At 37.7% G+C, this 57,671-nt stretch carries 39 protein-coding genes and 1 CRISPR repeat array (2 of these 40 only partly in view); of the genes, 10 read left to right on the top strand and 29 right to left on the bottom strand.

Annotation, left to right across the window (positions count from 1 at the left end; translation table 11 throughout):
• The 4 genes from R3E32_08085 to R3E32_08070 form a co-directional block, all read left to right on the top strand.
• A protein-coding gene (locus R3E32_08085) for a glucoamylase family protein (protein MEZ4884668.1) crosses the window boundary here: on the top strand, positions 1-1,317 show its 3' portion. 690 nt of this gene lie to the left of the window's left edge; the window shows 1,317 of its 2,007 coding nt (coding positions 691-2,007); its start codon lies beyond the left edge, outside the window; its stop codon occupies positions 1,315-1,317.
• 219 nt (positions 1,318-1,536) lie between these two features.
• Positions 1,537-2,928: a glucoamylase family protein gene (locus tag R3E32_08080; GenBank protein ID MEZ4884667.1), complete on the top strand. Its 1,392-nt coding sequence runs from the start codon at positions 1,537-1,539 to the stop codon at positions 2,926-2,928.
• Between the two features lie 19 nt (positions 2,929-2,947).
• The gene (locus tag R3E32_08075; protein MEZ4884666.1) at positions 2,948-5,161 is read left to right on the top strand and encodes a glycoside hydrolase family 3 N-terminal domain-containing protein; all 2,214 of its coding nucleotides are present in this window, start codon (positions 2,948-2,950) and stop codon (positions 5,159-5,161) included.
• 38 nt (positions 5,162-5,199) lie between these two features.
• Entirely contained in the window at positions 5,200-6,717 is a 1,518-nt protein-coding gene (locus tag R3E32_08070) for a sulfatase (GenBank protein ID MEZ4884665.1), read from the top strand.
• Position 6,718: 1 nt separating this feature from the next.
• Here R3E32_08070 and R3E32_08065 read toward each other — a convergent pair whose 3' ends face one another.
• From R3E32_08065 to R3E32_08055, 3 genes are all read right to left on the bottom strand, one after another.
• On the bottom strand, positions 6,719-7,381 hold the full coding sequence (locus R3E32_08065) for a hypothetical protein (GenBank protein ID MEZ4884664.1): 663 nt from the start codon (positions 7,379-7,381) through the stop codon (positions 6,719-6,721).
• 40 nt (positions 7,382-7,421) lie between these two features.
• Positions 7,422-8,000 (bottom strand): archaeosortase/exosortase family protein, encoded by a 579-nt coding sequence (locus tag R3E32_08060; GenBank protein MEZ4884663.1) that lies wholly within the window; start codon positions 7,998-8,000, stop codon positions 7,422-7,424.
• 115 nt (positions 8,001-8,115) lie between these two features.
• Entirely contained in the window at positions 8,116-8,847 is a 732-nt protein-coding gene (locus R3E32_08055; protein ID MEZ4884662.1) for a 3'-5' exonuclease, read from the bottom strand.
• A gap of 222 nt (positions 8,848-9,069) precedes the next feature.
• Between R3E32_08055 and R3E32_08050 the strand changes: the two genes are divergently transcribed.
• Together R3E32_08050 and R3E32_08045 are read left to right on the top strand one after the other, a co-directional pair.
• Entirely contained in the window at positions 9,070-11,628 is a 2,559-nt protein-coding gene (locus tag R3E32_08050) for a DNA translocase FtsK 4TM domain-containing protein (GenBank protein MEZ4884661.1), read from the top strand.
• A 130-nt stretch (positions 11,629-11,758) separates the two neighbouring features.
• Positions 11,759-12,481 (top strand): outer membrane lipoprotein carrier protein LolA, encoded by a 723-nt coding sequence (locus R3E32_08045; protein ID MEZ4884660.1) that lies wholly within the window; start codon positions 11,759-11,761, stop codon positions 12,479-12,481.
• A gap of 94 nt (positions 12,482-12,575) precedes the next feature.
• Here the strand turns inward: R3E32_08045 and R3E32_08040 are convergent, their stop codons facing one another.
• From R3E32_08040 to R3E32_07950, 19 genes are all read right to left on the bottom strand, one after another.
• A complete protein-coding gene (locus R3E32_08040; GenBank protein MEZ4884659.1) occupies positions 12,576-13,484 on the bottom strand; it encodes a hypothetical protein in 909 nt (302 codons plus the stop codon).
• A 77-nt stretch (positions 13,485-13,561) separates the two neighbouring features.
• A complete protein-coding gene (gene kdsA / locus R3E32_08035) occupies positions 13,562-14,401 on the bottom strand; it encodes a 3-deoxy-8-phosphooctulonate synthase (GenBank protein MEZ4884658.1) in 840 nt (279 codons plus the stop codon).
• Positions 14,394-14,651, bottom strand: a complete 258-nt coding sequence (locus R3E32_08030; GenBank protein MEZ4884657.1) for a hypothetical protein — start codon at positions 14,649-14,651, stop codon at positions 14,394-14,396. The genes kdsA and R3E32_08030 overlap by 8 nt, the downstream gene beginning before the upstream one ends.
• 86 nt (positions 14,652-14,737) lie before the next feature.
• Positions 14,738-25,240: direct repeats of the CRISPR family, unit length 30 nt; unit sequence GTTTCAATTCCAATATGGTACGATTAAAAG.
• Positions 25,241-25,524: 284 nt separating this feature from the next.
• Positions 25,525-25,788 carry a CRISPR-associated endonuclease Cas2 gene (cas2, locus tag R3E32_08025; protein ID MEZ4884656.1) on the bottom strand — a complete coding sequence of 88 codons (264 nt, stop codon included), beginning with the start codon at positions 25,786-25,788 and terminating at the stop codon, positions 25,525-25,527.
• Between the two features lie 117 nt (positions 25,789-25,905).
• Positions 25,906-26,910 carry a type I-B CRISPR-associated endonuclease Cas1b gene (gene cas1b, locus R3E32_08020; protein MEZ4884655.1) on the bottom strand — a complete coding sequence of 335 codons (1,005 nt, stop codon included), beginning with the start codon at positions 26,908-26,910 and terminating at the stop codon, positions 25,906-25,908.
• 58 nt (positions 26,911-26,968) lie between these two features.
• Complete coding sequence (cas4, locus tag R3E32_08015) at positions 26,969-27,475, bottom strand: CRISPR-associated protein Cas4 (GenBank protein MEZ4884654.1); 507 nt, start codon at positions 27,473-27,475, stop codon at positions 26,969-26,971.
• A gap of 186 nt (positions 27,476-27,661) precedes the next feature.
• Positions 27,662-27,850 (bottom strand): hypothetical protein, encoded by a 189-nt coding sequence (locus R3E32_08010; protein ID MEZ4884653.1) that lies wholly within the window; start codon positions 27,848-27,850, stop codon positions 27,662-27,664.
• A 13-nt stretch (positions 27,851-27,863) separates the two neighbouring features.
• The gene (locus tag R3E32_08005; GenBank protein MEZ4884652.1) at positions 27,864-28,721 is read right to left on the bottom strand and encodes a nucleotidyl transferase AbiEii/AbiGii toxin family protein; all 858 of its coding nucleotides are present in this window, start codon (positions 28,719-28,721) and stop codon (positions 27,864-27,866) included.
• Position 28,722: 1 nt separating this feature from the next.
• Positions 28,723-29,526, bottom strand: coding sequence for a hypothetical protein (locus R3E32_08000; protein MEZ4884651.1), 804 nt, complete (start codon positions 29,524-29,526; stop codon positions 28,723-28,725).
• 69 nt (positions 29,527-29,595) lie between these two features.
• Positions 29,596-30,276, bottom strand: a complete 681-nt coding sequence (locus R3E32_07995; protein MEZ4884650.1) for a hypothetical protein — start codon at positions 30,274-30,276, stop codon at positions 29,596-29,598.
• 1 nt (position 30,277) lies between these two features.
• Positions 30,278-31,255 (bottom strand): DevR family CRISPR-associated autoregulator, encoded by a 978-nt coding sequence (locus R3E32_07990; GenBank protein MEZ4884649.1) that lies wholly within the window; start codon positions 31,253-31,255, stop codon positions 30,278-30,280.
• Between the two features lie 30 nt (positions 31,256-31,285).
• Positions 31,286-32,998, bottom strand: coding sequence for a hypothetical protein (locus tag R3E32_07985; GenBank protein ID MEZ4884648.1), 1,713 nt, complete (start codon positions 32,996-32,998; stop codon positions 31,286-31,288).
• Positions 32,999-33,003: 5 nt separating this feature from the next.
• On the bottom strand, positions 33,004-35,553 hold the full coding sequence (gene cas3 / locus R3E32_07980) for a CRISPR-associated helicase Cas3' (GenBank protein ID MEZ4884647.1): 2,550 nt from the start codon (positions 35,551-35,553) through the stop codon (positions 33,004-33,006).
• A 19-nt stretch (positions 35,554-35,572) separates the two neighbouring features.
• On the bottom strand, positions 35,573-36,229 hold the full coding sequence (gene cas6 / locus R3E32_07975) for a CRISPR-associated endoribonuclease Cas6 (GenBank protein ID MEZ4884646.1): 657 nt from the start codon (positions 36,227-36,229) through the stop codon (positions 35,573-35,575).
• Positions 36,230-36,279: 50 nt separating this feature from the next.
• Entirely contained in the window at positions 36,280-37,215 is a 936-nt protein-coding gene (locus tag R3E32_07970) for a WYL domain-containing protein (protein ID MEZ4884645.1), read from the bottom strand.
• Between the two features lie 456 nt (positions 37,216-37,671).
• Positions 37,672-38,481 (bottom strand): CRISPR-associated endoribonuclease Cas6, encoded by an 810-nt coding sequence (gene cas6 / locus R3E32_07965; protein MEZ4884644.1) that lies wholly within the window; start codon positions 38,479-38,481, stop codon positions 37,672-37,674.
• 652 nt (positions 38,482-39,133) lie between these two features.
• Positions 39,134-40,714 (bottom strand): T9SS type A sorting domain-containing protein, encoded by a 1,581-nt coding sequence (locus tag R3E32_07960; protein ID MEZ4884643.1) that lies wholly within the window; start codon positions 40,712-40,714, stop codon positions 39,134-39,136.
• 994 nt (positions 40,715-41,708) lie between these two features.
• On the bottom strand, positions 41,709-42,815 hold the full coding sequence (locus R3E32_07955; protein ID MEZ4884642.1) for a hypothetical protein: 1,107 nt from the start codon (positions 42,813-42,815) through the stop codon (positions 41,709-41,711).
• Between the two features lie 61 nt (positions 42,816-42,876).
• Positions 42,877-44,118 (bottom strand): transglutaminase domain-containing protein, encoded by a 1,242-nt coding sequence (locus R3E32_07950; protein MEZ4884641.1) that lies wholly within the window; start codon positions 44,116-44,118, stop codon positions 42,877-42,879.
• Positions 44,119-44,355: 237 nt separating this feature from the next.
• Between R3E32_07950 and R3E32_07945 the strand changes: the two genes are divergently transcribed.
• Positions 44,356-47,109 carry a gliding motility-associated C-terminal domain-containing protein gene (locus R3E32_07945; protein ID MEZ4884640.1) on the top strand — a complete coding sequence of 918 codons (2,754 nt, stop codon included), beginning with the start codon at positions 44,356-44,358 and terminating at the stop codon, positions 47,107-47,109.
• 629 nt (positions 47,110-47,738) lie between these two features.
• Here the strand turns inward: R3E32_07945 and R3E32_07940 are convergent.
• The gene (locus tag R3E32_07940; protein ID MEZ4884639.1) at positions 47,739-48,509 is read right to left on the bottom strand and encodes a queuosine precursor transporter; all 771 of its coding nucleotides are present in this window, start codon (positions 48,507-48,509) and stop codon (positions 47,739-47,741) included.
• A gap of 268 nt (positions 48,510-48,777) precedes the next feature.
• On the opposite strand from R3E32_07940, the gene R3E32_07935 reads away from it, so the two are divergent.
• Positions 48,778-49,644, top strand: coding sequence for an RNA polymerase sigma factor RpoD/SigA (locus tag R3E32_07935; protein ID MEZ4884638.1), 867 nt, complete (start codon positions 48,778-48,780; stop codon positions 49,642-49,644).
• Between the two features lie 93 nt (positions 49,645-49,737).
• Here the strand turns inward: R3E32_07935 and R3E32_07930 are convergent, their stop codons facing one another.
• From R3E32_07930 to R3E32_07910, 5 genes are all read right to left on the bottom strand, one after another.
• Positions 49,738-51,807, bottom strand: coding sequence for a carboxypeptidase-like regulatory domain-containing protein (locus tag R3E32_07930; protein ID MEZ4884637.1), 2,070 nt, complete (start codon positions 51,805-51,807; stop codon positions 49,738-49,740).
• 159 nt (positions 51,808-51,966) lie between these two features.
• On the bottom strand, positions 51,967-53,040 hold the full coding sequence (locus tag R3E32_07925) for a tetratricopeptide repeat protein (protein ID MEZ4884636.1): 1,074 nt from the start codon (positions 53,038-53,040) through the stop codon (positions 51,967-51,969).
• Between the two features lie 19 nt (positions 53,041-53,059).
• Positions 53,060-53,353 (bottom strand): DUF721 domain-containing protein, encoded by a 294-nt coding sequence (locus R3E32_07920; protein MEZ4884635.1) that lies wholly within the window; start codon positions 53,351-53,353, stop codon positions 53,060-53,062.
• Positions 53,354-53,448: 95 nt separating this feature from the next.
• Positions 53,449-54,567, bottom strand: a complete 1,119-nt coding sequence (recF, locus tag R3E32_07915) for a DNA replication and repair protein RecF (GenBank protein ID MEZ4884634.1) — start codon at positions 54,565-54,567, stop codon at positions 53,449-53,451.
• Between the two features lie 373 nt (positions 54,568-54,940).
• Complete coding sequence (locus R3E32_07910) at positions 54,941-55,432, bottom strand: asparaginase domain-containing protein (GenBank protein ID MEZ4884633.1); 492 nt, start codon at positions 55,430-55,432, stop codon at positions 54,941-54,943.
• Positions 55,433-55,653: 221 nt separating this feature from the next.
• Between R3E32_07910 and R3E32_07905 the strand changes: the two genes are divergently transcribed.
• Positions 55,654-56,142, top strand: coding sequence for a hypothetical protein (locus tag R3E32_07905; protein ID MEZ4884632.1), 489 nt, complete (start codon positions 55,654-55,656; stop codon positions 56,140-56,142).
• A 38-nt stretch (positions 56,143-56,180) separates the two neighbouring features.
• Entirely contained in the window at positions 56,181-56,936 is a 756-nt protein-coding gene (murI, locus tag R3E32_07900; GenBank protein MEZ4884631.1) for a glutamate racemase, read from the top strand.
• Here the strand turns inward: murI and R3E32_07895 are convergent.
• Positions 56,933-57,671: the final stretch of a CRTAC1 family protein gene (locus R3E32_07895; GenBank protein MEZ4884630.1), read on the bottom strand. 1,520 nt of this gene lie beyond the right edge of the window; 739 of the gene's 2,259 nt are visible here — the last part of the coding sequence; its start codon lies off the right edge, out of view — the gene reads right to left on this strand; it ends in the stop codon at positions 56,933-56,935. The two genes, murI and R3E32_07895, sit on opposite strands and share 4 nt — an antisense overlap.

Below are 57,671 nucleotides of genomic sequence, written 5' to 3'. Positions count from 1 at the left end.
TACAAATTTTTCATCTTTCAAAGCCTCGCATCCATTGAAGGAAATGACTTTGGTGGATTTGACAAAGAATTTTATACTGCAATAGACACCACTCCAAAATTCCCCCTCATTTCAGATGAAGAACTTTTGACCTTAGTACAGCAGCAAACCTTTAAGTATTTTTGGGATTTTGGACATCCTGTAAGTGGATTAACAAGAGAGCGCAACACTTCTGGAAATACCGTCACAACAGGCGGTTCGGGATTTGGATTGATGGCAATTGTCGTCGGCATCGAAAGGGGATTCATCACCCGACAAGAAGGCATTGACCGCCTCGAAAAAATCGTCAATTTCTTAGCTCAAGCCGACCGATTTCACGGTGTATGGTCACATTGGCTACATGGCTCAACTGGAAAGGTCATTCCATTCAGCACCAATGATGATGGAGGAGATTTGGTCGAAACCTCATTTTTGGCAATGGGTCTGCTGACCGTTCGTCAATACCTCAGCGATCAAAACACCCAAGAAAATACTTTGAAAAACGACATCAATCAACTTTGGGAAAACATTGAATGGAATTGGCATACCAAAGGAGGAGAAAATGCTCTATATTGGCATTGGTCGCCCAACTTTGCATGGGAAAAAAACCACAAAATCAGTGGCTACAACGAAGCCTTGATTACCTACATTTTAGCTGCGTCTTCTCCCACACATTCCATTGATATTGAAGCCTACAAACAAGGATGGGCGAGAAACGGCAATATGCAGAACGGTAATTTATCTTATGGAATTACATTGCCATTGGGAAACAACAATTTGGGAGGGCCACTTTTCTTTGAACAATACACCTACTTAGGCATTAATCCTCAAAATCTCAGCGATACTTACGCCAACTATTGGGAACAAACCGCCAATCACACCCTCATCAATCGTGCGTACTGCATTGACAACCCCAAAAATTATGTGGGATATGGAGAATCTTGTTGGGGATTGACTGCAAGCGACGGAAATACAGGTTATTCGGCCCATTCGCCAACCAACGACAGAGGGGTAATCACGCCAACTGCGGCTTTATCCTCTTTTCCCTATACACCCGAAAAATCTATGCAAGCACTTCACCATTTTTACTATGTGTTGGGTGATAAACTGTGGGGACAATATGGTTTCTACGATGCATTCAATCTCACCGAAGGTTGGTATGCAAGTTCTTATCTGGCTATCGACCAAGGCCCCATTGTCGGAATGATTGAAAATTACCGCACAGGATTGTTGTGGGATTTGTTCATGTCCTGCCCCGAAGTACAAAATGGACTGAACAAATTGGGTTTTAACTATTGAACACAGAGAGGCACAATTTTTTTTACTTACTTGACTTGAAAATTAAACGCTGAGATGGAGAGACAGAGAGATGTTTTCTTTTTTGGCATTTTGAAGAAAATTTCTGCTGTTTTGCAAAGTCCGTAGTATTTCAATATTTGTAGAAAAATGAGAAAAGTAATGTCAAACTTTATAGGAGTTTAACCTAATACAACCATTGACAATCAATAGCTTTTAACCATGAAAAAAAATATTTTCTCCCTAAAATTCTTCCTAATCACTTGCTGCCTCTACTTGGTAAGCTGCAATGTTTCTCCAAATCCTCAAACCAACACAAAAGAACCTGCAAACGCAACCCGTACAAAAGAGAACAAACTCTCCGATGAAGCCCTAATGGACTTGGTTGAAGAACGCACTTTCCAATACTTTTGGAATGGAGCAGAACCCAATTCGGGAATGGCTTGCGAGCGTATTCACACAGACGGAGTATATCCCCAAAACGACCAAACAGTTGTAACCTCAGGCGGTGCAGGTTTTGGAGTCATGGCAATTTTGGTGGGTATAAAAAGAGGCTATATCACCAGAGAAGAAGCCGTTAATCGCTTGGAAAAAATCACCAATTTCCTCGAAAAAGCCGACCGATTTCATGGCGTTTGGCCACATTGGATGTATGGCGAAACGGGCAAGGTAAAACCCTTTAGCAAAAAAGACGATGGTGGCGATTTGGTCGAAACTTCGTTTATGGCACAAGGTTTATTGTGTGTCCGCCAATACCTCAAGGATGGCAATGAACGTGAAAAAGCCTTGGCAGCCAAAGCCGATGAATTGTGGAAAGGCATCGAATGGGATTGGCACAGAGGCGCAGACAAAGAAAATGTATTGTTTTGGCATTGGTCGCCCAACTTTGCATGGGACATGAATTTTCGGATTAGAGGTTACAATGAATGTTTGATTACCTACGTCTTAGCAGCTTGTTCGCCTACACATGGTGTACCAGCAGAAGTCTATCACGAAGGTTGGGCAGAAGGCGGCAAAATAAAAGACGATCTACCTGAAAAATACGGCTACCAATTGCCGCTTCGCCACCAAGCCGCACCCGAATTTGGTGGACCTGCTTTTTGGGCGCATTATTCCTTTTTGGGATTGAATCCCAATGGGTTGAAAGACCAATATGCCGATTATTTTGACCACAACCGCAAACACATTCTCATTAACCGTCAATTTTGCATAGAGAATCCAAACCACTTCAAAGGATACAGCAAAGACAATTGGGGCATCACCTCAAGTTATTCTATGAAAGGATATGCAAGCCACAAACCCGAACAAGATTTGGGAGTCATTGCTCCTACTGCTGCCTTAGCTTCAATTCCTTATACACCCGAATACAGCATGGATGCCATGCGTTTTTTCTATGAAGAATTGGGTGATACCTTAATGGGACCTTATGGTTTCTACGATGCCTTTAGTATTCAAGACAACTGGTTTCCTCGTAAATATTTGGCAATTGATCAAGGGCCGATTGTAGTGATGATAGAAAATCATCGAAGTGGAATGTTGTGGGACTTGTTCATGTCTTGTGAAGAAATACAAAATGGATTGAAGAAACTGGGGTTTGAATACAAAAAATCATAAAATTTTTAATACAATAAAAATGAAGAAGATCATACTGATATTATTGGCATTAGTGAGTATCCAATCGCTTATTGCACAAGACAAAACCGAACAAAAAATAGAAAAACTCCTCTCCAAAATGACTTTGGAGGAGAAAATCGGACAATTGACCCTTTATACCAGTGGTTGGGACCAAACAGGGCCTGTATTGAGAGATAACTACAAAGACGATGTGAAATCAGGGCGATGCGGCAATTTGTTCAACGCCCATACTGCTAAATACAACTATGATTTACAAAAGATTGCAGTAGAAGAAACCCGTTTGGGAATACCGCTATTATTTGGTTATGATGTAATCCATGGCTACAAAACCATTTTCCCTATACCATTGGCGGAAGCGTGTAGTTGGGATATGGAAGTGATAGAACAATCCGCACATTTATCAGCCAAAGAAGCAAGTGCAGGTGGTTTGCATTGGGCCTTCAACCCTATGGTCGATATTTGTCGAGATCCTCGTTGGGGCAGAATTTCAGAAGGTGCAGGCGAAGACCCTTATTTGGGTAGTCTCATTGCTGCAGCCAAAGTGAAAGGTTATCAAGGAGATGATCTTTCAGACAAACACACCATCTTGGCTTGCGTCAAACATTTTGCAGCTTATGGCGCAGCACAAGCAGGTCGAGATTACCACACAGTCGATATGTCCGAGAGAGTCTTACGGGAAGTCTATTTACCCCCTTATAAAGCTGCAATTGACGCAGGTTGTGCTACCATTATGACTTCCTTCAATGAATTGGACGGTGTTCCTGCTTCTGCAAATAAATATTTGTTACAGGATATTCTGCGAAAAGAATGGGGCTTCAAAGGTTTTGTTGTCACGGACTATACTTCCATCAACGAAATGGTGCAGCATGGTTTTGCAGCCGATGAAAAACACGCTGGTGAATTGGCACTCAATGCAGGGGTGGATATGGACATGCAAGGAGCTGTTTTTCAGAACAATTTGCAGGTATTGGTCAAAGAAGGGAAAGTAACTGAAAAAGACATTGACGAAGCTGTCCGCCGAATTTTGCGCTACAAATACAAGCTGGGATTGTTTGAAGACCCTTATCGCTACTCGGATGAAAAACGAGAAAAAGAGGTAATGTTTTCGGCAGAAATGATGGAACACGCACGAGAGGCAGGACGGAAGTCCATTGTGTTGTTGAAAAACGAAGCCGTCAATGAGCAGCCTTTGTTGCCGATGTCCAAAAGCACTGCAAAAATCGCCTTGATTGGGCCTTTGGGGGACAATCAAGAAGACGTTTTGGGATCGTGGCACGCTTCGGGCGATGTTTCCAAAGTCGTAACCCTTCGCAAAGCCTTAACCGATGCACTCCCAAAAGCCGAAATTGTGTATGTAGAAGGCGCAAAAATGGACAATGAGACTGAAGAAGGTTTTGACGCAGCCATTGAAGCGGCAAAAAATGCGGATGTGGTGATTATGGCGATTGGTGAAAATTACCGACAAAATGGAGAAGCTGCCAGCCGTAGCAATTTGGATTTGCCAGGTGGTCAGCAAGCCCTTTTAGAAGCGATTCACGCAACAGGTAAGCCTATCATTGCGGTAGTCATGGCAGGTCGCCCCCTGACTATTTCATGGATGGACGAAAATATCCCTGCAATTGTAAACGCTTGGCATTTAGGTACAATGACTGGACCTGCAATCGTTGATGTTTTGTTGGGTGACTACAACCCTTCTGGCAAATTGGTGATTACTTTCCCTCGAAATGTAGGGCAAATTCCGATTTATTACGCCATGAAAAACACGGGACGACCTTTTAATGCAACAGACAAATATACTTCAAAATACATAGATGTTCCCAATGAACCTTTGTATCCTTTTGGATATGGATTGAGTTACACGACCTTCGAATACAGCGATTTGAAGGTCAACAAAACCGAAATGGGTATGGATGAAACCTTGGAAGTTTCGGTTAAAATTACCAATACTGGTAAAATGGATGGCTTGGAAACGGTGCAATTGTATATTCGTGATTTGGTGGGTAGCACGACTCGTCCTGTCAAAGATTTGAGGGCATTCCGCAAGGTGTCTTTGAAGGCGGGAGGAGACGAGACAATCACCTTCAAATTGACTTCGGAGGATTTGAAGTATTACAATCAGCAAATGGAGTTTGTGGCAGAATCAGGTGATTTTAAGGTGTTTGTGGGAGGTAGTTCGGTAGATGTGTTGGAGGCGGATTTTACTTTGAAGTAAGCAAATGAATGAATATTTAGAATAAAAACCATCTCGCAATGAAATACTTCTACTTCTCGATATTATTAGCATTCCTTTTTGTCTGCACTTCTATGCAAAAAACGGATTTTAAATCTTCAACTACTGCAAAAACAACCTTTGAAAATACAGGCAAAAAAAATGTCATTTTCATATTAAGTGATGACCACCGATACGATTTTATGGGTTTTACAGGCAAAGTACCGTTTTTGGAAACGCCCAATATGGATAGAATGGCGAGAGAAGGAGCGCATATCCAAAATGCTTTTGTGAGTACTTCACTTTGTTCACCAAGTCGGGCTTCAATTTTGACGGGGCAATATACGCACCATCATGCAGTGGTCGACAATCAATCTTTGGTACCAGATAGTGCAGTTTTCTTTCCAAAATACCTGCAAAAGGGTGGTTATGAAACCGCTTATATCGGCAAATGGCACATGGGCGAACACCATGATGATCCTCGCCCTGGCTTTGATTATTGGGCGAGTTTCAAAGGACAAGGTAACTATTTCAATCCTTCAATGAATGTAAATGGCGAGCGAGTGGAATATACAGATAGCAGTTATGTGACGGATGTATTGACCAAATATGCTGTAGAGTTTTTGGACAATCGTCCGAAAGAAAAACCTTTTTTCATGTATTTGTCACATAAAGCCGTTCACTCCGACTTCGAACCTGCTCCTCGACACAAAGATAAATATGCCAACGAAAAAATTGACTACCCGCCTACCATGTTTCCTCCTGAACATGAAAGAGCAACGGTCGATACTTCTGAATACAACTACAAGGATGTCCCGAATTGGGTGAAAGCGCAGCGATACAGTTGGCATGGAGTGGATTATATGTACCACGGTCAAATAAAATTTGACGATTTCTACAAACACTACTGCGAAACACTGTTGGCTTTGGATGAAAGTATTGGAGAGGTATTGGATTATTTGGAGAAGAATGATTTGATGGAAAATACGGTGGTTTTTTACATGGGGGATAATGGTTTTTCATTTGGTGAACATGGACTGATTGACAAACGACAGGCTTATGAAGAATCTATGCGTGTGCCTTTGTTGGTGATGGGGGAGGGGTTGATACCCGCTACTTCAAAGGTGGAGGAGGTGATTCAAAACATTGACATTGCGCCTACTATTTTGGATTTGGCAGGGCTTGAAACTCCTGCAAATATGGATGGGGCTTCGTTTGTGCCTCTATTGAAGGGCGAGGATATGGACTGGAAAGATACAATTTACTACGAATATTTTTGGGAGCGACCTTTTCCACAAACACCTACCGTTCACGCAATTAGAACAAATCAATACAAATACATTCGCTACCACGGTATTTGGGATATCAACGAACTCTATGATCTAAAAAATGACCCACAGGAAATGAATAATTTGATTCGGAATCCAGAATATACGAAGTTATCGGAGGAATTGCGGGATAAATTGTTTGATTGGATTGAAGGTACAGGTGGAGGTCAGATGCTTTTGAAGCGAGATAAAGGAAGGCGGTTTGACTATCAGTATCATGGAACATATTGATCTACACATCTATTTGGTCAAAAATCCTGCTGAATCGCTTCCAATCTTTTGGGCGGAAAGTGACTCCTACCCAAATTAATACAGAGATAATGAGGCTGAAACCTACAAATTTGAAGATGTCTTTGAGGGCAGCAGTTGCAGAAGGGTTTCCGAAAAAAGTGTGCCACCATGAGTCATTGACCTGCAACCACGCTTGTCGGTAGGTTTCATCCGTAATGGTGATACCCATTTTTAAGAATACAATTAGTTGAGAAATAAGCAGCCCCAATGCAAGGGCTTTGAGCATTTGAAGTGGTGGAACAGGGGATGCCAGAATGAAACTCATGACCACAATTATGGGCAAAACGGCGTACAGCCAAACATCAAATTGATAGAAAACCGTTTTGACAGTAGCACTTGTATCTCCGTGTTTTGCTTTGCGTTGTACTTCTGCAATCATCTTTTTGCTGATGATGTCCATTTTTATATTGAAGGGTGTTTTTTTAGGATTGCTTACCTTAAATTGTACCAATCCATTCGAGCCAAAATCTTCAAAAACATAGGTATTGATTTTATTGAAGGTTCTGGTGAAAGATACTCCCCACCAAGAAAATAAGCCTACTAATAGTAGATAAAATACCAAGACTTTTGCAGCAAAAAATAGGATAGGTTTGAGTGAAAACATGGTTGAATACTGACTATTTGGTGATGCTAAATGACTTTGGCTATTTTGCTTTCACTGTCCGGAGAGCAGCTTGTTTTCGCATCACCCATTGAACCCAAACCAACCAAGTGACAATGGCTAAGATGATGAAAATTACCTGCCATACTTCAACGTGCATAAAGTCGAAAAAACTGGGTATGTAAACACCCACCAAAAACAAGGAAATAACACGCAATAGGTTCATAATTGCTAAAAATGCGCTGCCTACCAGTACGCCAGGCCATTTATAGTTGAACGCTACGGGGAAAACCAAAACAGCAGTGGCAAAGAGTGCAATGGGTTCAATACCATCGCAACCTGTCTCGACTTTAATCGAAAAAATGGAGGAAGATACAGAGCTACCAGAAGCAGTAGTGCCTTGTCCAAATAGATTCAAAATCCAACTTGATATGCTAGCGTTGACATTGGCAACGTGGGCAAGTATATTTTCTCTAAAGAAATCGGTATTGAAGAAAGCATAAAATATAGCCATGATGACAATAAAGCCGACAATAAATAACAAGATTGAAGAGCGTCCTTTACTATTGGATTTTCTTTTTTGAGATTTTTTTGAGGTATGGTTTGTAGATTTTTCTTCCATGATTTTTTAGTCTTTCAATTGAAGTAAATTTATCGCTGCAAATATAATTTTATTCTATCGAAAAACAATAGTGCTAAAGGTGTATTGCGGTTATTCATTGTTATAACAGAGGTTTTTAGTTTATAAAAGTAATCTGTTCATTGTCAATAAGTGGTAGTCTTTTGAAGCGAAGTAGAAGCTGGGCTGTCGCTACAACATCTTGTTGACAGTACTTGTGGATGCGTTCCAGACCGTCTTTTTCCCAATAAACCGTTGCCACTTCTTTGCCTTCCATATCGCTTTTGGGTGTAGGAATGTCTAAAAGGGTGGCTAAAAGATGGAGAGAGGTGAAATTTTTGTAATCACCAAATTTCCAAGCCCTCATGGTATCAATGTAGGGAACTTCCCATGGCTTCAATGCGTTGATGTCAAGCATATTGGGAAGCGGCAATTGGTGAATCACGGCACGGCGGCACATATAAGGTATGTCAAACTCCCGAATGTTGTGTCCGCACAAAAAATAACGAGAGGGATTGTTGAAGTGGTTTTGAAGTAAATTCAGAAATTCACCAAGGACTTCTTTTTCATCATGACCATAAAAAGATTTTACCCGAAAACGGTACGGCTCATCCTCATTTTTGTGGGTGAAAAAACCCGCAGAAATACAGACAATTTTTCCAAACTCTGCATATACGCCCGATTTGTCAAAGTAATATTCACTCTCGTCTGCCTCTTCTGGTTTGAATCGGTTGATTCTATAAGACCACAATTTTTGCATTTCTTCCGAAAGTTCTTCAAATTTTGGCGCAATGGGAACCGTTTCGATGTCTATAAAAAGTATATTTTGTAGTTTTGCCTGTTGAATCATAGCGATATGTCAAAATTTTGAATGAATAAAGGTCTTTATTTAGAAGATATTTTCAAACTATGCGTTAATGATTTTTAGAAAAAAACAAGAAAAACAGTCATTTTTGCAGAAATATAAGTAAAATGGCATTTATCAAAATTTTTTAGCAAGATAACCCTAAAATTGAAGTATTGGTTTCCATTTATGAACCAATTACTGCCAAAAATTTGTTAATTTTGTTCAATGGCAACAAGAAAGAAAAGTTCGAGTCGTGGAAGAAGCAAAAAGAAAAATTCTGTCCTATTAGACAATACAAAGTTAATCATTCGCAAAGTCATAAGCGTATTGACAAACCCTCGCACACATCGAATTTGTGGGCTGGCTCTTTGTTTATTTGCAGTTTTTTTGCTTTTAGCCTTTATTTCCTACCTAAACACATGGAGCATTGACCACAGTGAGGTCAAGGATGCACCGTGGTATTTTTTGTTTTTCTCCCATGCTGAAAGCAGCAACATCATAGGACGTTTGGGAAGTGTATTCTCCCATCTGTTCATTTACCGATGGTTTGGTTTAGCCGCTTTCATCTGGGTAGGCGTATTATTCCTCACAGGATTGAAGTGGATTTACAAAAATTCTCCCATTCTCCTTGCCAGAATTTATCAATACGCCTTTTTAGGCACTATCTTATTGGCCACTATACTCGGTTTTTTATCCTCAGGAAGTACCTCTGGATTTCCTTTTGGCGGAGGTTTCGGCTCGTATGTTAGTAATTGGCTCATATCCTTTATCGGAATTTTGGGTACAGGTCTGTTCTTGTTGTTTTGTTTGGCAGTTGTCTTGATTGCAATGTTTGACATAGAAATTGCTTATTTGGAGCAAAAGTACCAGCGATTTGCGAACCACAAATGGGTAAAACCTATTTTTCGATTTTTCACCTTTGAAAAAAATCCTACTGCAAACTCCACTGCAACAAGTACTAAAACACAAACCAACTCAAAAACTCGTAGTATCAATCCTACATTGGCTCCAATGAATGAGGATGAGGTCTTGCTAACTGCCAATGGCAAGCAGATAGAAATGAGTTTTGATGCCAATAGCCAAACACTACTAAAAGACAAACGAAAAAAAGATAGCCTCGATCAAAGTGATTTATCGCTCGATATCGTAGCAGTTGATGGTGTAGAAGAAAAACCTACCAAAACTTCAAAATCAAAACTTGATACAGGCGTAGTCGTTCCGCTACCTGAGTTGGAGGAAAATGATACAGTAGAGAATGAAGAGTATGACCCTACTTTGGACTTAGGAGAGTACAAACTACCTTCGGTTGAATTGCTTGAATATTATGGACAAGACCTCTATGAAGCAGATAGAATTGAAGTCAGCATGGAGGAGTTGGAGGCAAACAAAGAACAGATTGTTCAGACACTCAACAACTACAATATTGAAATTTCTAAAATAAAAGCAACCCCAGGGCCTACGGTTACACTTTACGAAATCGTCCCTGCGCCTGGTGTGCGTATTTCTCGAATTAGGAACTTAGAAGATGACATTGCCTTAAGTTTGGCAGCATTGGGTATCCGTATCATTGCACCGATGCCTGGCAAAGGAACAGTGGGGATTGAAGTACCGAACCGTAAAAAAGAAATTGTATCTCTTCGAAGCATATTAGAATCGGAACAGTTTCAGAAAACAAAAATGGAATTGCCGATTGCTTTGGGAAGGACAATTTCTAACGAAAATTACATTGCAGACTTATCCAAAATGCCACACTTGCTCATGGCAGGTGCAACAGGGCAGGGTAAATCTGTGTGTCTCAACTCTATATTGGTTTCACTACTCTACCGCAAACACCCTGCTGAATTGAAATTTGTGATGATTGATCCCAAAAAAGTGGAGTTGTCGCTCTTCAATACCATTGAAATGCACTATTTGGCGAAATTGCCAGGGGCAGAAGAAGCGATTGTCACCGATACCAAACAAGTGGTGCAAACCCTTAATGCACTGTGTATTGAGATGGACCAACGCTATGATTTGTTGAAAAATGCTCACGTCCGCAACATCAAAGAATACAACCGCAAATTCAAACAGCGCAAACTGAACCCATTGAAGGGACACCGCTTCCTCCCTTATTTTGTGTTGGTCATTGACGAGTTTGCCGACTTGATTATGACCGCAGGAAAAGAAATCGAAATGCCAATCGCACGTTTGGCGCAGTTGGCGAGGGCAATCGGAATTCACTTAGTAATTGCTACTCAGCGACCTACTGTAAATATCATCACAGGTACAATTAAGGCCAACTTTCCTGTTCGAATTGCGTTTAGAGTTACTTCAAAGGTGGATTCTCGTACTATTTTGGACATGGGAGGAGCCAATCAATTGATTGGACGTGGAGATATGTTGGTATCTTATGGTGGTGATGTGATCCGTTTGCAGGGTACGTTTGTCGATACGCCTGAGGTGGACAATATCACCGAATTTATTGGGAAACAAAGAGGGTATCCGAGTCCATTTTTGCTGCCTGAATACAGTGATGATGACGACAAACGTGGTGGGGCTGATGATATGGAAATGGATGAACTGTTTGAAGAAGCAGCCCACATCATTGTTCAACACCAACAAGGCTCTACTTCTTTGCTGCAAAGGCGGTTAAAATTGGGTTACAATCGTGCAGGACGCATTATGGATCAGCTGGAAGCCATGGGGATTGTCGGCCCAAATGTGGGGAGTAAGGCTCGGGAAGTTTATTTCCCTGATAGTTTTGAATTGGAGCAATATCTGCAAAACATGAGCGAGAAAAAGTAATTCATTTCTGGATTAAACATATACATCCTACCTTTGTCTAAAAATTAAGTGAATACTAAAATTGATTGGTCATTCATTGAAGTGAATGATTTGCAGAAAGTGTTTATTGAATTAACATAAAATAATGTATATGAGAACTTTAGTAGTCTTTTTAATGACTTGTTTACTTACAAACGCTGCATTGACAGCCTCAAATACCACTCCATTTTTCTTCCTAAATACAGATTATGAATGGTCCGTTGTGCCGCTCAATCCAGTGAAAGAAGATGCCCGTGCACAATCCATTTTGGATAAATTTAGCAGAAAAATAGCTGCATACAGTTCTGTCATTGCAGATTTTACCTTCAATATCGAAAATCCAGATGCAGGTGTGAAAGAAACCCAAAAAGGCAAACTCTATATGAAAGGGGACAAATACCGCATGGAAAACAAAGATTTTGAGCGTCGTTCGGATGGTGCAAGTGTTTGGACTTTGTTTTTATATGGTGATGAAGGAGAAGTACAAGTGACTGACAGCAGTGAAGATGATGGAGAATTGTCGCCACAAATGTTGTTTAGTATTTACAAAAAAGATTTCTATGCAGTTTTTAAGGAAGAAGCTGTGGAAGATGGTAAAGCGGTAGCAGTCATTGACCTGACTCCCAAAAGCAAAGATATTCCTTATTTCAAAGTTCGATTGTTTTTTGAAAAGGCAACTAATATGCTTGTCAAAGCAAAGGTTTTTGAAAAAAGTGGCACTACTTTCACTTTCTTCCTCGACAATTACCAAACAAACAAAGAATTGGCAGACAGCTTTTTTGTGATGAAAAAAGCAGATTATGCAAAATATGAGTGGGTTGACTTGAGAGATTAATCCTCAAAAAATCCATTTCTTTTCATAAAAAAAATGCCCGATAGCAATCAATTGTTATCGGGCATTTTTTATGCTTGAATTATTGATATTGACTTCACTTCACTACCCTGAACCGCTTACCTTTCAGCCATTTGGTCAAAAAATCTCGGTTGTCGGAAAGTTTGGCAAGGTAATAATTCTGTGTTAGAGTATAGGCGACCGAAGAGCGAATAGGTTCTGCTACAACGGCTTGATTTCCTGATGTATAATTGGAGTGAATAAAAGTCATTCCTGTTTCATCGTATCGAATAAAACCTACATGTTTGTCCAGCCCTACAATGTAAAAACCATATCCTAAAGTTTCTAAAACTTCGATAGATCGACTTCGACTATAGAGGTGTTGAATATCTTGTTCCTCTACCAAACTTTGCACCATATTGATAGGCCATTGTTGCGCCATAGTGTAGTGATTGATGTTGATACCCATGTGTTTTAAATTGGTGGAAACCAAATATCCACAGGCAATAAACCCTTCTTGTGGTCTTTCACAATGCCCATAAAAATCCCACAATGTGCCATACCATTTGGGCAACAAATGTTCTGTCAAAGCATTGGTAAACATATATTCAGCGTCTGCAAAAATCTGGTCAATATCGCTCGTTTGTTTCGCTTTTTGGAGGGATTTGGCCAAGGTTCTACGGTGTTGGTCAATTTCACGAAGACTTGCATCATAGTTTTGGGCTGCAATAACAGGGCGGTAACTCGTGTATCGAAAATCTGCAACAGGAACTTCGTCTATGATTTTTTCTGCCGCTTTTTTTGCCTTTGCAGTTGGGTGATTTTTTTTAGCTACCGCTGCAATTGAAGGAGTAGAAATGGGTGTGGATTCTACCCAACACCAATTTTCCAGCGTTTTTTGCAGCACATCACAGTTGTCTATCTCAAAAGCTTGAATAGATGAATCGTTGATAGTGTTTTGAATACCAATGATTAGTAGAAAAAGGGAAAGTAATAGTTTCTTCATTATTTTTTAAAAAATCAGGAAATCAAATTTGTTTTAACTGAGCAGGTCAAACTTCAAAAAAAACAAACACCACAAAATTACAAAATTGCCTGACGAATTCTCACCAATCGTGTCAATAAATTTTCTAATTTGTACAAAGGCAACATATTTGCTCCATCCGATTTTGCTACTGAAGGGTCTGGATGTGTCTCGATAAACAAGCCATCTGCGCTTACTGCAATGCCCGCTTTGGCAATCGTTTCGATCAATTGTGGAATACCGCCTGTCACGCCAGAATTTTGATTGGGTTTTTGAAGGGAGTGTGTGCAGTCCAGTACCACAGGGACACCCATACTTTGCATAGTCGGAATACCTCGGTAATCCACCACCATATCTTGGTAACCAAAAGTCGTTCCACGCTCTATCGCAAAAATTTGCTCATTACCAGATTGCCGCACTTTGTCAATCGCAAACTGCATGGCTTCTGGCGACAAAAACTGTCCTTTTTTGATACTAACCACTTTCCCCGTTTTTGCAGCAGCGACCAACAAGCTCGTTTGACGGCACATAAAAGCGGGAATTTGCAGCACATCCACGTATTCCGCAGCCATTGCTGCTTCTTCGTCCGCATGAATATCGGTCGTGACAGGTACACCTATTTCAGCACGTACTTTCGCTAAAATTTTCAAGGCTTTTTCGTCGCCAATTCCTGTAAATGAATCCAAACGAGAACGGTTGGCTTTTCGGTACGAACCCTTGAAAATGTAGGGAATTTGCAGCTTATCGGTGATGGCTTTGACCTTTTCGGCGACTTCCATACAAAGTGATTCGCTTTCTACGGCACAAGGCCCTGCAATCAAGAAAAAGTTGTTTGCAGATAGGTGTTGGATTTGTGGAATGTTGTTTATCAAGGTATTGTTGTGTTTTTTGTTATTCAAATATAATGGTTCTGAGGGAATCTCGATCTAATTCTACAAAGCTATTCACTCCTCTTGTATTGATGAAATAGATAAAACCATTTTTAGTTGTATTCAAATTGGGAAAGCCGGCCCACAAGGTCAAAGGTTCATTGTACAAACTATCTATTTCTACGAGTCTTCCATTTTTGAGTGTGCTGATAAAGGTCTTGTCAAAATTCACATTCAAATGATACAGTACTGTATCTTTGACAAAGGAAGTCAAAGTCATAACTTCATTTGTATGGCTATTGTTCTATGATAGGACAATAGCCTTAAAAGTTATAGTTTGCCAGAGATTAGGGATGTTGAATATCAGTTTCAATTCCAATATGGTACGATTAAAAGTGACGGCGTGAGCTATGACATAAAAATAACGATTAGTTTCAATTCCAATATGGTACGATTAAAAGTATCAACCGCTTTATCTAAATGCGCCAACTATCACAATGTTTCAATTCCAATATGGTACGATTAAAAGTCGTTATCTATGCTCAAACCCTTAATGCCCGTGAAGTTTCAATTCCAATATGGTACGATTAAAAGCAAACGGCACTATTGTTTAGAACCATGTTTATGATGTTTCAATTCCAATATGGTACGATTAAAAGTAGCTTTTGCAGTCGCCTACATTATCCGCCAATAATGTTTCAATTCCAATATGGTACGATTAAAAGATGATAGTTTTTATAAATTCTTATAGACGATGAAGTGTTTCAATTCCAATATGGTACGATTAAAAGAAAGATACTGAAAGAAGATGAAGCGATTTTCAACAGTTTCAATTCCAATATGGTACGATTAAAAGAAAGATACTGAAAGAAGATGAAGCGATTTTCAACAGTTTCAATTCCAATATGGTACGATTAAAAGTGTCGGCATAGAATTTTTTGTGAACTTTTAGTGATGTTTCAATTCCAATATGGTACGATTAAAAGACAGAGGTATGAATCAATACCTGACGAAGTGTTGAGTTTCAATTCCAATATGGTACGATTAAAAGTGGTATATTATTAAAGTCGTCCAAAACCACAATAATGTTTCAATTCCAATATGGTACGATTAAAAGTACGCTGAAATTTCAGAGTGTGATTATACTCACAATGTTTCAATTCCAATATGGTACGATTAAAAGCCGAGTTCAAAACCGATGCCACCGAAGACTTGCCAAGTTTCAATTCCAATATGGTACGATTAAAAGTGGGGTGTGAAGTTGGCAACATTTAAAGTGAATGAGTTTCAATTCCAATATGGTACGATTAAAAGCTCCTTGGATTAGGTTGTCGGTGTATTTTTTAATGAGTTTCAATTCCAATATGGTACGATTAAAAGAATGTGGTGAAAGATGGCAGTAATTTGGTGGCTGAAGTTTCAATTCCAATATGGTACGATTAAAAGTTCAATTAGGCCGCTTGATGTGGTGACAATGACAGTGTTTCAATTCCAATATGGTACGATTAAAAGTTCAATAAACGCCTTGCCATTCCATTTCACTTCGATGTTTCAATTCCAATATGGTACGATTAAAAGTTCGGAAAGAGAGCAGTAGGGGGGGGAGCTATGATGTTTCAATTCCAATATGGTACGATTAAAAGACAATAATAAATTAGCTGAATCATACGCAGCAAATAGTTTCAATTCCAATATGGTACGATTAAAAGAATTGCTCAACTACGACCCAAACGACCCCGAATATGTTTCAATTCCAATATGGTACGATTAAAAGTAAAGACCCGGTGATGGGGGGAGTTATTCATATCAAGTTTCAATTCCAATATGGTACGATTAAAAGAGAACGAGCAATATCAGTAAAATTAGATTCATTTTGTTTCAATTCCAATATGGTACGATTAAAAGGTTGTTTGCACTGTTGCTGTTGCGCTTACAATCGGGTTTCAATTCCAATATGGTACGATTAAAAGAAAAAAAGGTACAAAACCGAAACTATCCCGAAAATGTTTCAATTCCAATATGGTACGATTAAAAGAAGTACAATGCCCTGACGGAAGTTGTGCCGATACTTGTTTCAATTCCAATATGGTACGATTAAAAGAAAATATATGCAAGATTTGGGGCGCAATTCTTGGGGTTTCAATTCCAATATGGTACGATTAAAAGTTTATAATGCTCAACTAATAAAAAAGAAATAAATAAGTTTCAATTCCAATATGGTACGATTAAAAGGCAAACCACGCCTGCCCCCCAGATGGAAGACAATTGTTTCAATTCCAATATGGTACGATTAAAAGCTCATAACTTTAATTTCAATTTTTCGATAAATAATTGTTTCAATTCCAATATGGTACGATTAAAAGATAAAAAAGCCTCGCTTATGATATGGCAGTCAAGCGGTTTCAATTCCAATATGGTACGATTAAAAGTCCGAAGAAGTGACAATCGAATCCCCAACGCCAGACATTTCAATTCCAATATGGTACGATTAAAAGTTGGCTAAGGAGTTTCCTTCGGATTATTTCTACAGTTTCAATTCCAATATGGTACGATTAAAAGGGATTTGCACAGACACAGAAGTAGGTATTAGGGTTGTTTCAATTCCAATATGGTACGATTAAAAGAATTCTTACGTGGAACATTTCACCATCAAAATTGAGTTTCAATTCCAATATGGTACGATTAAAAGTGCTGATGACCCGTTGTTGTTGTCGTTTGACTTTAAGTTTCAATTCCAATATGGTACGATTAAAAGCAAAGGGCGAGAGATATTGCAGAGAATCAAGTCAAGTTTCAATTCCAATATGGTACGATTAAAAGCTATTGGAAGCAGAGAGGCAGGCATACGAAGCAGTGTTTCAATTCCAATATGGTACGATTAAAAGCCTGTGGTTTCGGTTTTACTTGCCTTGAAAATGAGTTTCAATTCCAATATGGTACGATTAAAAGAAGTGAGGAAATGATAAAAGTAATTGCCTATTTCATGTTTCAATTCCAATATGGTACGATTAAAAGAAGGAAAATGCAGTGCCTGAAAAAACTTGGCTTTGTTTCAATTCCAATATGGTACGATTAAAAGAGAAATATGACGAGCAATCGGCAACACAAGCCAATCGTTTCAATTCCAATATGGTACGATTAAAAGAATGATATTGGTGGATGTTAGAGGTACTAATGATATGTTTCAATTCCAATATGGTACGATTAAAAGAACTAAAGAATTAGTTGTTTCTAAGTGTTTAGAAAGTTTCAATTCCAATATGGTACGATTAAAAGCAAAAAACAAAACATTATGTTTATTCCAAAGAAGTGTTTCAATTCCAATATGGTACGATTAAAAGGGCTGTTTTTTCAATGCTTCGATTTCCGCTTTCATTGTTTCAATTCCAATATGGTACGATTAAAAGAGCGTATTTGGGAGAAAGGGAACAACTCAAAACGCTGTTTCAATTCCAATATGGTACGATTAAAAGACCATCCCAAAACGTAATCGCATTATCAAACCGCTGTTTCAATTCCAATATGGTACGATTAAAAGATGAAAGTAGTAAACCTAGTTTCTACAGTTGTAGTGTTTCAATTCCAATATGGTACGATTAAAAGTTTCGGAAAGAGAGTTCAAGGGGTGGTAGCTATGATGTTTCAATTCCAATATGGTACGATTAAAAGACCAATTTATGCTCAAATGTTTCGGCGAGTAGTGCAGTTTCAATTCCAATATGGTACGATTAAAAGGTCAAATTCATCTATCAGATGACAATTCAACTTATAGTTTCAATTCCAATATGGTACGATTAAAAGTGGGAAGGTAGAATTTATTTTAAAGATGAGGAGTATGTTTCAATTCCAATATGGTACGATTAAAAGAGGAAGGGGGTGATGCATAGTATTGGGTTTTTGAAGTTTCAATTCCAATATGGTACGATTAAAAGTCTGTTTTTAGCAGCCTTGAAACCTCGCTAAATGAGTTTCAATTCCAATATGGTACGATTAAAAGTGCGTGAACTTTTGTACAACCCCACCAAAGATTTAGTTTCAATTCCAATATGGTACGATTAAAAGAATCTCAATTTGAAAAAGATGATGAAGCCTTTGAAGTTTCAATTCCAATATGGTACGATTAAAAGTAGACTTCAATCGCTTATCTATGCAGCAGTGATTGAGTTTCAATTCCAATATGGTACGATTAAAAGGCTGTATGCTTTTTTATTCATTATTTACTTTTTATCGTTTCAATTCCAATATGGTACGATTAAAAGTGCTGCACTGCTGAAATGTGAGCAGCAGCACCACTAGTTTCAATTCCAATATGGTACGATTAAAAGTGTACAACGTGTGTGCAAACGGCGTAGTGCCGTTTGTTTCAATTCCAATATGGTACGATTAAAAGGTAATCGCATTATCAAACCGCTTCGGAGGCGCAAAGTTTCAATTCCAATATGGTACGATTAAAAGCATGTTCTATGCGTTCAAAAAGTTGCTGAGATTCTTGTTTCAATTCCAATATGGTACGATTAAAAGATACCAACTCGCCAACGTCAAGAAAAAACTTTGCAGTTTCAATTCCAATATGGTACGATTAAAAGTTTGAAGCAGGCGTTTGAAGAGTACAAAAGTGACAGTTTCAATTCCAATATGGTACGATTAAAAGTACCGTTTTTAAGCTCTATTGAATAAACTAACTGGTTTCAATTCCAATATGGTACGATTAAAAGATTGCAGGTGTTGTCGGTTATTAGCTGCTGCTTCGGTTTCAATTCCAATATGGTACGATTAAAAGCATTCAAACTATCTCTCTGTACCTCTGCTATCCGAGGTTTCAATTCCAATATGGTACGATTAAAAGCATCGAAGGCGATTGTTTGTATCGAGAATACAAAAGTTTCAATTCCAATATGGTACGATTAAAAGTTTTTGAGGCACAAATTCGAGAATTGAACTTTCAATGTTTCAATTCCAATATGGTACGATTAAAAGAAAACTTGGCAACTGTGGAGGTGGAGGTATTGAGGTTTCAATTCCAATATGGTACGATTAAAAGAGCGGGGTGGTGTTATGCTTCAAGGGCCTATAAAAGTTTCAATTCCAATATGGTACGATTAAAAGTAAATTGTTGAAGAAATAGATGGGCTGTATTTATAGGTTTCAATTCCAATATGGTACGATTAAAAGGCCTCCACTAATTTTTGACGGTACTCAGCTTGTGATGTTTCAATTCCAATATGGTACGATTAAAAGAACTATTAACAATGTGGAGCGATTTACATTATTTAAGTTTCAATTCCAATATGGTACGATTAAAAGTAGGAATTTCAACCTCATCTAAACTTCTTAAATCAAGTTTCAATTCCAATATGGTACGATTAAAAGTAGGAATTTCAACCTCATCTAAACTTCTTAAATCAAGTTTCAATTCCAATATGGTACGATTAAAAGCTGCAAGACCAACATAGCAACAACCTAACAAATAAGTTTCAATTCCAATATGGTACGATTAAAAGATTTCCTTTGATGATGTAAAGATACTATGATTATTGTTTCAATTCCAATATGGTACGATTAAAAGCTTGCCCTACTCTACTGGCGATTGGTATGACTTTTGTTTCAATTCCAATATGGTACGATTAAAAGTGTATTAAAAGCACAACATTTATGCGTAGCAATGAGGTTTCAATTCCAATATGGTACGATTAAAAGTCAAAGCATCCAACACCAACACACCCAACAAAACAAGTTTCAATTCCAATATGGTACGATTAAAAGATGGAAAAGTCTTGGATATTCTTTGCTTGTGAAATGTTTCAATTCCAATATGGTACGATTAAAAGTTTGATGACTTACTATCCATTGATTGCCCCTTCTTTGTTTCAATTCCAATATGGTACGATTAAAAGCATAAATATCCCTAAAAAACAAAGAAAGGAGAACAAGTTTCAATTCCAATATGGTACGATTAAAAGTCTATGAGCAATTCAAATATGATAATCGCAAAAAAGTTTCAATTCCAATATGGTACGATTAAAAGTGGCTTGAATATGGTGAGTAGCCGACACCTAAAACTGTTTCAATTCCAATATGGTACGATTAAAAGGGTGAGTGAGAATGCAAATAGAATTGCGATTAGAAGTTTCAATTCCAATATGGTACGATTAAAAGTTTTGTACGCACCTTCTCTCTGTGCATCTAAAGCTGTTTCAATTCCAATATGGTACGATTAAAAGGAGGCTTGAAAATGAAATTCCCTTTTCATGATGAAAGTTTCAATTCCAATATGGTACGATTAAAAGCTCTCCCATCAATTCTTTCAGCAAACACCTATTTTGTTTCAATTCCAATATGGTACGATTAAAAGATCAAAAAAAGAATTTGACAACTGCGAAGATTGGTCGTTTCAATTCCAATATGGTACGATTAAAAGTCTATGGTTCGAGATTAGAAGCAAGGAACAATTATGTTTCAATTCCAATATGGTACGATTAAAAGACCCAAATTTCCTTATACAAACCTGCCATTAGCTTTGTTTCAATTCCAATATGGTACGATTAAAAGAACGTAAAGGCTACGAGAAATTACATGAAGCAAGAAGTTTCAATTCCAATATGGTACGATTAAAAGTACACATTAAGAACACAACTAAAGGATTTTGACATGTTTCAATTCCAATATGGTACGATTAAAAGAATGAGTTCTTGTGGAGATTTGAACTTACTGTGGAGTTTCAATTCCAATATGGTACGATTAAAAGTGATGACTTCAATCCTTTTGCTTACACCAAAGAGAAGTTTCAATTCCAATATGGTACGATTAAAAGAGTGACCGTAACATTACTGTTTTCAATGTAGATGAATGTTTCAATTCCAATATGGTACGATTAAAAGTCGGGCGTTGCGGTGCAGTGAAGTACAAGATATTGAGTTTCAATTCCAATATGGTACGATTAAAAGTAAATCAAATTATTCTTCAATCCCACATAAAAACAGTTTCAATTCCAATATGGTACGATTAAAAGGACGCAGAAAGAAAAGCAACCCAAATTACGGACAACGTTTCAATTCCAATATGGTACGATTAAAAGTGAAGATAAGCCAAAGACGGCTTTCAAATCGTCTTGTTTCAATTCCAATATGGTACGATTAAAAGCCGTGGCGCAAAGCAGTATAGTGGTGAAATCATGTGTTTCAATTCCAATATGGTACGATTAAAAGCTTCTTTTTTGAAAGATGAAGTAGCTGGCTTCAAGGTTTCAATTCCAATATGGTACGATTAAAAGGGTTCTTTTTTTCCGATACCAAGTTTGTATTATAATGTTTCAATTCCAATATGGTACGATTAAAAGTTTAGGTTCAAAGAAAGTCTTTGCTTGCAGGGGTGTTTCAATTCCAATATGGTACGATTAAAAGTACCGTAAAGCGTAAAGCAAGAGAATCGTTCCTTAGGTTTCAATTCCAATATGGTACGATTAAAAGAGGGTACGAAGATGGAGAGGGGATTGAACTTTACAAGTTTCAATTCCAATATGGTACGATTAAAAGCTAAATTTGTAGGCAAATAAATCCCACTCCACTGAAGTTTCAATTCCAATATGGTACGATTAAAAGATAGAACCTTGCCTTTTGCTCCTTCTCCTTCTGTTGTTTCAATTCCAATATGGTACGATTAAAAGCGTGTTGGCGTGTTGGTGTATTAGGGTATTGAAGCATGTTTCAATTCCAATATGGTACGATTAAAAGAGACATGAACAAGATAGCAGACTACGCAACGCAAATGTTTCAATTCCAATATGGTACGATTAAAAGTCGCACAACATTATCCGCAACACAACAGCGATTCAGTTTCAATTCCAATATGGTACGATTAAAAGAGGGGAAGATAGATGGGTAAAAGAAGTCACCGTTGTGTTTCAATTCCAATATGGTACGATTAAAAGTCCATCACCCGCACCACATCACGCACATTCATAGCGTTTCAATTCCAATATGGTACGATTAAAAGATCCCGTTACGGTTGGCGAGACACTTGTAGTTCCATGTTTCAATTCCAATATGGTACGATTAAAAGTCATCGTCTTGCTTCATCATATTTTCAAGCGCAATGTTTCAATTCCAATATGGTACGATTAAAAGTGTTAAGAAAATTTCTAAGTTTATTTCTAATTATGTTTCAATTCCAATATGGTACGATTAAAAGTGTACCAACCTTGAAAGTTCCTCCATCATTGATGAGTTTCAATTCCAATATGGTACGATTAAAAGTAGGAACAACAACGACACCAACTTATTTAGCTGCGTTTCAATTCCAATATGGTACGATTAAAAGTAGCCTTGATAGGTGAAAACATGGACGTTTTTTTGAGTTTCAATTCCAATATGGTACGATTAAAAGTACTGTTGAATTAACGACTATGTTCAATGTGTTATGTTTCAATTCCAATATGGTACGATTAAAAGGTATAGTGAGAAAAATGGGCATGATTTGGTTGTATTGTTTCAATTCCAATATGGTACGATTAAAAGACAGTCCCAAAGTGGAATTGTAGATTTTTCGCCCGTTTCAATTCCAATATGGTACGATTAAAAGAACATATTCCGTTTCGTCAAAATCATCAATAAGGAGTTTCAATTCCAATATGGTACGATTAAAAGTCCACCATGATAATTCTTTTGGACTTCTCATGATGTTTCAATTCCAATATGGTACGATTAAAAGTTGCAGACAATGGGCTACAAATAGCAATATCATGAGGTTTCAATTCCAATATGGTACGATTAAAAGAAGTCGAACTGATTTGAATTTTGGCGCAGATGGTGAGTTTCAATTCCAATATGGTACGATTAAAAGATTGGAGTTAGAGGCTTTGTTTTTTTGACGATGAAGTTTCAATTCCAATATGGTACGATTAAAAGTCCCTGTGTCGCCTCACCCATCCAACGACATTCGTGTTTCAATTCCAATATGGTACGATTAAAAGCGCCACATAATCAGATGGCTCAGAAATTTCCGTGTGGTTTCAATTCCAATATGGTACGATTAAAAGAATATCAAGATAAGAATAATATCTTGGATGATTATGTTTCAATTCCAATATGGTACGATTAAAAGTAATTGAAATGACAGGACTAAGTGAAAACTTGGTAGTTTCAATTCCAATATGGTACGATTAAAAGAGATTAAGAAAATACGGCTTGATATTTATAAACGAGTTTCAATTCCAATATGGTACGATTAAAAGATTCTTTTCTTTTCGACCTATCCCCTACGGATTACAGTTTCAATTCCAATATGGTACGATTAAAAGCTCAAAGACAATGAGGGAAAAATCGTGTACTGCGATGTTTCAATTCCAATATGGTACGATTAAAAGGAGGACACCTGTTTCGATAGAATCAAAAGAAGAAGTTTCAATTCCAATATGGTACGATTAAAAGAATATTGTGTTGGCTTCTTTTGGGTTCGGGTGTGCTGTTTCAATTCCAATATGGTACGATTAAAAGAATCTTCCAGTATCTCAAGCAACAAGAAGGAGATAGGTTTCAATTCCAATATGGTACGATTAAAAGCAGTAAACGAATTGGATAACTGGGGGGCTATTGAGGTTTCAATTCCAATATGGTACGATTAAAAGTCAATGGACTCAACATGAAGGTAGTTGATGTTGACAGTTTCAATTCCAATATGGTACGATTAAAAGTTTCTCCCTGTCGTCGTTCAAAAGTCCACTTATAAGGTTTCAATTCCAATATGGTACGATTAAAAGATTTTTCATCCTTATTTTTCAGTTCCGAAATACAAGGTTTCAATTCCAATATGGTACGATTAAAAGACGATCAAACTTTCCCAAATTCTGAATTAAAGAATTGTTTCAATTCCAATATGGTACGATTAAAAGTCTACATCTAAGAATGTTCCGATCAACTTATTTTAGTTTCAATTCCAATATGGTACGATTAAAAGCCGTGTTAATTCGGGATGAATAAAGCTGTATGTGAGGTTTCAATTCCAATATGGTACGATTAAAAGTACACTCAAAGCCCCTTCAATAACCTTTGGCAAGTGTTTCAATTCCAATATGGTACGATTAAAAGATTTATAAAAAACAACCTCCCCGTGCGTGCTTTGGGTTTCAATTCCAATATGGTACGATTAAAAGGCAGCTGCATGAGGTTTCTTTTTGTCGAATCTACTTGTTTCAATTCCAATATGGTACGATTAAAAGTTTACCATCATGCGAAACCATTTTATCAATATTCTAGTTTCAATTCCAATATGGTACGATTAAAAGCCCGCCACTTCTTTGACCTTGTTTTCTTCGGGCAAGTTTCAATTCCAATATGGTACGATTAAAAGGCAGAGAGGATTTTTATTGGTTTGATAGTGATAGTGTTTCAATTCCAATATGGTACGATTAAAAGGCTCCTTTTGATTTGCAGGCAGCAAACTTAAATAAGTTTCAATTCCAATATGGTACGATTAAAAGCGTTTACAACCTTATCACATTTTGTTTTAAATGATGTTTCAATTCCAATATGGTACGATTAAAAGACGAAAAGTACGAAGTGATACACGACATTTGGAAAGTTTCAATTCCAATATGGTACGATTAAAAGCGTTTTTTCTATTTCTTTTCGCTTGAGCAATCCTTTAGGTTTCAATTCCAATATGGTACGATTAAAAGCGTAAGGATAAGAGCTTGCCACGAATTTTTATTAAGTTTCAATTCCAATATGGTACGATTAAAAGTTTGAGGCGAACGCTCCGATTTTACTCGAACATGGTGTTTCAATTCCAATATGGTACGATTAAAAGCGGGTATCCGTTTTTGCAGCAGCTACAATTCATAGCGTTTCAATTCCAATATGGTACGATTAAAAGCCGTCACGCTAAGATGTGTAAAAGTAACAAAACAAAAGCATTAGTACAAGCAAAAAACCGAAAAAAGCACCCAAAAAACAGTCGATGTCCAATAACACGATTTACCCCCACCTTCGACAGAAATCACAAACCACTCAAAAACAAACATTTAAAAACAAAAACAACACACATCAATAAAAAAGAACAACCGTTTATGGGACAATCAGCACACAACGACAATCCCATAAACCATTATTCCATCAATACCAATCCACTATGTCAAAGAACAAACCAAGTAGCCAGCCCTACAAAAACACATCCACCTCATTTTTCTCCTTCCCAACCACCTCCTTCACCAGCCACTTCTCCTTCCGACTCTTAAACACAATCACACTATCCACCTCCAAATCCATAATCAACCTCGCCTCATTCAACAACTCCAACAACTTCACCCCACTAATCTCCCCCTCAAAAACCGAATTTTGAATCCAATTTAAGTATTTTCTACACAACTTCAGCATTTTTCCCACCCTTTTTACCCCACAATCATACACCAATATAACGTACATAACAAGAAAATTAAAACAATTTTTTGAGTGCCAAACTATTTCAGTACATATTATTTCACTGTAAAGTTTTTTTAGGACGACTCACCCCAAAACCCCAACACCCCAACACACCAAATTTCACCACCCCATCTTCAAAGGCACATACTCCTCCATCCCCAGCAAATGCTTCGCCAACTTATAACACTCCAACTTAATCAAATGCCGATAACTCACCGCCTTCCCCAAAGACCCATGCACAATCGTCTCCTTCAAACGATCCTCATACGCCTCAATAAACTTCCTCCTCGCCCCATCCTTCAACAACACATAATTCAAATCCCGCTCAAAATCCTTCCGTTGAATAATCCGCTTATTCAACACCTTAAAAATCACCCGATCCACCAAAATAGGCTTAAAAACCTCCGCAATATCCAAAGCCAACGAATACCGCCTATACCCAGGCTCATGCAAAAAACCAATAGTAGGATTCAACTGCGTATGGTAAATCGCATCCAAACAAGTCGAATAACACATCATATTCCCAAACGAAATCAACGCATTCACCTCATTCTTAGGCGGCCGCTTACTCCGACCCCCCATCACCCAATCCGTCAAAATCTCATCAAAACCCTGATAATACGCCTGCCGAATATTCCCCTCCGTACCCATCAACGAAGGCACATCCACCGCCCCACCAATATCTTCTCTAAACGCCTCAACAAGCCCCACCTCATTCACCAAATCCCTACCACGCCCAGCATAATACCTCAAATTCTTCAACATATTATGCGCCCCACCCTCAATAAAAGACCGAGCCACCCGCATCCGCTTCCCCCCATCCAAAAAATGAGAAGTCTGAGCCACCACCATCCTCCCCGCCAGCAAATACTCCTTAGGCATAAACGAACCCTTATAATGCTCATAATAATCAAAAAAATGCACCATCACCCCCGCCTTCCCCAAAAAAGACAACAACGCACTATTCACATCCAACGCCCCAAAAACATACAACTGCCCCGTCCCCTCAATCGGAATAAACTTCGCCCTCTGTTCCACCCCATCCTTATCCACCGCCACAAACTTCAACGTATTATCCTTACGACTCATACGCCCCGCATTAAACAAATAATAACTCTTTTTCACCACCAAAATATTTAAACATGAAAAAATGAACAAACAGAGACGTTTCATCAAAACATCTCTACTCATTGACCCAACACAAATCAAAATAAGCACAACGCCCACAAGCCTTCAATCTCACCCGCTCAGGACAAACCACACCACCAACAATCCCCTCAATCTCCCGCACCATCCCCTTCAATCGTTCCCTATCCCCATCCTCCAAACAAACCACTTTACGCTCCCGCAACCTAGGATACTCCAAAACACCCGTCACCCCCTCAAAACCAGCCAATTCCATCACCCACAAATAATACTTCAACTGCCAAACATGCATCACCTCCACCGCCTTCCCCCTCTTCACCTCATGCACCACATTCATCTTAGGATCATAAAAATCAATCCGCACATTCCCCAAATCCACCTCCCGAAACCGCTTCGCCCGCTGCCCATAACTCGACTCATGCACCAACTTCCCCTCCAACACCAAATCCGAAGAATGCTCCATCTGCAAACCATTCGCAAACAACCACAACTTCCTATGACACAACTGCAAATAAGCAATATGCGTACCCGTAATACTTTCCATAAAGCAAAATCATTTAGCAATTCCGTAAGAATTGAATATTTGTAGAAAAATGAAAAACCATTTAGCAATTCCGTAAGAATTGAATATTTGTAGAAAAATGAGAAAAATAATCACAGAACTCCATCGGAGTTCAATCACCCATGAATAGCTCATCGCCCCCAATCAAAAATCCCAATATCCAATATTTCAAATAGTCGTATCCGTCCTATCCTCCCAATACGTATCCGCAGGCGGCACAATCTCCACCTTATCCATCTGCCGCTCATAAGGCAAAACCTTCTGCCCCCTTTCCTGCAAACCTTTTGCTATGAGCTGAATCAATTCAAGCTGTTGGTGGAGTGGGAGAGAGGTGATTTTTTGGAGGAGGGAGGTCATAGGAGTTGGGATTTTAGAATATTTTTTGAAAAAGTACAGTCAAATCATCATAAATAACATCTAAAGAATGAAAATCCTCAGCCCTTAACTGATTCTTCAAATTAGCGTGCCACTGTTGTTCCAACTTCAATTTAATATCCTCATTCAAAACTTGACCAATCCCCTCAAAAACAATGTTTTTATACCCACACTTCTCTAAAAAGGCATCATGTATTGTCTCCCAATCCAAATCAATAATTCGCTGGTTCAATGTCCATATATCAAAGTAATCCCTTGCAGCCTTGTATTTTCGTTGAATCAAAGCCCTCAATTTTTCAGAAAGCACCTCTTCAATAGCATACGTTCGCACCCGAAAATCTTTAAATACCTTAAAATCAGAATAATCATGAATTATAGACTGTTCTATAGTGGGAAATATCATTTTCTCATACCAATTCGCATCAATCTTAATAGAAGTAATCCAGCGTTGAGATTCAGGAGGTCTTCGATTTTTAGGATGATTCGCACCCCAATATTTTATCTTTACCTCATATCCTACCATCACATCCTTAAACCTTTGTTCCTTAATCTGAGGAACATCCAAGCGAATTCCAGATTGCTCAAAAATACGCTCACACAAACCCTGAATCAATGCTGAATCAATGTTTAGATTATCCAAAGTCGCCGTAAAATCCAAATCCTCCGAAAACCGATAATCAGGAAAAAAACACTTCTTCAAACAAGTACCCCCCTTAAACACCAAATGTTCTCCCAAATCAGGCATTTCACAAATACCCTTCAAAACATGGCTCAAGACCCAATCCTTATCAACAATCTCAGGAGAAACACCCTTCTCCAAAGCCTTTGCCCGAATTTCTCTCTGTGGAATCATGTCAATATATTTTTCCGATAATAGCCAAAATATCCTTTTCTTCAATATTCATCACCAACTTCCATTTTTTTTGCACACTTCCTTTCTTTATGCCAAAAGGGTCAAAAGGAGTAGGAGAACTATTTACCACACTCTCCGCATATTCCCTAAACGCCTCCAATCCATCCTTCTGCAACACCTCCGCCAAGTACCCCATCCGCTTAATAGCCGAAACACTGTCAATAGCCCTGCAATAAGCAATCAACTTATCTCCGTCCAAACTCGCTTCATCAAAAGCCCGCAACAATTCTGCAAAGCCACCCGAGTATTCTGGTAAATCAAAACAATCCACAATCGTTTTCTCAATATCTGTCACCTGAATAGGATATTCATTGTACCAATCCACAATCACTCCCACTCTTTTCTTCTCCTTGATTTTCACAAATTGATACTGAACACCAAAAACTTCCTTATTTTTTTTCTGATGTGTTGTTTGGACAAAAACAGTATGAGGGAATTGTTCTGTCAAACCATGAAAATTCAAAGCCGACCAGTAAGCAATCGCACCATCTTCAACTAGGAGATTAGCAATAGCTAATTCATTGTAGAAATTATGCCTACAATACTTTCCTTTTTCGATTCGTTTCAACCATCCATTTCTCACTAATTTCTCTAAAGCTGACTGCAAAAAAATAACTTCAATAAGTTCTAATTGATGAAGTTCTTCAAAACTGAAAATATCCAGTTCATGGTCATCTAAACCTTTCAACAAAAGTTGTTCTTCCACAGAGAGTTTAGTGTTATATTTCTGTTTAAGTTTTCGCATTGAATATTTTTTGTGGTACTATTCCTTCAACAAAAATGTAAAAATAATACCACAAAAAATATTATTCCACTAAATTGTTTTAAAATTGGTATAAGACTTAGAAGAGTTCTCTCGTTGTAATGGCAAAATCATAATCTGTCTATCTCTTTTTATAGAAGATTTACCACCATAATTGTTCACATGTTCAAAAGTCAATTTTTCATTAAAATCATCATACTCTTGAATTAATCCTCCAGTCAAATTATCATCGTTCAGATACTTTACATTTGGTTCATTCGGAAGTTCCTTGTATTCCATAAACTGAAAAAAACAACCTCTTTTACCAAAGTAATTTATCTTATATAAATACGTTTTTAAAAACGATTTTTGTTCTTCGTTCTTTGCTGTAAAAATGATTTCAATTGGCTCATTAAGATGAATATATTCCCGAAAACTAACGGTTTCTTGAACTTCTCCAGGTCTGCTGCGACTTGGTTTTAGTATTTTTACAAAGCAATTATTAACACAATAATTGCCTTTAAGAAAATAACCAATATCCGCATCACGAACCATTTTAAACCATTTATTTTTTCCTTTTCCCGTTTCAAAATCAATTCCATCTAAAGTAATTGCTTGATTTAAAATAGCCATTCTAACTGCATAAGGCGAGGGCAAAAACAAACTTTTTGCACCTGAATTAGTAGAATTACTATCTTTCAAAGAAAACAAAGACGTTGATTGAAAAACGGCTGAAAATTTAAAACTGTTCATATTAGGCTATTTTATAAGGTGCAGCAGCAGCCAAATCCACTAAAATTGCTGTCAAATCTGAAATACTATCAAATGATTTAGCGTGAACACTATCGTTTTCTAATTTATTCAAAGTCGCTGTAATTTTTGTAATTTCTTCACGATAATCGCCATTAATAGCACTAACCGTTGGAGCAGGAACAAGGCTTGTTGTATAAGTTACAACACCTTTAAAATCTGTAATATGTGGTTTTTGTGTGCTTATCATTGCACCTCTTGGATTGATTATCGAACTAATCAAACTTTGAACAACTGCTTTATAACGTGCTTGTCTTTGCTTATCGTCAATCGCATAAGTTCTTGACATATCGTTAAAGCCAACTCTATAAGCATCAATATTACAAACAAAAGCATACGCACCATGATTAGCAGGACGATGAAAAATATTTTGCCCTTCGTTGCTTGATGTTCCACTTCCTTGACCTCCTGCATTCGGAACTAACTTAGTGTGAATATAACTTTCTGTACCGTTTTTGCTTGGAATACCAACCGTCCAACCATATTCAACACAAGATTTTCGAGGTGTATTCGTACTATTCTTATTATCCCCAACTTTATCCGTAATCAAAATTCCGTGTAAATCACAAACAGAACAAACATTTACGATTGCATCAACAACATCAGCTGACGTTTCGTTGGCTTTGCCCGTTTTTTCAAAATATGGCTCAAGGTCATTTTTTGCAGAAATACGATTTGGATTATTCAACTTTGAATAAGAACTCAACGCCAAACCATTTTCAACTGCGTGATTGACTAAGTGAGCAGCATGAATATGTTTAAACATATCGCCACTAATCCCATTTACGGTATGTTGTTCGCCGTCTTTATCAATAATTGATAACTGACGAGTAATAATTTGATTTCCTTCTCCACCTTCATTATTTAAAGAATGTAGATTTAACGTGATTTCCCCACTAATTGAAATAGATGCTATATTCATAATAAAATTATTTTTTAAGATTGATTAAATTTATTCTTCTGTTGTTTCTTTATCCTTTTTATTCAATGCAAAACCATAAGCCGCAAGCATTGCCCCCAAGACCTTTGAATTAACATTATCTGCTAATTCAAAAAAGGCTAATAATTCTTTATCTTTTACATTAGCCCTTAAATTTTGACCCGTTTTTTCACGTTGTCGAGCAGTATCAGAATTGTATTTTCCAATAAACTCACCAATGAAAGTTACTAAGTCATCTTTTGATTTTGACTTGTTTTGCAACTTTTGGGCAAGACCATACTGAACGTCAAATTTACGTTCACCTTTTGGCGTGTATTGAAGACTGACCGTACTTTTACGTATCGCAGCCGCTACGCTTTGAAAACCCTCGTTTTCGATGATTTCTTTGAATGAAATATCCATAAGTGTAAAAATTTTATTTAATGTTTCAATTTTATTTGTTGTTACATAAGTCTGTTTCTTATTCAATTCGTGCATTAAATACGGTGCATACCAATAATGAAATTTGAAATATTCATTGATATTTGAACCATTCAAAAAATTACGATATGCCAATAATCCAATCATTGCATCACCTTGTTCTGTAATGCCATTCATTAATTTCTTTTGTTCTTCGATGATTTCTAACCAATCTTCTTTATCTGCCAAATCAATAAAATCAGGCGTTTCTAAAAAAGCAATATTAACAACTGCCTTATTTTGTCCTAAATCTTTTTGATATACTGAATGTAAACCCAAAAGGTGTTCTTTAACTTTTCGCCGTTCATTCTTTTCTGATTTTTTTAGAAATAACTCAATGATTTTCAATGTATTGACAATATCTAATTTAATAGGTGTATTGCTTTTAGCCGTTCTTTTGAAATCTTTCATGATAGCCATTTTATCATTCAATTTCGTTTCGCTAAAAAGAGGAACAAATACTTTCATATCATAGCTACTCCCAACTTTGACGGCTTGACAAATCATTCCAAAGTTCAAAGCACCACTAACTTTCATCGTTTCTTTTATCCAACTTCCTTTCAAGTTGCCAACGCTCATTCCCGTAGCTTTTGCCTTATTTGATCCTTTTCCTTGATTAGGATTTATTAATTGCAACATCGTAGCTTTTTCCTCGACATTGATTTTTTTAGCTTTTGAAAGTGCTTTGTATTCGGTAGGAATTTGATTGTCCTCCGACAAATACAGGTTTAAAACCTCTGAAATCAAGGTTTTAAAATGCGCTTGATTATTATCAAAGTTGCCGTGTAGTTTCAAAAATGCAGCGTAAGGATTAGAAACTAATTGAGCAAAAATATCATATTCATCCACTAAAGGTTGTGCAACCTTTTCAGATTGATATTTTTCTTCAATCAATTTCCTTTGTTTTGAATAATCTTCTCCTTTAAAATCTTTTACTGCTTTTTCAATTTCTTTCCGCTTTTCACGTCTCAAATCTCTTTGAAGCGGATAGTTGTAAAACTCTTGTCCAAGGTGTTCTGGCGGTTTATTCTTTTCATCCTTTTGAATAAACTTCACAACTTGAAAATATTTGAGGTTATCAATGATTTCAGATGTTATTGCTTTTTTTGATATAATTTCAAAATAAATACCTTTATCATTTATAGTTACCTCATTACTCATCGCTTGACTTTCAAAAATAGCCATGAGTAGATGAGAAAGACCATACGCTTCTAAAGTATCAGCGTAAGTATTCGCTTCTTTTGGGATGTGAAAGGTTTTGTACATATTTTTTAGTTTAAATATTTTTCAAAATCATCAGTAGCTTTTTGGTCGCAAAGTCTTAAAATTCTAACCAAGAATAAATACAATAAAAACTGCTCATATTGGTCAAAATCCATTACTTCTAACTCACCTTTTTTTCTTTCATATTGCTCCAATTCCATATAACTCATACTAAATTCCGCTAATAACTTTCTAATATATTGGAAGTTATGATTTGAAACCGTGAAACTCGGATAAGTAAAATTTGTGACACCGTGATGCCTTGCAATTGCAATAGATGCAGGAATTGCAATATCATCGTAAACATGGCAGTCTCCATATTCTTCTAATAAAATATCTGTAATGACCTTTGCTCCAACGCCCGCATGAGGCGGACGTTTTCCACGTTTTTTGAAAATTTTGTTTTCAATAGCTTTCGTTACCTTTTCTAAATTGTCATCAAAAAGGTCCTTTTCTTCACGAGTATTAAAACCAGTATGACCAAGCGGAATACCCTTTTCAAAAGTATAAGGCGAATTGGGCATTTTAGATAATTCTTCTTGATATTCTTGCATCCAATCTTGCCAAGAATTATCCAATTTGCCGTAATCGTGAAGTATCAAAACCAATTGAACAAGCTCTTTAAAATCGACATCAGTACCAAACGTTTGATTAAAATGTTTGAAAGGAAAAGCCATTGACGGCAAAAACTCTTTTTCAAAAGCACCTAACAAACCCTTAGTGTGTTGAATAAAAGTGTCTTTTCGATAAGCTCCAAAAAGTTCTTTTTCCTTGTTCTTTCGTTCCTTGAAGTTTGAATATTCGCTGCCTCGTTCTTTATTAAAACCAATTAATTTATCGTAATGAAAGTATTTTGCATTCAAATAAAGCGTATCAAAAGTTTTAATGACTTCATCAATATCTGTAATTTCACGAAAGGTCAAATTTGTATCACTTTCATCTAAGTCAAAACCAATAATATTGCTTTCTTCAACAATACCTATAACCCAATCTTCTTCGGTATCAACCGTTTCCAAAACTTCTTTTATCCATTTCACTAAGCTCCATTTGAACATTCCAATATCTTCCAATGAATAAGGGAAACGCTCTGCAAAAGATTTATCTTGAATGATTACAGCGTTCGCACTTTGAATATCTCGAACCGTTTGGCGATAATGACTTTTTGAACAATCACGCCAACTTTCCTTAATCTTGCCCCAGTTATATTTACTCGTTTGAAGTTGTTGTAAAGTCTTTTGTTCTTCAGAGGTTAAAATCTCATTCACCAATCGAATAGTTACAGCTTCACTTAGTTGCTGATTTTCAGGCAGTTTTAATTTTTCAAGAGTGACTTTACAAAGTGCTTCGTCATAAGGCAAATACTTATTTTTCAATTTCCGAATTTCAGCTTTATCTTCTTTCGATAAATTATTAAAATCCTCAACTTCAATTTTTGCCTTTTCCTCTTCTTCCAAAACATGATAAACAAACACTTTCCCATATTCGCCTGTATATCTCGCACATCGTCCGACACGTTGTAACAAAGCATTTATCGGAGCAATTTCGGTGTGCATCACCTCACAAGAAATATCCATTCCTGCCTCAATTACTTGTGTAGAAATTAAAATAGAATTGGTCTTTTCATCTTTAACATCTTTTCCAAAAAGTAATTTTAATTGCTTTTCCGTAGCTTTTCGGTGTCTATCAAAAAAGCGAGAATGTAAACAAATCAACTTTATTCCCTTTTCCTTTGCCCAATCTTCCAACTCTAAATAAACCCGTTGAGCCGTTTCCACTCGATTACAAATTACAATGGTTTTATCATCATGAAATTCTTTGATTTTATCCGCTTTGATAATTCCTTCTGCAACTTCGATTTCTTTTTTACAAGTTTTTCCGTCTTTCGGCTTTAAAGAACCAATTTTCTTTTTATCCTCATCAAAACTATCTAAAGTGACGATTTCCACATTATTCAAAGCACCTTTGAGTTTATTCATAAAATCATCGCTCAAAGTAGCCGTCATAATGCAAAATCGGCTCAACTTCCCAAGCATTCGCAACATTCCCAAAGTCGTAGCCATCGAACGCTCACCATCTAACAAGTGAAATTCATCAAATACCAAATAACTACCAATCAAAGCGCCTGCATTCACATTCGCTTGACGCTGCGATAAAGGCAAGGGAAAGCAAAGGAAATTACTTAATGTTTGGTCAATCGTTGAAAAAATAATACCCTTTTCAAAATATTTATCCTCGCTAAATTCGCCCGTTTGAATAGCCGTCAAACCTTGATAATCCGTGTTTTCAATCGCTTTATTGACATCTTCCGAAATAGAATTACACAATGCCCTAAGCGGCAAACTATAAATCATCTTTTTAGGAAAATCTATATCCGTCCGATTTTTAGCGAACAAAAACGGCATAATCGAAGCCCAAGTTTTTCCTGCACCTGTTGGTACTGAAAGGATTACATTTTTACAATTCAAAAGATGTTCTGCTACTTTTGATTGATAATCGTAAGGCCGAAAACTTGATATTTTTTCATTAAAATCTTTAAAATCATTTATAAGATTTTTCATAAGTTCCATTTTTAAATTATCAAACCAAACTCCCAAACCCAATCCCCGTCCCATTCCCAACACCCACATTCCAAGCAAACGCCACCGCTTCCGCCGAACCCTCCACAATCACAGGACAAATCGACCCCTTCATGCGTTGCCCCTTATAAACCATTCCTTTAATAGCAGGCTTCCGATACGTATCATCAAAAGACACCCTTACATCAGGATTCAGATTCGCCTTTTCAAGTTTATGTTGCAGCGTTTCCGTCAGCAGTTCATTCGCCTCATCATCCTTTGCATAATAATATTGCTGTTCCTCCCCCACAGTACGCTTGATAAACACAGGAGAAGCCACCCGAAAAGCAGCCTTTCCCGAAAAATCAGGCGTTTGTTGCAGCGAAATAGACTCCACCGACATCCCAAACGCCACCGAACCATCCCCCATAATGCCATTTACCACCTGCCTAATCAACGCATCATCATAAGCACTAATCAGCCAAGTAGCCCCCTCCCTAAAATTGAGGCTATTTTTAGATTTATGAACATTTCCCCAAAGCCATGAAAGCGAATACAAAGACAACCCGTCATGTATTTCGTTTTCACCAACCCATTCATGAAACTTTTGAACCAAATGCCCTTGATAATTAAAAGGAACATTTTCAGTATTAGAAGTCAATTTCAAATGTATTCTCATGTTATCACTATTTTTATCATACCACAAATATCACCCCACCACAAGGTAAACTACATACCCTGCAATAAACTATTTTGAATTTCTTGCAATTTTTTTTGAAGATGCAGAATCAAACTTTCAGGTTCAACCACTTCAACGAGCTGATGATGATAGCCCAAAATAAAATTGGTCAAGCCCAAAAAACCAGCATTCACCTTACATTGAAAATCAAAAATGCCTTCCTCCTCCGCATCAAACTCTATATACTGTTTCGTAACAGGATAACTCTCTGTCAATTCATTATAAGCCCCCACCTTCAAGCGCAAATGCACCATTACCTGTTCGTCATTAGAAATGCGAAAAGGGTCAGTAGCCAATATTTTGTGTTTCGATTCAAACTGCCAAGAATTAGGCGTTTGCTCAATGCGGTTAATACGAGAAATACGAAAATGCCGTATTTTTTCAATCTCCAAATCAAAAGCGTGAAGAATATCCTCATTCAAACTCAGATGAAAAACCTCAACAAAACGGTCTTTAATCGTATTGCTATTAGAAGAATAGTAACCTTTCAAAATTATTTGGCATTTTTCTAATTTTGCTTGTTCAAGTTGATTGATTTTCATCAAATAAGGGCGGCGAAGATAAGGATGCCCCAATCGGTGGTAATCATACAAAGAATGGAGTTTTTTTAGAATCCTTTCTCCCTTTTTGCTGTGTCTATCGTGGGTTTCAATAGCCTTTCCCAAAAAAACCTGGTCTTCTTCGGTGAAGTGTAACAAATCTTTCAATTGCTCAAACCCGTCCTCCAATACAAGTTTATAGCGGTTGTTCTTATCACATTCTACTTCAAAAGTATTGTTCCTCAATACTTCAATATCTTTTTTGATGCTTTCATGCGAAACTCCGAGATTTTCTGCCAATTGTTTCTTTGTATATCCATTTGGATTGTCTAATAAAGAACGCAAGAGCCTCAATATCCTTGATTTACCAACGTATTTATCTATCATATTGTGTGGTTAAACTTTAAACTCACTTCCATAAAATAAATTACTACACATAATCAGCAGCAATATACCTAAAACTTGACTATCAGGCAAAGTTAAATTCCATCTTTCTTAAAATAACACTAAAAAAAATAACTATAAATAAAGACCTCAAAAAAAAGCATATTGCTATCCTTTCTATTTGAGGTCTATCAGCATCCATTATGGTACGATTAAATGACAAAATTACCAAATGTTTTTCAATTCCAAATAAGATGCTTATTCAATTTATTTATAATAATCCCAATGTATCATCTTCTAAAAATGAGATTATAATGGCACTTTTATCTACGATATAGTCAATAATTGAGTTGGTCGTTGCATTGCCTATCCTCAACCATATTATTTTTGGTGGAAATCCATAAGTGTTTAGCAAGTGATAAAAATCTGAATCTTTTTTAGGACGACTCACTTTATCTTTCAGTTCACCCCTTCCACACACCCAAACCCCAATCCCGCATTCTTCTCCCCAAACCCCGCAAAATATCCAAACCGCAATAAATCCACAGGTGCAGTCAATTCAAAGTCCATCAAATAGCCCCTCACCTTAATAGGACGCATATCCTTTCTCGGCACGTGAATCAAGCGTTTTTGCCGAATGTTAAGCAGACAGAAAGACATCTTAGCAATACCCCAATCAAGATTTGTTATATCCGAAGATTGCAGAAAAGCCCTATATTTATTTTGCAGATTCGCCAACAAAATCCGCTCAAAATCTACATCAGTAGGATCGAGATATTGAGCTATAGGTTTATCATTTCTCAATTCAGGCCTCGACACACAAATAGGAGAAAGAGCAGTAAATTTTTGAGTAGTCGTAGAAAAATCAGGTTCGATAAGCGTTTCCACCGAACGCAACCTCAAAGGAACTTGACTCACCCTATCACCCAACACCAGATTTTGTTCCCTAAAAATACCCATCACAAAATAATTCACCGCCTCAGGAACAGCCATACTTACCACCAAATCAAAAGACAGTGCAGAAATCTGCAAACGGTCAGGATGCCTAAACCTACAACCATTCTCCCCAAACTGCAATTCAGAAAAACAAAACAGTTTGAATTTTTTATTCTCCAAAGAATACCCTTGATTGTGCAGCCATTCCGAAAACCCAGGATTACTACTATGAAGCATCTTATAAATCCATGCAGACACCGCATATTGATAATTGATAGGCAGCTGATTTTGCCGTTTATCTTGCAACTGAAAGGTCAATCGAATTCTCACCATTAGACAACAGATTTTATATAATTCAAAACACTACTCAATAATACAACAACATCAGATAACTTTATAAAAATAGAAGTGAAATAACACAAAACTTTGGTTTGTCTATGAAAATGGACGGGTGCATCCCAAATTGTCGCAAGGTGTTATCGGTACGCTGTACCTATTATCTTATGTTCCGCACCTCTTTAAAAATCTTTGGATAATTCATTTTTTTTACAGTTCACCCTTAACAAATAATACGATTCAATTTTAAAAATCTAAAAATCAATTGTTTGTAGAATAAAAGTCAAAAAACGGTTTGATTCTCTTAGTTAAAGAATGTTTATTATACATAGAGTGTTTGCTTAAAATTGGAGGTCGATGCCCAATCATGAATTTATAAAAAGACAAGTTAAAGATTATTAATATTTATAATTAAATATTAATAAATGAATTGCAAAAATGAGTTAATTGCTTTTTTGAAAAAAAGGGTGCGAAGTGTAAGATTATAGGTCTTCGCATTAAAAAGGAATAAATCGCAACTCACCCCTGCCCCTCCCAAGAGGGGAATACTTGTACCAAGTGGGAAAATCCCCTCTTGGGAGGGGTAAGGGGTGGGTTTGAGTAATATAAGCGGTCAATGCGGAAACCAATGAGTCGTCCTAAAAAAACACTACATCTTCACAATCTTATGAATTTCAGTTCCCGTTTTTCTCTGCAATTGAAGCAAATACACACCTGCTGTTAATTCCTTCAATCTCTTTTCCAAGAAATCAATCATTGAAGTGAGAATAGGCCCGTTTTCTTCAAAAAGTTTTTGACCACGTATGTCTTTCAATGCCAAGTGCTGTACATCTGCAATCCCTTCAATTTCAATATTTATATTCCCTTCAAAAGGATTAGGATAGACATGAGTATGCCAATTCGCAGCCGTTTCTTTGTCAATTGCATCCACAATTTTGGGAGTAAGATAAACTTCAAAAAGGCGATTGCTTGCGCTACTCGGCGTGATATTGGCAAACAATGCTTTGATTCCTCCGAAAATATATCCGACTCTTGTTCGCCCTTCAATTTCCTCTAAACGAATCACCTTGTTATCGTAGTGAGGTGCTGCCTGATCCAAAATAAACTTGGCATTTGTACCCAACAAATCATCAAATTCCAGAGGTAAAACCACCTCTGTTGAGTGTCCATCCGCAAAGTGAATCAAGGTAGTGATGTCATCAATGAACGGAACTAAAGAATCAGTCACCATTTTATCTTTCTCTCTATCAAAGTAATGAAAACTCAATCCTCCAAAAAAGGTAGAAAACATATTGCCCGTTGCAGCGTCAAAAACAGGGAGTATCGGACAAGTGTAATGACTCATTTGCTGCTCGTAAGTAGGGTCCATTTCAACCCCATCACCGTTGATATAAACAGGGTTGAAGAAAGGAATATCTTTGTCGTATCGAAAAACACCACCATAATAACCCAAAGCAGCATCTCCATTTGCTTGTATCAAAGGAGCAAAACTTCCATCCCTTCTATGATAGTTTTCGGTATCCTGCAAAGCTTCATAGTTGCTGATTTGCAAACCCACATCAGCATGTTCGACTGCAAAAACCCGAACTTCATTGGTGTACATCTGGGTGAAAGTTGGTAAGCCTGTTTGGGAATACAAACCTGCAAAATCATGTCCACCAAACAAATAAAAACGCTCTCCTAAAGCCAACATTTCCCCTCCACAAACCCTCATTCGCTCATCCTCCAATTGTTGAATAGCTGGTAAAACGCTCTGTTCTGCCAACATCAAATTGGTAAGCATTTCTAAATTCAAAGCAGTGAGGTAAGGAAAAGTAACAAAACTATCTGTATCTTTTGATTTTCCATAGCCTCCCACCACATACAAAAAACCGTCTTTTTGAACATATTGAGGATTAGAAGCTTGCAGTGCTTCGGCTATTGGATTGGGGAGCGAACGAATATCCTGCTGCCAATAATTGCCGCTTGCCACATCCATCATCCAAATCTGGTGATTGGCAGAGGATTCGGGAAAACCTGTGAACGGAAAAAATCCATGCAAACCATTGCTGCGACCAGCTACAAAAAACCAATACCCATTCCATTCTGCAAAGGCAAAAGAGTGTAAGCCTGTCCAGTCATTGAAGGTGATTTCTTCAAGTTCGATGTCAAAAGGAATGGATTCTGTCTGAGCAGAAATAACCGAAAACGTGGATAACCAACAAAATAGGAGTAAACAAATACCTTTCATAGACTATTTTTTGAAGAGGTGAAATAGAATTAGACTTTGGACGAGAAAACAAAGATGCAAGAAATGTAAGCTTAATTTGTTGATAGATAGCTATTTGTACTTGGTCACATCAACGGATTAAGATTCTACTCCTTTTGTCCAAAGTCCAAAAATGGAAAGGTAAAATAATTGGTGAGATTGGGTGATTATTTTCTACATGCTGCTGGCATATTTCTACCAACAACCAAAATTTTTCGATGAAGTAGTTTTTATAGACAAAGAAGGAGAGCCGTAAAAATCTCGATTTTTACTGCAAAAGAAGTGTTGTATTACTCCCATTTTAATGATAAAATACCATTTTTGAAAACAATATAAATGTTTGATTACAAACTTCATTCGTAGCCCATGATTCATTCTATCTGTGCCTTTAAGTTTTTGACAAGTTCTTGGATCATGAAAGAGGGATTTGACCCTTCTTGATTGTAGTAAAAAAAAGGAAAAGAGGAGTTAAGAACAGATTGCTGTTTGAAGATGGAGCGAAGCGGAATCAAGTTTCAAGCTATTTAGCCTCTTTTTTCTTTTTTTTGTGTGAAGCAATCAAGTCAGGTCTTGATTTTTGGTTCTGGTTCTTTGACAAAATCTGTGATTTGAGATTTCGGAAGTTTGCCGCTTAAAAAATCAGCAAACCATTTCGCTAAAAATGAATATTTTATAAAATGTATAGGTATAGGCAATCTTTTAAGAGGATTAGACTTTGGATGAAAGATTAAAGACAAAAAGTTTTAAATGATTGACAGTAAAGCGATTTGCTCATAACCAAAGATTTACTTCTTTTGTCTTTCTACTTATGTCTTTTGAAGTTTATTCTTGAAGACATAAGATATTTGAAAATCAGTACTTTCTTAAAAAGAAACTTCAAAAGTTTCAACTCTTCAACAAAAAATATAGATGAACCCCAAAAGAGGACAAGCTACCTAAATCTCCTTTCACGGATTTTATCAGAGAACCACATTTTTTATCCTTCTGTATCTGGCCGTTGTTTTTTCATTTGTTCTGCATACACCTTTCTGAGTTCGAGTTCGTTAGCAGGTTTGATATAGGATTCTCCCACTTTTTTGAGGATGACTAAATCGCTAAAATTATTGGAGCTTGTGCGAAAATAGTAATTGTTGGCGTGTATGATGCGCTTAGTAACAATATATTCTGTTCCATTATTGGTCCAAGCTCTACCATAAAAATATTTGCTATTGGAAGTGTAAAGCGCAGCTTCATAAGGAATTCCGTTCGCCAAAACAGCAGAAATATCTCGCTGATTGTAAAGGTGAAAATCTTTGCCATCGTAAAAATGGATAAACGCATTGTTGGAAGTAGATATGTATTCACCACGCACATCCATTGGCTGAAAATACCCCTTTCCTTGCACTCTCGTTCCGTCTTTGAGGGTTAAAGTCATGTCGTCCCACTTCAATTTTTTCATGGGATTGTCATCGTTGAACAGATCTATCAGATACAAAACCACCCGAAAATCCTTGCTTTCGTAGCGACCACTAAATTTTGCAGATTGCAGGAAGTAAGGCCTATCCGACATCACAAGTTCTAAATCTTTTACCTCTCTAATGGCTTTGTAACCATAATCCTGTCGCCCAGTGATGAGCAAATAATCTGCAAGAAATGGATATTCTTCATTGACGATGCGAGAATTGTCATATACTTCAACTACCCCTGCTCGGACCTTACGATACAAATCTTTGTATTGGTCTATCCACACAAATTCAGTAGAATCATTGTAGGCAGTAATGCCTTTTTCTGCACCCGCTACCTTCAATCTTTGCACCATCGAAAGAGATACTTTTTTCTTCGACTTTTTGTTTCCTGCTTCAATGACCTGAAATTGAGGAATGCCGAGTTTACTTTCTATATACTTAAAATCTCCCCGCAATACCAAACCAGTTTTGAGATTCATCGTTCCATTGTGAAACGCATACTTGATTTTTGCTTTTTTGGTTTTCTGCGATTTGGGTTTTGAAGCCCCCGGGATAATTTCACCAGTTGATCCGTCAGATTGAGCATACAATAGAGAGGTGGTTGCAATAAGTAAGAAACTTATTATAAAAAATCGCATAAGAAATGTAAAATTTAAAGTTGCCGAACAAGTTTAAACAAGCAAAGTTCGCATTTTTTTTCTACTTATCGTTCAGTTTCAATTCTTGGCGGTAAATTCCCAAATTGTTCTTTACTGCCATAATATTTACCGCACACTGTTGCAGCGCATTTTCGATTTGAAGGTTACGAGGCAAGGAATTCAACATATTTTTGGCTTTTTCAAAATAGGGTAAGATTTCCTCATAAATAATAACCATTTGATAATAATTTTTAGCTGCTTCAAAATTAGTGAGTTTTCTGGATAGGGTAGCAGCCAAATTCATATAGGTATAAGCTAAATTTTCTTTTTGACGGTCGAAAAGTTCAATGTATTGTTTGGCTTGTTCACTGGTTTGAATCATTTCTAGTTGGACTGCCAACAATTCATCAATCTCATTGGTTTGTTGCAACTTAACAGCCTTTTCGTCCAAATAGGATTCATAATCCATATAGGCGTGTCCAAGTTCTTTTGCATTTGCTTCTGTAGGGTTGAATTGATAGGTATGAATAGCCGTTGTCAACATTTTTTGGTGGTAACCCAATTGTTCAAATTTTGCTAGACTATCGGCATAGTTTTCACAGTTTGAAGATTTATCCGCCACCAAATTCATTAAATACGTAGCAGATTCTTTGAAATCATCAGTAGTAACTGCACATGGAAGCAATTGCCACATAGGATCAGCAGGTAAATGATTGACAATGAGTTTTTCAGGAGAGGTTAAAAAATACTCTTCACTGAATTGATGGACAAATTCACTTTCTCGATACACCACTCCTGCACCCCAGGTAGCATCCAATAGATACCATTTTCCCTCCAATTTCACTGCGTTCCATGCATGATCGGATTGTTCTAAATTGGGCGTTGAAGTCAGCGAACCTTTACTATAACCAGAAATAACCTCACAAGGTAAACCTACTTCATCACACAATGCTTTGAAGAACTTGGAGTATCCAAAACATACTGCTCGTTTTCTCCTCAAAATATCCTCATTGGTTTGATTGATTCTGCGTCGCCCATTTTTGTACGCCTGCATATCATAACTAATATTGGTCGTTAGCCAGACATAAAAACTACGGGCACGCTCAAAATCATTAGAAGCAGGTTCTGACAAGTAGTTTGCCAGCGTCTTTACGTCAGTGCATACTGTGACAGGTGCTTTTTGAGCGTATTTATCTATACTCGTAAAAGACACGTTGTCATTTGATTGCCCTAAAAAAAAAGGAGAAATCAAAAGCAGTAAAGAAAACAAAAACAATTGCCAGATAGTAATTATTATATTCATATATGAAAAACACCAAACTTTTTAATACGCAAAAATAAGTTGTATATTTACTTTTGCACACCCAATAAAACCCCAAATATTAACCAATTTTACAGTTTTTTGTTGTTCTATGTACGGTAAAAGTCACAATGAGGCTCAACAGTTGTCTTGATTTTTTGTCGATAAACTCAAAAAATAATATTTGCTGCAAAAAAATCAAATGACCATCTTTGCAGCTTAAAAATAATTTATCAAAAAATGCTGAAATCGCAACGTATATTTTTCTGTTTATTATTAGCCCTTATTTTCAATACCTTTCATGCAAAGGCACAAAGCTGTATCGAATTGTATGGCATCAATTTTGAAAACAATGTCGTCATTCCTGTCAATCTTGACCCAGCTACTGCTGTATTTGATACGGTTACGAAAATATCTAATAACCTCAACCCATTGTCTTTTAGGCGAGGAGGACTTGCAGTAGCCCCTAGTGATAGGAAACTGTATTTTATTGTAGAATTGAACTTCAATAATGTGCTAAACATTAGAGAGATAAGTTTTACGAATAACCAAATAGATGACCCTAATGTTACAAAAGCACTGAGTGAAATTCAATATGACTGCAATGACAGCAATTTGTTTGGTGTATTGAACAACGGTGGTAGCATACAATTTGTGTCTGTAAACGATGACGGAACAACTGCAAACATCGGTAGTGCTATCAATTTGAACCCCAATACGGTATTGGCACAAGGGATTTCTACCATTGACTCAGAACAAAATCGCTACTTTTTTGCAGTCTTCAATACCATTAGCATGGGCTATACGATTTATGTGGTGGAAACCGATACAGGAAATATCAACAGCTTTGATGTGCCGCTTCCTTTGGTAGATTTAGAATTCAATCCTACTACCGATTTGTTGATGGCTTTTACTACAGCCTATGATATAGTATCTATAAACCCAATTACAGGAGTTATCGAAAGTACAGTACCGACCAACTCACCTGGCGGAAGTTTGACCATTACAGCAGGCAATACTGCTTATGATCCTTTTGAAAACGTACTTTATGTAGCAGCTCAGTCGACTGTCAATGGCGATCACTTTTTGTTTGCACATGATGTAGTGACAGGCTTTGCGCCTGTTCCTTCCAAACTTGCAGGAGAAGTTTTTGACCTAACAGCAGGCATACCTTGCATAGCTATCCCAGATTTCACCTTCGAAAATACCTGTCAAGGAGAAGAAACCATTTTTATAGACAATTCTATTGGAGCAATTTCTTGGACTTGGGATTTTGGTGACCCTGCATCAGGGGCAGCCAATACGAGTACAGAAGAAAGCCCTACCCATATATTTAGCGCACCGGGAGATTATAATGTCACACTAAACATTGCAGGATGCATTGCTTCTGAAAGCATTTCTAAAGTAGTGACGATTTCGCAAGCTCCAGCAGTAGATTTGGGCGGAACTATTACGACCTGCGAAAGTTCGATTGTGTTAACTGCGCCTTCTTACCCCAATGCCACTTATCTTTGGATTACAGGTTCTGGTGCAGAATCCATCACCGTCACCCAGTCACGAGATGATTATTGGGTAGAAATCAGTATTGGTACTTGTGTGGTGAGAGATACAGTTGCAGTTACTTTGGGTGAAGGCGATACAGGTAGTTTTTCGATTCAAGGAGCGGATCAAACTTCTTATTGCGAAGGTGAAACCGTCACTTTGGATGCTAGCATTGTCGGTTCAAGTGCTGTTTATGCGTGGTCGACTTTAGAAACGACACCAACTATTGAAGTCACTGCAAGTGGGACATACAGTGTTGTAGTGACTCAAAACGATTGTATATTTAATGATGAAGTGATAATTACCTTCAATGCGCCACCCAACGTCACTATTGACCAAAGCGGCGAAATTTGTGAAGAAAGCACGACCTTAACGGCTACTGACATTGCAGGTGCTACCTACCTTTGGTCGAATGGTGATACGACACCTTTTACTACTGTTTCAAGTAGTGGAGATTATAGTGTTGTAGTCAATACAGGAGGTTGTGAAGTCACTGCTTCTACAAGCATTACGCTGATAGGAAACATAGAAATAGACTTGGGCGCAAACGCCAACGATGAAATATTTGCTTGTGCCTCTGAACCTTTGGTTTTGAATGCAGGTATTGGTAATTCCAATGCTACTTTCTTGTGGTCAGATGGTGTGACGACTGATTCTTTGTTCACTGTTCCTAATGATGGAACGTATTCTGTTGAAGTGAGTCTTGGCAATACATGTACGGCTTCTAAAAGTGTAGATGTCACGTTCACCAATGATTTCTTTGTGGATTTGGGTGAAGATGAAACTATATGTGCGGGCGAATCAGTGACCCTCCGCACGGGATTGGCAGGAGCCGAACATGAATGGTCGACAGGCGAGACAACAGAGGAAATCACCGTCAATGCTTCTGGAACCTATTCGGTGACAGTGAGAAGTGGCGCATGTGAAGCAGATGGCAGCATAACCATTTCGGTAGAAAACCCTACGGCCATTTCTTTGGGTGAAGAGAGAAGTTTGTGTACGGATACGGGGGATGCGATTACCCTTAGCATTGACAATCCTGGTTTGACTTTTGAATGGTCAACGGGTAATATTACTTCTCAAATTACGGTGACAACGCCTGGTACTTACCAAGTAATCGCAACCAATGCTGCGGGATGTACAAGTAGTGCAACAGTTAGTGTAATCGCTCGTTGTGAATCTGCGCTTGTTGTTCCGACTGCTTTCAGTCCAAACAACGACAATGTAAACGATGTATTTTTGCCAAGCAGCCGTTTTATCAACGACTATCAATTTGAGGTGTACAACCGTTGGGGAAAATCGGTCTTTTTGACCACTGACCCGAATGAAGGATGGGATGGTGAAGTTGACTTTCAACCGCAACCTTTGGGGGTCTATATTTATGTGGTGACTTATACGGATGTGGACGGTTTGCCTGTGGTGGATAAAGGGTATTTTACTTTGTTGAGGTAATCAAAAAAAGGCAGAATCACTACACTGTAACGAAAGTTATTTGACGCTCGAAAGGGGAACCCTATTCCGATGAAATCGGAATTCCAGATGTGTAGAAAAATAGATTGAATAGAATTGAAGCGATTAGGGGCATAGCTTCGACGCGGCTGATTGGATATGGTGTAGAGGCTATGTCCCTCATAGAAATCTAATAGAGCCACAGCGATGCTGCTGAAATATTAAATAATTTCGGCTCACGGATATTTTTAGTGGAGGAGTTAAAGACTTTTGTAGTTTACTTTTCAGAGCATACTGATTTCCAAACATTCCATATCTTTAAGAATAAACTACAAAAGTCTCATTCCACTAAAATCTTCGAAGAACCATAATTTCTGTTCCAGTACAGTATAGCGTCAAGTATCAGATATTTTACTCTCTCCAATAAAGGTTTGTAAAAAGTAATAGAATTAGTACAAATACGGATTGTAAAACTACGAAATAGAAAAACCAAGTTGGGAAACCACCCCAACTCAAAACGACTGTATTTTGCCAAGCCCAATAATCCAAAGATAGAATCAGTAAGAAGCCAAAAATTCCAATCCAAAGCCAATGTTTGTATTTTGTAAATTTTTCCATTTTTTAAATATAAATTAGCCTTCAATGGCAGCCATTTTCATTTTGTGGGCCAATTCTGTTCCCAAATATCCTTCAATAAGGTAATGTCCAAAGTAAATAACAGGAGTAAGTACAATGGCCATCAAAAACTTATAACTGTAATTGACACATCCCACCGCCAAAAAAAGCCCAATACTCCATTGTTGAGGCCCTAAAACGAAAGCAATGTATAAGACTACAAAACTATCAATAAACTGTGAAACCAAGGTAGAACCTGTGGCACGCAACCAAATTTTGTTTTCACCAGTGATTTTTTTGATGCGGTGGAATATCATCACATCCACAATCTGACCTATCAAAAAGGCAATCAAAGAACCGACAATGATCCACATTCCCTGTCCAAATACATTGCTAAAGGCTGCTTGCATATCGGGAACTCCATTTGCCTCCATCGAACCGAGCCACCAATCAGCAGGTACAAGGGTAATAGAGGCATAGACCATCAAAAAGGAGTAGGAAATAAGTCCAACAGCCAAGAAAGAAAGTATTTGGATACCTCGTTTTCCAAAATATTCATTGATGATGTCGGTCATCACAAATACCACTGGCCAAAGTAAAACACCTGCCGATAAGTTGAGTGAGCCAGATTGTCCAAACAGATTCCAATTGAAGGGAGAAACACCTAATGTGTCTTCCAATGCGAATATTTTTACACCAATAAATTCTGCAATCAAGGCATTGGCAATGAAAAAACCTGCAAGGATAACAAACAATAACCCATCTTTTCGCTGTAAAATTGAATCCATATTCTGATTTGTTAAATAGTTGGATAGTGAAACCCTTGAAGAATTAAATTGTTGAAGGAGTTGTCATTAAATTATTAACTGAATAGCTCGTTAAACTTACCTGAATCCAAAAGTAACAAACGTATTTGACATTACATTACCTAGACCTTTGCCAATAACAGACTAAGTATTCCATAAAAAATTTGTTTTTCCCAGAGAAAAATTGTATGCAATGAGAAACTAATTGAAGTTTGATAGCGTTCTGTAAAGTGATAACCAAAATACAATTATGAGGCAATTAAAGATACAACATCAAATTACGAACCGTGATAGTCTTGCGTTGGAGAAATACCTACAAGATATCAGTAAGTTAGAACTGTTAACTCCAGAGCGAGAAGTGGAGTTGGCCAAACGAATCAAGATGGGGGAAGCAGGAGCCTTAGAAGAACTCACTCGAGCCAATTTGCGTTTTGTAGTGTCCGTAGCCAAACAATATCAAAATCAAGGTCTTCAACTGAGTGACCTAATCAATGAAGGGAATCTCGGACTAATCAAAGCAGCCAAACGCTTCGACGAAACCAAAGGTTTTAAGTTTATCTCATATGCTGTATGGTGGATTCGTCAATCCATCCTACAATCGCTTGTCGAACAGTCTCGCATGATTCGACTACCACTCAACAAAGTGGATGCCTACCAAAAAATGAACAAGGTACTTGTTAAATTTTTGCAGGAAAACGAAAGACAACCTACCTCTCGTGAATTAGCCGATTTGACAGGCTTATCTGTCAAGGATGTGAATGAACTACTTCAAATCCAAAACAGACATGTTTCGATAGATGCTCCGATGGAAGAAGACGATGACAGCAAAGCGATGGTAGATAGTTTGCAGGCAGATAATGAGGAAATGCCTAGCAACAAACTAATGTCGGAATCGCTTGAAAATGAAGTAAGAGATGTTTTGGCCATTCTTTCAAAAAGAGAATCAGACATTATTGCGTATTTTTATGGGCTGAATGGCCGCCCCGCTTTGTCGCTCGAAGACATTGCAGATCGATGCGGTTTGACCCGAGAGCGTGTTCGACAAATCAAAGAGAGAGCCATTAGAAGACTACGAAAAGCTTCCAGAAGCAAAGATTTGAAAACCTATTTAGGTTGAAAACAAAAAAGGCAGGTGAAAATAGTTTCACCTGCCTTTTTTGTTTTTGAAAAAGTGTATAAATAATTTATTTTCAAAACTATATGATAAAAATTACTTGACTACCATCACCTTGGCACTCCCTTCCTTTCCTTCAATAGTCGTATATCGCAAAAAGTAGATTCCAGAAGGGTAAAGACTCATATCAACCAACACTTTCCCAGGCTGCAATTTTTCCAAACGCTGCAAAATCTTACCCGACAAATCAGTGACAAACAAAGCTGCAATGTCTGCTTTCAATTCAATCGTCAATTCACTTGCGACAGGATTTGGATAATAATTCAGAATTTTCAATACTTCCTCGGAGATAGATTCTGCTTTTGCCGCTTCGATCAATGCGTTATTCTCATCACATTCAGATGTCTGTGTAAATTGGTCAATCAGTCGTATCAGCAGATCATTCAAAAATTCCATGTCGTAGTCGTCGGTACTGGGCGCAATGTGCGAGCCACCAATACCGCTATGGTCGGTCAAAAAAGTATAAGTGCCATTCGTAGCCAAAGCCAAAGAACGCATCAAATATTCGGTGCTTTTGTTGAGTCCACTTGCCGTAACAGGAACAATACGGATGCCTTTTTTGGCAGCTTTCCTGGTGATTTGCTGTAATTTTTCTTTGATTTCAGGAGTTTGGTGGGGAGGAGCATCCAATACCAAAAACAGCAAACGCACTACTGCATTGTCGCTCCATTGCATATCGTTCACCGCCACATTGAGGGCTTCTTCAACAGCTTCTTCATAATCTCCTCCTCCTGCTGCGCCATTTTGCTGAATAAACTGAACGGTCTCTTCGATGCGGGGCGAAAATTCAGATTTCTTGGTGACATATTCATCACCTTTGTCCCGATAAAACACACTTCCCAAGTGAATGTCTAAATCTGTTCTTTGTTTCTGAACCTGCAAAATCACATCCTGCAATTCTGCCTTAAGAAAATTGATTTCATCTCCCATCGAACTCGTTGCATCTACTACAAACAATACATCCGCACGTTGGGGAATATTGCAGTCCGCCTTTAGGGTTACAAAATTGATACCTTGTTGAAAAAGAGTAGGTTCTTTCACCGTTTCTTTCTTACCATCATACGTCACTTCTAACCTCAAATCGCCCGTTTGCTCCTTCGAATCTTCAAACATATTGAGCCAAAGTTCTGCCTTGCCCGTGTTGTCCGTTTTGGCACTCCAATAAACGGTATTTTTTGCAGTCAATAAACGAACTTGTGCATCCACAATTGGTTTACCCGATTGGGTGCTGACCTGTACCGTATAGCGGTTGTTGGTGAAAAAGTTCCATTCTTTTTGGTACATATTCAGTTCTCCCTCAGTCATATCTTGCCACATTGTCCATTTGCCAAAATCATTAATTTCACCTGCGGTCAACAATCCTGCACGAACATTGGACTGAGGACTTTCAGCGGGTGCATCATCAAAATCATCCGAAGACATCATAAACATATCCTCTTTACCAAGTTCTATTTTATCTGAAAGTATAGCCGCATCTCCAAGTGAGCCTCCTCTGATATCTTTTGTCTCCATAGAACTTACCTTTTTCATAAGTTTTTCAGAAGTAATACTATACGAAGTGGGTTCGGCAACAGGAGGTGGAGGAGGTGCTGGCGGGGGATACATGGATGCTGAAGGTTTTTTGGGTTTCGATTTGGCACTCAAATCAGTTGCTTTTGGAGGAGAATAGATAGAGGAAAACCCCCTAGTTCCCATTTCTCCCAAGTCGTAGTTTTTGGCGGAAGCAGCCTTGATTTCATCACCTGTCACTGTTGCATCTGTAGTTTTCGTATAGCCATATTTTACTATGAACATTTCATCCAAATGAGTAGTGCTTTCTATCATTTTGACATTCAGCGCATCACTATCTTCAATTTTGACACTTTTAGAATCAAAACCCACGTAAGAAAACTCCAATTCGTCTTTTTTTACATCGACAGGAATTTCCAAACAATATTTTCCGTCAAAATCTGTGACAGTTCCAAGGGGTGTTCCCTTCAACAAGACAGTAACCCCTATCATTACTTCGCCACTGCTTTGATCTGTGACGGTTCCGCATATTGTTCTTTGGGCATGCATGAACTGTGTGCATACCAATAAAATAGAAAGGAGGAGTATTTTTTTCATCTTAAAAACAGATTTTTTTGTGTAAAATAATTTACGCTCTATTTATTAGATGCTCACAGTTGTTGTTTTGGTCGCTGGGGTTGGAGTTTTTATGTAATTCTCTATTTTCTTTTCTTCAATTTTATGGTGTTGAGAAACCAACCATTTATTATACAATCCTCATTTACATTTGTCCTTGCTCTCATAATACGCCTGTGGAATCTTCAACTGATAAGCCGTATCAAAATCCGCACAGCCTCTGTATTGTTGGTTGTTGCCGACAAATGCCAAACCTCGGTAGTAATACGCCATACCATCCGTAGGTTTTAGCTCTATTACCATCGTGAAGTCGCTGATAGCCTCATCGTAGCGTTGTTGCAGACTTTTGGCGATACCACGTCCTTTGATAGCAGGTACAAAATAATTGTTCAAGTCCAAAACGCTATTGAAGTCATCTACAGCAAGGGAATAATCTTTGGTGAGCGTATAAGCAGAACCACGGGCTTGCAGTGCTAAAAGGTAGTCGGGTTTGGTATTGATTGCAGCACTTAGGTATTCTACGGCTTGTTTGAATTTGCCCAATTTTATCAATGTTCCGCCAATATTGTATTGCAGAGTAGCATCGTCATTTTCCACCGAAAGGGCTTTTTTCAAGTCCTTCAATCCTTTTTTGAAGTCGTCCAATTCGACATAGGCATTGCCACGCATTTGCAGCAATTCTTTATTGTATGGGTCTTTTTTGATGCTTTTGGACAGCAATTTTACCGCCGATTCGAAGTCCTTTCCCCTGAGTTTCAACATTGCCTGATTGTAGTAATACTTTACATCTTCTTGTGTTTTGAAATCCAGGCTTTTGCGGGTTTCAACTATTTCCACAGGAGGTGAAATCGTGACATCATACAATACATCCATATCCACCGAAATCACATCAGGATTGTTTGCTTCTATGGCTGGTCTTTGGGGTGTTGAAGCAGCAGTAGCAGTCGGTTTTGAAGTGGATTCTTTCGTTTTATTGACTTTGTTTTTCTTTATTTCTTTCTGCTTTTTTTTGTTGGCCTTTGCCCTTTCTTGCATTCTTTCAAAAGCAGAATTTTCGCTAGCAGGAGTTGTTGTAGATTCCTCTCCATATACTTCAAAGGTGCTTTTGTTCAGCACACTTTTCTTGTCCTTTTTATCGTTTTGCGCCAATGCCGTCATTGAAGCAAGTAGCAGCAAAAAACAAGTCGTAAAAATCCAAATATGTTTACTATTCATTGTCTATTGTTTTTCATTGTCATCTAAAAATCACCTCCTTGATAAAATCCTCACCTACTTCTTCATTCATCAATTGGATTATTTTTTCTTTTGCATAAAAAAGCTCCTGGGATAATGGGGCAGAGTTTATCTTGAGGTACAATATGCTTTTGCGAACACCCACAAAATCGGTACGGTTGGCGATGGCTCCGCCCATGATTCGAGGCCAAGCTGCGACTACCTTTGCTTCGTTTACCTTGGTTCTCAATTGATAGGTATCTATCATGTAATTGAGAACATCTTTTAGACTTTGTTGGTTGTCTTTTCGTCTCATAGTTGTTTAGTTATTAGAAGGTTGGTGATTGGTGCAATGCAGTTAATTGGACAATTATTCAACCGCACTAATTCACAGTTGTTTAATTTGACCCATTACTTTTCCTTCACTTCCTCTACTGTTCCATCTTCAATTCTGAAAATCTTAGGATTTACTTCAAAATTATCAAAAATTTGCTTCATTCTCTCCAATTGGGTGTCAGAAATAAAAATTTGTCCAAAATGTTCACCCATAACGGTTTCGATTAGTTGCGTAGTACGCAGTTCGTCGAGTTTGTCAAAAATATCATCGAGCAATAAAATGGGCAAAATGTTTTTGTGTTGTCGAATGAGTTGGTAAATCGCCAGTTTTAGTGCAATCAAAAATGATTTTTGTTGACCTTGTGAACCATATTTTTTCAATGGATAGCCGTCAATTTCAAATACCCAGTCATCACGGTGTATTCCTTCTGTAGTGCGCTGTGCATAACGGTCTTGTTGTGTATTTTTTTTCAGCAAATCGCCAAAATTTTGTTCCTTCAATGCTGATTTGTACCTGCAATTGACTTGCTCTTTTCCCGAACTGATACATTCATAGTATTCTTGCAAAAGTGGTAAAAGTAGTTGGGTTTGAGCAACACGACTTTCGTAGATCTGCGTTGCAAGGGGTTCAAGTTGAAGATTGTAGGTATCTAAAAGGGTTTGGTTGAAATACCGTTTATCATGAAATTGCTTCAAGAGGCTGTTTCGCTGCTGTATCAGTTTGTTGTAGCCAATAAGTGTGTTGAGATAATCTTGGTCAAGTTGGGATAAAGTGCTGTCAATCAGTCGTCTTCTGCCTTCACTTCCTGCTTTGATAAGCTGCAAGTCGTCAGGTGCGACAAATACCAAAGGAAGTAACCCAATGTGTTCAGATAATTTTTGGTACACAATGTCATTGCGGCTAATGCTTTTCTTTCTGTGTGTCGCTATTTTGGCAACAATGGTTTCGGTTTCTTCGGTTTGCAGTATTTTGAATAGGCCGTCTAAGCGGAAGTAATCTTGGTCGTGACGGATGTTTTGGAGTTCGTTGCTGCTGAAATAACTTTTGCAGAAGCAGAGGTAATAAATCGCATCGAGCAGGTTGGTTTTTCCTGCGCCATTGTGTCCTACGGTTAGGTTCAGCTTTTCACAAAAGGTGATTTTGCTGTGGACATAGTTTTTGAAGTTGGCAATATGGAGTTCTTTTAAATACACAGTGTGCAAAGGTAAGCATTAGAATTGGACTTTGGATTTTTGAATGATAGGCATTGCAGCATGACTTTTTTCATTTTTTTGTCACAATCACGCTTTTTTGTCATGGTATCGTCACAATTAAACAGGTCGCAACTTTTTCTCCTACAATGGCATATAAGTTGTTTTTATAGAATTAATCTACCCAAACAAAACTTTTTATTGGAGAAAACGCCGAATTAATCCATTCAAATAAAAACAAAGTCAAATCAAGCATCCCTTGAAGTGACCAAGTTCATCCAATCTATAATTATACGATAAGCTCATTTTTGGAAACAAGCCCAAGCCCAACAAGAAGAAACAAAGCCGAGTGATTTTTCACTTGGCTTTTTGTTTCTCAGTTCTTTTCCTCAAAAAAGCCTGTACTTCGATTTTTCCGCACATTGTCCCAACTAAAATACCGTCCATTCATGGTGACATAAACTCCATGCGGCAAACTTTGAGCAAATGCTAAGGCACTTCCCAAATTGAAAAACCCATCCGAAGACATCCCAAATTGATAGGGAATCATCGCTCCTGTCAAAACAATGGTTTTGGGGATGTTGGCTGCTGCAATCGCTGCTGCGGTCAAGTCCAGGGTATCGGTTCCATGGGTGATTACAATCTGATCTTCTTCCGCTTTTTTGCAGCTATAGACCATCAATTCTCTGTCAGCATCCGTCATATCGAGGCTGTCTATCATCATCAGTGTGCGGATATGTACATCTAAGGTGCACCGCCCACGTTCAAACATTTCGGGTAAATGCGTATTTTCAAAATACAGTTTACCTGTTATCATATTGTACTCTTTGTCAAAAGTACCACCTGTTACGAAAACTCTAATTGCCATGTATGTTTTTTGTAGTTAATTGATTTTTTGACATCAGGATGAATTCTTTAGAAACAAATAAAAATACACTACAAACCTGCAAAGTCATTTTTGAAATGTCCCCTGTACAACTTCCACATCACAATATAGATAAACTCCATAGAAAAGAAAAAATAGATATTTGTGGATTCAACTCATTCTCCTTAGCTTTATGACACTTTGAAATCAATTAACAAGCCATTATGAAAGAGTCTGCAAAGAAATTTAGAACAAAAACGGGTTATTGCCATGTTTTTTCAGACAAAATAGTGTTGACTACAAGCGAAACTGTTGGAGAATTTTCAGAAATGGTAGCTAGTAATACCATTCATCGTGTTCTTATTATTCAAGGACTTATCGTCGTATTTTTAGGTTACTCTGCATTCACAAATTTTAGTAGCGGGAATATGGTTTTTGGGTTTCTATGGTCTTTTTTTGTATTGTACTTTCTCTACAATATTGTAAATAGTTTAAATAATTCTGCAACGCCTGTCATTTACAGGAGTCAAATTGAAGAAATTACTTTTGTTCCTGCAGTAAAAATGCTTGCCCGTGCTTACTTTTCTGTCCGCTTCAAAGATGAAGAAGGGGTTTCCAAAAAACGCTTGATTCTATTGCCTGGCTCACTGAATAAAGGTGCTGTGGAAACAGAAATTGCAGTTAATATGATGAAAGAAGAAGGACTTTTGTAAGTTTGTGACCATTGAATACATTCAGAAATCAACAAAAAATGAACATTGCATTATTCGATTCGGGCGTAGGCGGAATAAGTGTTTTGAAGGAAGCACTTAGGCTTTTGCCCCATGAAAACTACCTCTATTTTGCAGACTCCAAAAATGCGCCTTATGGAGTGAAAAGTAGTGAGCATATCCGTGCATTGATGTTGGATGCTGTTGCGTTTTTGGCAAAGCAAAACTTAAAAGCTTTGGTCGTAGCCTGCAATACAGGAACAAGTGTGGCTATCAAAGACTTGCGCCAAAAATATGACTTCCCTATCATCGGCATGGAGCCTGCAATCAAACCTGCAATTCTAAACAATCCAGCCAAAAAAGTCTTGGTTTTTGCGACCGAGCGCACACTTTTAGAAGATAAGTTTCATTCATTGGTCGACCGACTTCAAGCCAAACATCGGGTGAATTATCTACCATTGCAGGAATTGGTGATGCTTGCTGAAAAATTTGAGTTGAATGACTCCATCATTTTGCCTTATCTCCACCAAAAATTGAAGGACATTGATTGGAGTGAATACAGCAGTATTGTATTGGGATGTACACATTTTATTTACTTTTATCCCCATTTTTTGAAGGTCATCCCAAAAGAAATCACCATTTTTGATGGAAATGTAGGAACGGTTCGGCAATTGCAGAAAAAATTGCAGGGCATTGAAGCGGATGAACATACAATTCCCACAGAAATTGAATATTACATTTCAAAAGAGAAAACAGACAAAGCTGAGTTAGAGAAATATTTGCAGATTTTGGGTTAATGATGATGATGCTCATGCCCTCCATCCGCCTTCAATGTCACTTTTGGAAACGGCACAACTTCAATGGTTTCTTTTCCTTCAATGATTTTGATTTTTTGGTTCATATCGGCTGTGCCATAAGTCATTGCAGTAGGTGAACCATTCGCCCAAACTACTTCAATATTGTCAATACTTGCCGCATCGCCCAATCCAATTTCTTGTTGCAGACTATTGCAGCCAAAACTCGCACCATCCGAAACCGTGTTGTAAATCTTGCGTTTTTCACCCTTTGAAGTTGTTACCGAAAGAATGATTTTGGAGCCGATAGCCGAGCGATTGGTTTTTGTGCCTTGCAGTTGAATCGTGATCCATTTGTTTTGATTCCCAGGGTTTTCAAACAGTGCATTTTGGGCATTATCGCCCGAAAACGAGCCGCCCATCACCACATACACATCTTGATCACCATCGTTGTCAAAATCTGCAAACGCCACGCCATGCCCTTTTTGGATATGTCCAAAATTCCCTGCAATGGTCACATCTTCAAAAGCCGTTCCACCACGATTGCGAAACATTCTATTCGGCACAATCGCCCGATAATCAGGTGCACCTGTTGCCAAATAAAAATCCAAAAAACCATCGTTGTCCAAGTCGCCATAATTGCAGCCCATCGTAACCAGCACTTTGTCCAAGTGCAGTTTTTTGGTAACATCCGTAAAAGTTTCATCTCCATTGTTTTGATAAACAGCAGGCAATTCG

This window comes from Chitinophagales bacterium, assembly GCA_041392475.1.
Taxonomy (GTDB): domain Bacteria; phylum Bacteroidota; class Bacteroidia; order Chitinophagales; family UBA2359; genus JAUHXA01.
The sequence above is the reverse complement of the archived record's forward strand: the minus strand, read 5'-3'. Positions and strand labels throughout refer to the sequence as shown.

Excerpts from the sequence above, each read along its gene's own strand:
- R3E32_07950 (MEZ4884641.1), bottom strand. The coding sequence starts at position 44,118 with ATGAATATAATAATTACTATCTGGCAATTGTTTTTGTTTTCTTTACTG.
- R3E32_08010 (MEZ4884653.1), bottom strand. The coding sequence starts at position 27,850 with ATGACCTCCCTCCTCCAAAAAATCACCTCTCTCCCACTCCACCAACAG.
- R3E32_07940 (MEZ4884639.1), bottom strand. The coding sequence starts at position 48,509 with ATGGATTCAATTTTACAGCGAAAAGATGGGTTATTGTTTGTTATCCTT.
- cas3 (MEZ4884647.1), bottom strand. The coding sequence starts at position 35,553 with ATGAAAAATCTTATAAATGATTTTAAAGATTTTAATGAAAAAATATCA.
- R3E32_07960 (MEZ4884643.1), bottom strand. The coding sequence starts at position 40,714 with ATGAAAGGTATTTGTTTACTCCTATTTTGTTGGTTATCCACGTTTTCG.
- R3E32_08040 (MEZ4884659.1), bottom strand. The coding sequence starts at position 13,484 with ATGAAGAAACTATTACTTTCCCTTTTTCTACTAATCATTGGTATTCAA.
- R3E32_08050 (MEZ4884661.1), top strand. The coding sequence starts at position 9,070 with ATGGCAACAAGAAAGAAAAGTTCGAGTCGTGGAAGAAGCAAAAAGAAA.
- R3E32_07985 (MEZ4884648.1), bottom strand. The coding sequence starts at position 32,998 with ATGTACAAAACCTTTCACATCCCAAAAGAAGCGAATACTTACGCTGAT.
- R3E32_07905 (MEZ4884632.1), top strand. The coding sequence starts at position 55,654 with ATGAAAGAGTCTGCAAAGAAATTTAGAACAAAAACGGGTTATTGCCAT.
- R3E32_07955 (MEZ4884642.1), bottom strand. The coding sequence starts at position 42,815 with ATGCGATTTTTTATAATAAGTTTCTTACTTATTGCAACCACCTCTCTA.
- R3E32_08045 (MEZ4884660.1), top strand. The coding sequence starts at position 11,759 with ATGAGAACTTTAGTAGTCTTTTTAATGACTTGTTTACTTACAAACGCT.
- R3E32_08030 (MEZ4884657.1), bottom strand. The coding sequence starts at position 14,651 with ATGACTTTGACTTCCTTTGTCAAAGATACAGTACTGTATCATTTGAAT.
- cas6 (MEZ4884646.1), bottom strand. The coding sequence starts at position 36,229 with ATGAGAATACATTTGAAATTGACTTCTAATACTGAAAATGTTCCTTTT.
- murI (MEZ4884631.1), top strand. The coding sequence starts at position 56,181 with ATGAACATTGCATTATTCGATTCGGGCGTAGGCGGAATAAGTGTTTTG.
- R3E32_08075 (MEZ4884666.1), top strand. The coding sequence starts at position 2,948 with ATGAAGAAGATCATACTGATATTATTGGCATTAGTGAGTATCCAATCG.
- R3E32_07920 (MEZ4884635.1), bottom strand. The coding sequence starts at position 53,353 with ATGAGACGAAAAGACAACCAACAAAGTCTAAAAGATGTTCTCAATTAC.
- R3E32_08065 (MEZ4884664.1), bottom strand. The coding sequence starts at position 7,381 with ATGTTTTCACTCAAACCTATCCTATTTTTTGCTGCAAAAGTCTTGGTA.
- cas6 (MEZ4884644.1), bottom strand. The coding sequence starts at position 38,481 with ATGGTGAGAATTCGATTGACCTTTCAGTTGCAAGATAAACGGCAAAAT.
- R3E32_07925 (MEZ4884636.1), bottom strand. The coding sequence starts at position 53,040 with ATGAATAGTAAACATATTTGGATTTTTACGACTTGTTTTTTGCTGCTA.
- R3E32_08070 (MEZ4884665.1), top strand. The coding sequence starts at position 5,200 with ATGAAATACTTCTACTTCTCGATATTATTAGCATTCCTTTTTGTCTGC.
- cas2 (MEZ4884656.1), bottom strand. The coding sequence starts at position 25,788 with ATGTACGTTATATTGGTGTATGATTGTGGGGTAAAAAGGGTGGGAAAA.
- R3E32_07970 (MEZ4884645.1), bottom strand. The coding sequence starts at position 37,215 with ATGATAGATAAATACGTTGGTAAATCAAGGATATTGAGGCTCTTGCGT.
- cas4 (MEZ4884654.1), bottom strand. The coding sequence starts at position 27,475 with ATGGAAAGTATTACGGGTACGCATATTGCTTATTTGCAGTTGTGTCAT.
- R3E32_07935 (MEZ4884638.1), top strand. The coding sequence starts at position 48,778 with ATGAGGCAATTAAAGATACAACATCAAATTACGAACCGTGATAGTCTT.
- R3E32_08005 (MEZ4884652.1), bottom strand. The coding sequence starts at position 28,721 with ATGATTCCACAGAGAGAAATTCGGGCAAAGGCTTTGGAGAAGGGTGTT.
- R3E32_08060 (MEZ4884663.1), bottom strand. The coding sequence starts at position 8,000 with ATGGAAGAAAAATCTACAAACCATACCTCAAAAAAATCTCAAAAAAGA.
- R3E32_08080 (MEZ4884667.1), top strand. The coding sequence starts at position 1,537 with ATGAAAAAAAATATTTTCTCCCTAAAATTCTTCCTAATCACTTGCTGC.
- R3E32_07995 (MEZ4884650.1), bottom strand. The coding sequence starts at position 30,276 with ATGAACAGTTTTAAATTTTCAGCCGTTTTTCAATCAACGTCTTTGTTT.
- R3E32_07990 (MEZ4884649.1), bottom strand. The coding sequence starts at position 31,255 with ATGAATATAGCATCTATTTCAATTAGTGGGGAAATCACGTTAAATCTA.
- R3E32_08055 (MEZ4884662.1), bottom strand. The coding sequence starts at position 8,847 with ATGATTCAACAGGCAAAACTACAAAATATACTTTTTATAGACATCGAA.
- R3E32_07945 (MEZ4884640.1), top strand. The coding sequence starts at position 44,356 with ATGCTGAAATCGCAACGTATATTTTTCTGTTTATTATTAGCCCTTATT.
- R3E32_07910 (MEZ4884633.1), bottom strand. The coding sequence starts at position 55,432 with ATGGCAATTAGAGTTTTCGTAACAGGTGGTACTTTTGACAAAGAGTAC.
- R3E32_07930 (MEZ4884637.1), bottom strand. The coding sequence starts at position 51,807 with ATGAAAAAAATACTCCTCCTTTCTATTTTATTGGTATGCACACAGTTC.
- R3E32_08000 (MEZ4884651.1), bottom strand. The coding sequence starts at position 29,526 with ATGCGAAAACTTAAACAGAAATATAACACTAAACTCTCTGTGGAAGAA.